The organism is Vibrio sp. B1ASS3 (assembly GCF_905175355.1).
Taxonomy (GTDB): domain Bacteria; phylum Pseudomonadota; class Gammaproteobacteria; order Enterobacterales; family Vibrionaceae; genus Vibrio; species Vibrio owensii.
Map to the genome: position 1 here is coordinate 1,153,428 of NZ_HG992742.1, position 57,671 is coordinate 1,211,098.

The window sequence follows — 57,671 nt, forward strand, 5'->3', positions numbered from 1 at the left end:
AGGCACACTTGAACACCGACAAAGCGCAAAGTGAGCTGCACAGTGCACTGAACCATGTGTTGGGTGAAGAGTGTCATTTGAGTATTGATGTTAGCGAAAGTGGTGAGACGCCGCTAGAGTTGAGAGATAGACTCTACCAAGAGAAATTACAGCAAGCGCTGAACAGTTTAGAAAACGATCCGCACGTACAATTCATCGAGCGCCGTTTCGCAGCAGAGCTTGATAAAGATAGTGTACGTCCTATCTAAAAAATGAACGGAATGGGGTTGAAAACACAAAGTTGCAGCCCCATTAACAGATGCAACACCTAATTAAACCAGAGAGATAAACATGTTTGGTAAAGGCGGTATGGGCAACCTAATGAAGCAAGCCCAGCAAATGCAAGATCGCATGCAAAAGCTTCAAGAAGAAATCGCGAATATGGAAGTAACTGGCGAGTCTGGTGCTGGTCTAGTTAAAGTTACAATCACTGGTAGTCACAGTGTGCGTCGTGTAGAAATCGATGAAAGTCTGATGGAAGACGACAAAGAAATGCTAGAAGATCTTATCGCTGCAGCATTCAACGATGCAGCACGTCGTGTTGAAGAAACTCAAAAAGAGAAAATGGCTTCAGTAACTGGCGGTATGCAACTACCACCAGGCATGAAAATGCCATTCTAATCTGCTGAATTCTAACTAAGCGGATTTTCAATGCGTACCAGTCATATGCTGGAACAATTGATGGAGGCCTTACGTTGTCTACCTGGGGTTGGCCCCAAGTCGGCGCAGCGTATGGCCTTTCATTTGTTACAGCGTGATAGAAAAGGCGGTCTGCAACTGGCAGATGCGCTGAGCCAAGCAATGACAGAAATTGGCCATTGCACCGAGTGTCGTACTTTCACTGAAGAAGAAGTTTGTCATATTTGTACTAACCCAAAACGCCAAGAAAATGGTCAGATTTGTGTGGTAGAAAGTCCGGCAGACATCGCAGCAGTTGAAGCAACGGGTCAATACTCGGGTCGATACTTTGTACTGATGGGACATTTATCACCGCTGGACGGAATTGGTCCAAGTGATATTGGTCTAGATGTATTGGATTACCGTCTGCGCCGCGGAGATATCTCTGAGGTGATTCTTGCTACCAACCCAACGGTAGAAGGTGAAGCGACGGCTCATTACATCGCAGAACTTTGTAAAGAACACCAAGTGGAAGCAAGTCGCATTGCACACGGTGTACCAGTGGGTGGCGAGCTTGAGCTCGTGGACGGGACAACCTTGTCACACTCCCTTCTGGGTCGACACAAGATTTAATAAAAAAGCCGCTGAATTCAGCGGCTTTTTTGATCTTTGGGTTCGAGAATCGATTAATCGTTTGATTCTGTACCTAGAAGGTTCTTGTAGATAAGTGCACCTAGGATACCACCAACGATTGGTGCTACCCAGAATAGCCAAAGCTGAGAAACCGCCCAGTCGCCAACAAATACCGCAACACCAGTACTACGCGCTGGGTTAACCGATGTGTTTGTCACAGGAATGCTGATTAGGTGAATCAGTGTCAAACATAGGCCGATAGCGATAGGTGCGAAGCCTTGCGGTGCACGTTTGTCTGTTGCACCCATGATCACGATTAGGAACATCATCGTCATCACAACTTCAGTCACTAAAGCTGCAACCATTGAATATTGGCCTGGAGAATGCGCGCCGTAACCGTTCGCAGCAAAGCCAGAACCAACCACGTCAAAGCCCGCTTGACCGGTTGCGATTACGTAAAGTACGCCACCCGCAATAACACCACCAATCACTTGCGCGATGATGTAAGGCACTACGTCTTTAGTCTCAAAACGACCACCGGCCCATAGACCGATAGTTACTGCTGGGTTTAGGTGACAACCTGAGATATGGCCAATAGCAAATGCCATTGTAAGTACGGTAAGACCGAACGCCAAAGAAACACCCAACAGGCCAATGCCGACATCAGGGAAGCCAGCCGCTAACACTGCACTACCACAACCACCAAGCACTAACCAAAAAGTACCAAAAACCTCTGCCATGTATTTATTCATATTGTTTCCTATTGCGGATTTAGATTACCCGCTGAACATAGTCGAGAATTGTCAGAAAAGTGTGAGTTGAAGCACGGAAATTAACCAAAATGCCAGATATGAGCGTTTCTGTCTCATACATGAAACGAAATGAGTAAGGAGAGGGTAGGTGGATGAGTTGAAAGGAAAACCTCGGCTATCGTTATAGAGTTTGATAACCGAGGCGAGAGGAAGCGTTAGCTAAAAGCAATAAATGGTGAGATACACAACAAGATGCCCGTCGCGATGATTAGGTATAGTGAAGCGCCTTTGTATTTATGTAGAGAAGGCACTTGATACACCAAGTAAGCAGGAATCAAACAGCCAATCAAACCAAAGATAGGACTACAAACCGAAGTGAAGCTCAGAACCGGTAGGTTGAGTACGATAGCGCCCCACGCCATCAAAATCGCGAATAGAATGATGCCTTTCGTCACGAGATCTTTGTTGATTTGCTCTTCAGGCATCACTTTTTTCAATGCCAACATCGCAAGGCCTTGGCAAGAGTCGCGGAAACCTAAGTACACACCGAAGAATGCCGTCATCACCGAGAAGATGTTTAGCATCAAGCTAAGAAGCTTCAAAGTAGTGCCGTCCATGCCTTGAGCAACCATCGCAAGCGCAGAGATGTTCTCGTTTGCGGCACGGACTGCTTGTTCATGAGACATCGCCAACGTGAAAGAAATCGCGTAGAAAAACACAGTCACAAACAAAATGCCAAAAGCGATATTCATGGCGCGCATCGCTTTAAAACGGGCAACTTCAATAGACTTCTCTTTTGAACGGTAAGAGATCACCATCGGACTCAAGCTTTGAATAAACAAGATAGAAGTAAGGGTGAATGGCAGCAGTTCAATCGCATCTTTTAGGCCAGCACCAGCCGTTGGTACGGTACCGACATTAGCTAAATCCCATTTTTCTACCATCATGAAACCCAACAGGGCAACGGTACAGAGCTTAATTAGCACTAAGCCCGTACTGACTTTAAATAAGATCTTTTCCCCACGAGATGCGATTGCTACTAAAGCGCAAACCAATGCTAGACCATACAACGGGTTTTCCGACAACAGCCCCTCAGTGATACCAAAGCTGTGTAGGAAAGAGGCTGAGTCATTATTGATTGCCGTCGAGTATACGAATACCCAAATCACCAACATGATGAAGTAGAGCACGCCTAACAAGGCGCCCCATTTATTGCCAAGGTAGCCGGAGATAACGCCCGCATAGTCTTGACACTTCGGAGAAGTGGAAAGCGTGTTAATAAATAGGCGTTGGAACAAGTACATCGCTGGATAACCAATCACCGCAGAGGCAAGAAATACCCATATACCAAGTACGCCCACTTTTACTGGAAGAAAAACAATACCAGCACCGATTGCCATGCCGATACTCATGATTACCCAGCCCCAGTCAGTGCTATCAAACTTAGTCGCCGCTTTCCATTCTGTGGCTGTCATACCGGCTTTAACGTGAGGTGGTTCTTTAGTTATTGGAAGAGTTTGTGTAGGTACAGTAACGCTCATTGTCGTTTTCTCTTTGTTAGTATGAATTTTTCTCAAATCTATTTGAGAAAAAGATTAACAACAATTTTTTTGTGGAAAATTCAGATAAATTTGAGATCTCGGCAAAATTACTCAATAAAATCTGAATTTAGATCGATTTGTGTGATCTGTAGTGGTTGTTTTGCTCACATATAGTTGAAAGAATAGCTTTGAAACGAAAGCGAAAGCTGAGTTTTACGACTAAAACTAAAAACTATGTGAGGATTAACATGAAAGAATTGATCGCTTCAGAGCACGCTCCTGCTGCAATTGGCCCGTATTCACACGGTACCACTTACGGGGATTTGATTTTTACTTCTGGCCAGCTCCCAGTTGATAGCGCGACAGGTAAAGTAGTAGAGGGAGGGATTACTGCTCAAAGTCATCAATCTCTAACAAACTTAAAACATGTGCTTGAAGCTGGTAATGGTAGCTTAGATACGGTTCTAAAAACGACGTGTTATTTGGCAAACATCAGCGACTTTGCTGAATTCAACAAAGTGTATGCAGAGTTTTTCCAAAAAGATTGCCCAGCACGAAGCTGCTTTGCGGTGAAAGATCTTCCGCTAGGTGTTTTGATTGAAGTTGAAGCGATTGCTAGTAAAAAGTAATACGGAGAAGAAGCATGAATCAGCAATGGAACCAATATATCCAAATCATTAAGCAAGTTGTAAAACCTGCCCTCGGATGTACAGAACCCATTGCTGCTGCATATGCGGCAGCAGTTGCAAAGCGTGAGCTTGGATGCCAAACCCCGGACATGATTGAAGTACGTGTCTCAGATAACTTATTTAAAAACTCGATGGGGGTTTACGTTCCCGGCACTGGGAAAATTGGCCTTAAGATCGCGGCGTCAGTTGGCGCATTAGCGGGAGACCCAAACGCAGAACTGGAAGTACTCGCTAAAATTAATCAAGACGATGTGACTGCTGCCCAGCAACTTATTGATGAAGAGCGAGTCAGTGTTGCTCGCATTGATACACAAGAATTTATCTTTTGCAGTGTCACCATGAGCGCTGGAGAAGACACCGTCTCGGTGACCATCAGTGGTGGACACACTAATATTATCCAGATCACTCGCAATGGAGTGGTGACGTTCGATGCCCCTTTGCAGCAGCGAGTCGCGACAGGATCAGTATGTGAAGGGGTTAATATCTCTATCAAGCAGATTTACGACTTTGCCCTTCAAGCGCCATTTGATGACATCAAATTCATTCTGCAAGCGGCGGAACTCAACTCTTCCTTAGCGCAAGAGGGTATCGACCGAGGTTACGGCTTAGAAATCGGCCGCACGTTAAAAGGCAATATCGAACAGGGTTTGCTTGGCAATGATCTGATGAGCAGAATCCAAATGATGACGTCTGCTGCATCAGATGCGCGCATGGGCGGTGCAACCTTACCAGCTATGAGTAACTTTGGCAGTGGTAACCAAGGCATTGCGGCTACCGTGCCTGTAGTTATCGCAGCGGAAGCTTTCCAAAGTGATGAAGAGCACTTAGCACGAGCTCTGATCATGAGTCACCTAGGCGCGATATACATCAAGTCTTACTATCCACCTCTGTCAGCTTTCTGCGGTAACACGGTAACCAGTGCGGCTGCATCCATGGCGTTGGTGTACCTAGCGGGTGGCACGTTTGAGCAATCATGCTATGCGATTCAAAACGTTATCAGTGATAGTTCGGGCATGGTGTGCGATGGCGCAAAATCCTCATGTGCGATGAAAGTCTGCACTTCTTCAACTACGGCGGTGCGCTCATATTTGATGGCGATGGGTAACCACAGTGTGAAGAATCAAGGTATAGTAGGCGATGAAGTCGAACAAACTATAAGAAACGTAGGCTCTATGGTTAGACTTGGTATGCCGTATACTGACAAATCTATTATCGATATCATGTCGGCCTAGCCTCAAAGTTTTTGCTAAGGGAAGTAAATTGCAGCTTAAGAAACTCACCAAAAGTGATTTAGATATTTTGAATTCGATGAAGAATGTCGTCGATGGCATTGCTCGTATGTACGGTGAACATACTGAAGTCGTTCTTCACAGTCTTGATGCAGAAGCACCAGAAATCATCAAAATTGCCAATGGCCATGTTACAGAACGTGGAGAAGGTGCTCCAATTACCAACTTAGCAAGAATGAAGCTACTTGAGGGCAAGGACGTGTCAGACTCGTATCTGACTAAAACCGCGAGCGGAAAGACCTTGCACTCGATTACCACCATCGTTCGTAACCCAAAAAACAAGCCTATCGGTCTACTTTGTATTAACGTGGATATGGATGTGCCGATGCAGGACTTCTTGCGTTCAATCTTACCGCAGCAGCAGAACCCTTGTTGCACGGGAGCGAGCTCGCCAGAAACGTTTGCACGCAACATCGACGAAACCATCATTAGTACGATCGAAACCGTTCAGTCAGAAGTATGGACGAATGAGGCAATCACACCTTCCAAACGCAACCGAGAGTTGGTGACACGCTTACAAGGTTTGGGGATTTTTAAATACAAAGATGCGGTATTGATGGTGGCAAACCACCTAGGTATCTCGCGTGATACGATCTACCTTTACCTAAGGGAATTGGGTAACGATTAAGTGAGCTGTTCTAGCTCGGTAATGTTGTTCAAAGCTTCCTGATTAGTTTTGCCACACACGATCGGACACGGTTTGAAGTCGTGGCAAACTTTTGGGCGTTCTGGTTTTCCGAACAGCTTGCACAGGTTATCGTCATTCAGTTGAATGCAACGTTCACCTGCTGGTTTGCCGTTTGGCATGCCCGGAATAGGGGAAGAGATACTCGGTGCAATACAGCACGCCCCACAACCTAATCGACAATCCATCTAAAAGCCCTCGTAAAAATGAAGGGGGCATTATGGACATTTCTCGCCAGATTGGAAGAGGCGTGCGTGAATTCACATCAACAAACTTAGCCCTTTTTACTCATCATTAAGTAAAGCTGCGACTTCAAAATTCTGATCGCGTTTAGCTTGTTGGATATAACGGTTGCACTCTTGCATGCTTAAACCCCACGTTCCAGCCTCGGTACGAGCGGTCATTTCTTTTAGAAACGTTGCTTGACCTTCTTGAACATTAGAGGCGATATCCTTGCCGTATTGCTGACAAAGTTCTGTATCGGTACTCGCCGCAGCTCCGAACGAAACAAGAGAGATAATGGTGATCATTGCGAGTTTCATAATATTGATTCCTTTATTCACACTATGAGCTAAAACCATAGGATAGGAATCACTATTAGTAAAAATATCAGTGTTGAGTGACCTTGCTGATGAAGCAGGACAAACGTTGATAATAGTTCGTATTACGGGGTGGAATTCGGCAAAACTTGAACTTTTGTTGTCAGAGGGGTATAAAACGCACCCAATTCATTCCCATTCGAGAAATAAGTAGTAAGCGTATGAGCACTCCATTTTGGCAAAGTAAATCGTTAGAGAACATGACAGAAGAAGAATGGGAATCTCTCTGTGATGGGTGTGGCAAATGTTGTCTGCACAAGCTAATGGATGAAGATACGGATGAAATCTACTACACCAACGTAGCGTGTAGTTGGCTGAACAGCAAAACTTGTTCGTGTAAAGACTACCCGAACCGTTTCACTTCAGGCGAAGAGTGCACCAAGCTAACGCGTGAAGATATTGATGATTTTACTTGGCTGCCACACACTTGTGCATACCGCTTGCTGGCAGAAAACCAACCACTGCCAGAGTGGCACCCATTAATCACTGGCTCTAAGTCTGCCATGCACGCAGCAGGGGAAAGTGTACGAAACAAAGTGGTGTATGAAATCGATGTGGTGGACTGGGAAGATCACATTCAAAACTTACCTGATAGACTAAAACCTCACAATTAACTTTAAAAGTTGAGAATGCTGCATGTACTGGTCGTATGTACAGCTTGAGGTTTGGTATGTCAGATAACGATGAAATTCAGAAAAGTGTCATACGAAAAGCGGTAGAAATTTCACCTATCCCTAACTTCGTTTACGAGAAACCATTGGTATCCATTGATGAGAATGGCGAACCCCAGGTTATCTACCGTGCCAATGGCAATAAGATCCCCATCAAGAAACTTCCCTTACTCTATGTCGGTGGGTATGACGACAAAGACAACCTAATTAGCTACCAGCCATTAGACATGGTCAATGAATTCTTATTGTCGAAAGCAATCGATGATGGTGTGCTTGAGCTTGGTACTGATGCACAGGGGCTTGCCCATTACTTCAGCTTCGTATTGGACAAACAAGCTGAGTGGGATGCTGAATACGATCAGGAGGACTTTGACCCTCTCTATGATGACCCCCGCCCAGAATGGAGTGCTTTTCCTCGCAACAAACAAGAGCGGTTAACCTATCAATATCGAGATGGAATAAAGCAGCTCGCTATTGATGGTGTATTGGCTAAAACAACAGCTAGGCAATATATGAGTAGTGTTGTTGGCTTCTATAAACACTGTCTGCGTCAAGGCATACGCTTTAATAATCCTCCTTTCCAGTTCGAGACAGTGAACATCCATTACGAGGCGTCTGCATCTAGTATGAAAGCTTACCAACGTAAGCAGGTGCACACGACGGATATGCGGATTAAGTTTGCTAAGTCGTCTCGCAGTGGCGGCACAAATCTCAGCAATCTACGCCGTGACCTGAAACCATTCACCAATAATGAATGGAAAATCCTACAAACCATATTAATGAAATCCCGCAGAGTGGTTCGTCATGGTGACAATAATAAACTGCACTCACTGCCGATTGAGTTTTGCCTGCACCCAATGATTTGCCGCAATACTGGATTGCGGCGTGAGGAGGCTGCGAGCCTTCATTTGGGGCAGATTGTTAACCCTGAAACCATGATTCAGGGTGGCAAAGTGGTGTTTAAAAAGCCTGTGATGGATTTGGGTGTCGGCGATAAGTACCAATCACTCACAAAGACTGCTGAGGGCTTTGCAGAGAAAAATAAAAGCCGCATTACTATTATCCCCGCCACATTGATGAAGATGCTTTACGATTACTCGCAGTCTGACAGGTATCAAAAGCGCTTTGAGAAGTTCAAAGCATGGTGCAAGGAGCAGGCTGAATCAGGTAATACGCATTACTTTGAGGGTGATGATGCAATCAACCCTGAGCTGGAATACCTGTTTATTACCCAGTCCGGGAAACCCATGTTTACCCGACTACAAGACTTCACTGGACGTTGGGTGGAAATACGTAACACCGCAAACCTAACCCAAGGCCTTGACCAGCCTATTGTCGGTTCCCTACACAATTTACGCTCAACATTTGCCGTAAATATTTTCCGTCACCTCCTAAATAAAAAAAATGAGTATGGCAACCCATCAATCACACCTGATGAAGCATTGGACAGGGTATCAGCGCTGCTAGGCCATGAAGATAGAGCAACGACCATGGAATACCTGAAAATAGCACAGGATATGCCCTCTGCCGATGAAATCTATGAAGACGTACTGGACTATATTGGTGCTTTTGATGATTTGGAGGTGGCATTATGAATCAAGGACGTAAGCGTACCAAAATTACAACAAAGAAGACCAACGCACCTGTCATCCCACTTCGTTTTGAAGATATGGTTTTAGATTGTGGCAATGGAATAAAAGCCTACACTCACCGCCTACGCTACCGCAATGTCCCGACAGTAAAACAAATAAAGTCAGGGAAGGGCGTGTTGGCGAATCGGGATGATATCGTCAGGGACATTCACCAAAGGCTAGCCTCCTTACCTGAAAAACTATCAAAGAAGAGTTATTTTACTGGGCTTGTAAGCTACTTCCAATATCTTGATGGCATTGGTTACAACGGTGACCTTTTCAGTAATGCAGTCATGATTGATTGCTTAGAGCACTTCAATAAATTACGCGAAAAAGGTGGGCAGGTATCAAAGGCTTCGAATATTAAAGCCAGCTTATCTTTCCTATTAAGGCTATGGAATAGAGAGTCTGACCTTAAGACGCTGCCTGAGGTTGCAAGACACCCTCCGGCTGCGAACAAAGCGTTCCATGTGGAAACAGAGCTGAAACCATTATCAAAGGTGTTGGTTAAAGGCGCACAGGCCTTTCAGGAAGCGATTGAGAAAAATGAGTTGCTAGATATTCATCCGTTCTTTGATGAAGATCTGTTTGATGAACAAGCAAAGCGCCTTGGATGGACATTAAGGCAAAGTGTAGACAAGAAAATAGGCTTCAAAACGTGCATGAAACCTCGACCTAGGACAATAAAGATCAGCCCGCTTCCATTTGAACGCCTACATCGACAGGTTTTCTATAATCAGGCATCACGCAATTGGTTTTTCGTATTCTCAATGCTGACAGGTATGAATATATCAGTGCTTGCTAATGTGCGTCACAAGGACGTTTCATTTAAAAATATTGGCAGTGGGCGTTTTGTTTTTGACGGTGAAAAGTTTAGGGCAGGCTATAAAAGTTTGGATAATAGCGCTGGCTTTAGCCAGCGAACTAAAGAGTTGATTACCCGATGGCTAAAAACCTCTAAAGCGATGTACCAGTCACTGGGTATTCCGCTGTCAAACGAGCTGCCGCTTTGCCCTTTTTTTACGGGCAGCGGTGAGGTTTGGACATTCAATACCCACGGTTCAAATATTGTCTACATCAATAATCAACTTGAGAAGATAACAGGATTAAGGGTTAATACAAGCCGATTCAGGGCGACAAAATCCGATGTACTGATGCGGGTGACTGAAGATATCTTCCTTGTGTCACAGGGGCTGAATAATACCGTGAATGTTGTCGCAAAACGCTACTCTAGCGGCGTTCAGGCAGACCATGATAATAACCTCAATGCTACGTTTGGCGCGTTAAGTGCTATCGCCAAGGGTGAGGCGGTTGGAAAAGCCATTGATGACTCCAAGGTAATGCACAGCGATATTTTGTCTGATTATGATGCTAAAAAATTACGTACCCGTGAAAGCCAAGAGCAGCCATTAATGACCACACCCAGTGGTATAAAATGCGCAGGACCAACACCAGAGAGACTTGTTGTAGAAGCAAGGCGCATGAAGCAGTTGGGGATTGATTTTTCGCAAGATACCGGACGTTGCACGGATTTTCTTGCTTGTTTTGATTGTGACAGCCATAAATTGGTGGCGTCAGAAAATGATATCTGGTTAATGCTGTCATTTTTAGAACAAATCGAAGACCTCAAAGAGATGGTGGCCAGCAATTCCGCACCGAAAGATGAGTATTTTGTGGTGGAGGGGATGTTGAAAAAAGTCCTTCTTAGGCTGAAACAAAAAGCACCCCAAAACTACGCTCAAGCAAAACAAAAGGTGGATGATGGCGACTACCACCCACTTTATCAAGACCGAGCCAGTGCAAGCCAATTCTTTAAGGGGTAATTTATGTCTAAACAGCTTATACAGCTTCGCCAAGAACTCGCTGAAAACCCGTATGTGACGTTTGACTCTGACGGAGAAGGGGTGTCACGCGTCTTTGATGTAGAGTGGGATTTTCACGGCCTGAACCAGAAAGATAAAACAATCTCTTTTGGGCGTATTGATGAGAAGTACCGCCACGATATTCAGTCTTACCTTTATGGGTTGATACAATGGCAAAAGGAAACATCAAACTCTAACTCCCATGCGGCTGTTAGCTCACTGATAAGGACTAGGGGTAGATTAAACACCATCGCAACACGCTGGGGAAAAAGTGATTTCAGTTTGCTTTCGAGCGAGCGAGAGTGGAAAAAGTGCACTAAAGCATCAGATGGGTTTGGCGGTGAAGTTGGGTGCCAAGGCATTGCGTCTACGATTAATGCACTGAATAAAGCGGGCTTTGTAACGCGCTATGTCCACAAACGAGAGTTTATCCAGTGGGTTAAACCTGATACTGGTCAAGGTCAGGCAATTGCGTTTCCTGAAGCGATTCATGTCAGTATATTAAAAACAGTTGTTGAGTTTGTTGAAACCTATCACCCTTATCGCCACCAAATTTCAGCGGCGATGGAAAAGCTTTACATCTATCAGGATGAGATGCTCAACGCTGAGCTTAAAGCGCTTGATGTGAGTACCCTTAACGAGAGGCAAATGAAAACACTCCGAATGAGGATGTCCCGCAAAATAAGCAAGTGGTCTGAACGAAAAGCCATTCCTAACTTCTCATTTTACAGACGTGGGAATTGGTTAGGCATATTGCTCAGAATGTGCTTTATCTGTGTGGGTTTGTTCTCCGCTGCCCGAAAGGAAGAGCTGCTCTCCATGAACAAAGAGAGCTATGACGATACATTAGCTGCTGTGCCCAAGGTCTCAGCGTTTTCGACAAAGGGAAATAAGGGCGAAAAGATTTATACAACGTGGAATACAGCTCCTGTCGCAAAGCTGGCACTGGAGCTCGCTTTTGACGCCACGCAAGCCGCGAGGAAATATAGTTTAGAACGACTGGATGACGGCTATCAAAATGGTCAGCTAACCTTAGACCAATACAACGCAAAGAAACAAGACCTTGAGAGTGCCTTTATTTCTCCCGATATCCCTTATGACAGTGACGTGCTCATAAATAAAACATCGTTAAAGTACAAGGTTGATGGTGCTGATGATGCATTGAACATGAAAGAGTTCAACATTACTGCGACCGCCGAAGACGTTGACGAGTTCGACCTGTTAAACCCAGAGCGAGCAGGGAGTTTAAAGGTTGGAGGCGGTTTACCAAGGCTTAGCCCTCATGATTTACGGCGGAGTTTTGTGGTCTTTATGGTGAAAAACCGGCTGGGCAACGCACTCACAGTAAAATACCAGCTTAAGCACCGCAATATTAATATGTCCAACTGGTATGCGAACTATTCTGAACTGGCGCGTACCAACCAACTGCTGATGGATACAAAGTTAATGAGTGAATTTGATGAAGCCATTGAAAGTTCTGCGGTCGACGCATGGGATGATATTTACAATGTATCTGATACGCTCAGCGGCGCAGAGGGTGAGCGTATAGCTAAGGAACGACCAGAGCTGTTAGCAAAGAATAGAGCAGAGCGGCTAGCACAGGGTGAAGAAATAGTTATGTCCCGAAGTGAATTGCTTGCATTGGTAAGGTCTGGTGACAAATCTATTGTGTTACTTCCTACAGGGGGGTATTGCACCAACCGTAATTGTGAGCGCCTTTGCTCTTTAATGGATATTGTTGAAGCCCCCTGTGAGCATAAGGTTGTCACTGATAGGGCGGCCAAAAGGCTGTCGAGGGAGCGAGACAACCTCATTGCTTCATTTCGGGCAATCAATGATATGGGTGATTATGCCAATGAATTGATTCTTGATGCCAGAAAAAAGAAGATTAAGTCTATTGAACCAACGTTGGTCAAGCACAGCATCCGATTTGATAGCTTCAATGATGATATTAAGGCGGTGTGGTCATGAAAGTGGAGTATAGAGCAACCTAACGTTGAACCGAATCAATAATGAAGCCCTGCTTGGCAATAGCTATGTCCATAAGTTCAAAGAGTTCGTGGCCTACGCCAAACCTGTTATCGACGAGTACAACCTAAATCGTGATAAGGCGATGACAACAGGTTTAGATATTGAGCTAGACGTTCCTTTGTCTGAGGTTGATGGGCTAAAACATCAGTTGAAGAAAGCTAATGAGCTCAAAGATAAATACAGGGTGCAACGAAACAATGCAATTGAGGCCCGAAAGCAGTTAGAGGCTGAGAACGCCAGGCTCCGATTTAGGGTGTTTGAGCTCCAACAAGAGCTGTTAGATGAAAATTCGGTTGTGATACCAATCAAGTAGCCTGCACTCACGCTCAAGTATAATGGGGCTAGGGACGTATGCGTAACACGTTTCTGCCCCTTTATTGTTTTCGAGCATGACGACACATGTGGCTATTGTCTATAAACGCCACATGTGTTCACAATATTAATTGCGATTATGTATTTACATATTGTGAATGCATATGTGATTTTCTGGGGGGGAGGTAAGTTAGTCCTACCGCACTAACTTACCTTAACGAGATTATTCTCAAACCTCAAATCGCATGACCTTTTACCCGATTCGTTTGGTAGTGGGAAACGAGATCATCTTGAGCTGCGAGGGCCGCTTCAACACGCTGTTCAAAGTTATCCGGCTTTTTATCCTTGCGTAAGAAGTATTTTGCTGGCTCCCTTGTAAATGACTCACCTGTAATCACCGCCTCTTTGCCATGCTCCATAAATGCTAATATTTGAGCTAATGGATAAGTCATATCGCCTTCTCGGTGAAAAGAAAGTTTACCGATATCAATACCCACGATCCCCATCGGTCGGTAGCCCGTTTGTTTTTTGTTCTCAAACTGCAATACGATATTTAAGCCAAGGTGATTTTCTAATATCCCCATTTTGTCAAATGACGCCGCTCCAACCCTTCCATGTCGCCACGAGTAGACAATTTGTCTGTTTCGATCAAAGTAAACTTCCGCGTCTTGAGGTTTCAGCAAGAAAAGCAACCAAGCTCCTAAAGATAAAGCACACATGAGTGCAAGGAAGCCTGTCGTCGAGAGAAAACTATCTAATTTCCCTAGTTGCTTAAGCGCTCTCATATGAGTAAATAGTGTCACATCACCGTCTTGCTCAAAATAGATGCTATAGCCTTGAATTTGTTTTTTTTCCTCTAGAATCCAGTGTTTATACTTAGTCGCTTTTTCTTTATTTCCTTCCTTCTCGGCTCTCTGAGCCCACTTATTGTAATCAGCTCTCCTTTCTTGATGAAAATCAATCATACGAGCAGCCCCAGCTTTGTGAGACTCAAAATCATATTCGTAGCTGGAGGCGTAGATAAAATACAGGGTTAATACGGTTAGCATCAGCATCCATGGCACGACAATGGTATTGCGGCGAGTATGATAGCCAGTCCTTAACGTCAACAGATTATCATTGACCGTCATAAAAGGTTCGAGTGAGTCTTCCATCGGAACAACGATCACTTCTGCTCGAAATAGCGCCCACCACTTTGAAAAAGGTTGCGCTTTTGTTGTGAATATTCCTCTAGAGCCGCGATTCATTTATTTCCTCACACACCATCAGGCCTCAAAAAATGTCTTTACATAGCTAACGGTTTAATAACATTTTTTTCGTAGAGCTCGACTAAGTTGTGACTTGCCTCAAGCACTTGCTCTAATCGCTGCTCAAAGTTCTTGGGCTTCTTATCATCAAATAGAAAAAAGCGTGCAGGCTTGCGCTGAAAAGATTCGCCAGTAATTACGGCTTCTTTTCCATTTTCCATGAAAGCCAACAATTGGGCCAGTAGGTAACTGAGGTCTTCTTCTTTGTGGAAAATAAGCTTATCTGCATCGATTCCCCATACAGCACTGGGCCAGAAGCCACCTTGCTTCTTGTTCTCGAACTGAAGATAGATACTCAACCCCATCATGTTTTGTTTAATTCCGATATCTTCAAAGCGAGCCGCTCCAACGCGTCCCCAACGCCATGTGTAAACAATGCCACGACGACGGTCAAAATAAATTTCCGCGTCTTTGGGTTTGATAACGACGACACCAAAAAAGACCAAAGTAAATGTTAAGTAAAAAACAAAGCCTAGCAACTTAGCCACTGAACTAGATAAATTCCCTTGTAGATACTGGCTCTCTAGATAGGTAAATATAGTTGGATCGCCATCCTTTTCTACGTAAACCATGTAACTTTTAATCAACTGGCCATAGTCTTCCACCCTACCTAAATAATATTTCACGTCCTCTGCATTATTTTCTTTTTTAGCTTCGAGAAGCCACTCTTCCCTTTGAGCTTTTTTATTTTGGAGGAATTCAACCATTGAAATGGCATGTTCCTTTTGTTGATCTAAATCAGGTATTGCATCAGACCAAACATAAGTAAGAAACACTGAAGCGATCAACCATGGCAATGCAACTGTATTCCTTCGATTATGAAATCCAGTGCGGATGGTCAATATATCATCATTGACAGACATGATAGGTTCCAATGGATCTTCCATTGGGACAACGGTCACTTCTGCACGAAACTGTGCCCACCACTTAGAGAACGGCTGCGCAAACTTGGTAAATATCCCCATTTTCTGACGTTTCATCTATTTTCTCCAAGGTGTCTCGTTTGGTTGTTCGTCTTTCATGCCAACGAATTTCGCGTTTGTTATTGTATTGCCACTTAATGAGCGTTGTGGCACAACCAGTCCAACTTTAGGTTCATATACCCAAAATAGAGTGACAGGTTGTTCAAATTCCACATGCACGAACAAATGCAAACCATCTTGTTTAAAGTCATCCTCTGTCATGCTGTTTATTGCGGCGGAAACGGCTTGTTCAAGTGTCTGTGTTGCAGCTTTATCTGGCTCTGATTTTTGCGAAAGTGGGTATGACTTTTGTTTCAAATCGGTATACACCGTACCGTAGAGTTGTGACTCCCCTTTGACAAATTCAGGTAAAACAAACTCATAGGTCAACATTGTTCTGGACGGCCCATTGTATGGTTTAATACTGCGGTCTGTAATGTTTAGTGTCGGCATATAGAAATAATTAAAAAACTCTTGTGATTCAATACGTAGAGCAGCATCAAAGTATGGTTTTAAATCTTTATTTTTAACATCAAGATAATACTTCACTTTTTCTTCTGGATTGATTGTGGAACCACTGCCAGCAAATTCCATCCAGAATGGATAGGTTTTACTTTTCCCCCAAAAACAACTGAACAGTAAGTTTTCAATGATGATTTAGAGTAATAAGTCGAAAGAAATGTTCCGCCGATTAGAGTTGTGAATGAAATAACGACTAAAAGGGGGATGGCTATTACTGGAAAAATGACCGCCGCTGCGAAATACGCACTGGCTGCAGCAACCATGGTTTGTCCGTAGCTTGCACCCAAATTTCCAGCATTGAAGTTTCGCCATGCAGAAAGCCCGCTGGCAATTCCTATTGCCACATTGGCGGCAAACGTAAGACTCTTAATAGCAGTAGTAGCTAACGCAGATCCTAAGCGTTGCTCGTACGCAATCAGGTTTGGTCCAATTTTAGCCGAGAGCTGAGCGCTTATTGCAGGAAGTGCTTTATTTGTGATTTTTAATGTCCCTTGTGCCAAGGTTGCGGTGTCTGTGCTGATCGCCGCCATATAACCAGTCAATTCAAGGAGCCTCCGAGCTGAGCCAGCATCATTAACGGGGTCTGCTTTTTCATAGTCACTTTGAGATAGAATACTTTGGATGCTATCGATGTTGGCATAAAATGACCAAGCAGCAAAGCCTTTGTCTAACGCTTCTCCTGCTAGATGCAATAACGTTTTGATGGGGGCTTTTTCTACCATTTCTATTATCTCAGCTGGTGCTTTTTTGGTTACTCTCACTTCATCCAGTTTGATAACTCTTGATTTTGCATGCTCCGCAATATCGTCGGCCCACTCATACAACTTATTACCGAAGTTTAATTTTCTTTTTCCGTACTTGTACGGAGCAACATCAAGCTTTCCTTTCTTGGCAAGGTTTTGAACAATTTTCTCTAGCTCTTCCACTGTAAATTCGAGAGTTTCACCAGTGCGAGCAACCCCATAAAGTATTTCGATCATATCTGGGAGTGTTTCGCTCGCAAAACGCTTCAAGCCTTGGTTTGCACTTAACCGAGTCTCTTTGAACCCATTCTCAAGCCCATAGGTTAAATGGGCGTGGACGCTTGCAAGCCAAGGGCCTATTGCTAATGTTAATTTTGTCGGTGCCTCGTCCCAAGGAAAGGCACTCTGACATTGGGTAAACAGTATTTTCGCCGTGTTGAATAAGATGCCCACGCCGATCTCATTTGGCTCAGAACTGAAACCTTGTCCCACCCAATTATCCATAAAATCGATGCCTTGTTCTGAAGCTGTGACACCTTCAAGTAAATCTGCAGTCAGATTGAGTATTTTATTCAGTTCAGCTTCGGGCTCCAGTGATGGTTCTGAGCCGTCTTCAAAGAAATATTTGATGTAAGCAAGCAAACTGCCAACTTCATCTATAGCAAGAGAACCAACCATGTATTCATTTATGAGTTCCAGTAACTGTTGACGCTTCCTCACCTGTTTTTTTTCATACTCATCAGCCTCTTTTTGGTAATCATTCAGAGCTTTTTTATCTAAGTTATTTTCAGCGGCTTCTTTGATTATTGGGACATCTGAACTTAAACAAGCGTCAGCAAATTTACCAATGGTTAATGGGTAGGCATTATTAGCGTAATACGCCTGCTCATCAGCAATATTGAATGACAAGACATAACTTAGATCCTTTTGACGACCAACTGGGTCAAACAAAGCCACCAAAGCTCCATCTTTATGCTCGCTATGGCTTTTTTGCATGGTTTCGACAATGCCTTCAGCCGCAAGGTGATAACTTTCTGTGATGGTCGCCAAATCGAGGCCATTGGGTGTCGGTTTCGCGCTGTCTTTGTCTGCCAACCACTTTTCATCGTTATTGCGGTAATCTTCCACCAAGGCGCTGAGGTTATCTTGTGTTGCCGCTTGACTAAACTCGGTTTGTTGCGCAGTCAAATCCACCTGCTGCATCGCCTTTTTGCGCAACTCTTCATCGTTGTTCATGTTATCAATGATGGCGGCAGACCATTCGTGCTCAGAGTAAACGATGGAAATCTTTTTCGCTTTTGGCGTCACAAACGCAAAAGGATAGAAGGTGGAACCCGATGAGGTATCGAGCGTTAATCCCTCTTGAGCGTTTTCTTCATTGGTGAAATAGTATTTCTCAAACTTTTCAATCACACCGGTCGGCGTTTGGGTTTGCGCATATTTGAAGATGTGAAAAGGCGCGGTTTCTTCTTCGCTCTCTTCTTTGATGTACAACCAACCCTCACGTAGAAGGCGAAGCAGATAGCCACCAGTGTCTTTCAGCCCGGTCGCGCTACTCATTTCTGCCATGCTCGGCGGGGCTTGCGCTGGCATCAATTCGTCAAAGAAATTCGCGTAGCCATAACGCACCGGATAAATCGGAATGACATTCTCAATCACGCCCGCAACTTCATTCATGAATGGCTCGACCGTGTCGATGGTTTTGGTGGTGTTAACAACGGCTTCAATCGATTCACTCTCAATCGAGTGCAAGTCGTCTGCCGCTTTGATGACCTTTACGTTGTCAGTGTTCGCCAGAAGCTCGCTGGCTTTGGTTTGCATTTTACTGAACACGCCAGAAATAAGTTCAGGCAGCTGCTTCATGTACGAGCTTAACGTCTCGATGTGTTTATCGAACACATCCTCAGACAGGTAAGCGTATTGCAGTTTACTCGCTTCATCACGTAAGAAGGTTAACCGACTTTTCAGCTTGTTAAGTAGCGCGTCGAGTTCACTATTGATGCTCTTTTCTGCTGCTTGCCAATCGTAGTCAGCCAAATAGGTTTGTGGGTTGCCTTTACCTCGCGCACGCATGTACGCCAGCATTCGGTCAGTGGTCTCATGCGGGGCTAGCCTCAGCAGTACCGACAGTAGTTCCCCTTCTTCTAATACTTGAGGCAGGGTATAAGCGAGCAGCGATTCGGTGGTATGTGGCAAGGGTTGATCAAGGTTGCCAATGAGTGCATCACAGGTCTTTGATACATCGAATGTTGTATCTGGGTGATAATGGGTAAAGTGCTGAATGACCTCGGCACTGACCATGTCTTGGAAATAGCGATCGCTACTCAACGTTTGACCAATACTGCCCCAAGCCGTGCCAACGGTCTCAATTCTGGTTGGCTGCCAAAAGCCGCGCTGACCTTTGGAAGCGATATTGAAAAAATCATCATCCGATTGGCTGTCTAGATGGCGAGGGTTATCGCGACGAATCGGAGCCACCACAAACGGGTCTTGACTCTCTTCGACCAGCAGTTTGACCTTGCCACCTTTGAGCGGGTCGGCATCACTGCGCCCTTTATCATCCAAAGTGGCTTCATATACCATCGAACCTTGCTCATCACTGAGTTTAAATGGCGCATTCACCAGTCTTTGACCATTTGGATGACGCACGCAAACGTCCATGATAAAGGTCTCTTCAAGATCTTCTTCGACCGAGAAAGATGGGTTCTGTACGCCAAAACACATGGTATTGCCATTGTTCATGGTCATTTGATCACTCTGGCGCGCCACTCCTTTTCCTTCGATAAGAACATTCGAAGAAGACGTCACAAACTGCGCTTCTCCTTCAATGGTTCCTGAACTCACGCCTTTTTTATCGCCAGCGGCATCACCTGTACTTTTTGAGAACTTACTGCCTTGCAAGGCAATACTGTTGCCACCATCGGCTGTGACACTGGTTGAGCCGTCCACCAAATCGGCGGATTTAGCGTTATTGCCGTACGGAATAGGAACGACAGGCTTTCCTACTTTGGTCAAACAGACGTCCGGCACAGACGCATTCGCTTCACCGCCTGAGCCTTTATGTACAATACTCAGCCCATTAGCGCCGATGGTTGATGCCATAATTTTTTCCTTTTCAATCAGTTTAAGCGCACTTTGGTCGCTTGAATTTTTTGTAGCTTATCTGCCGATGTATTGATGTTTTGGGCGTTGGTTTTAACCGTACCACTTTTCGCCGTCATTGATACTTGAGTCTCCCCTGAGCGTAGGACGACACTTTCATCGCCTTGAACAACCATGTTTTTGGCTCGGAGTATCAATAGGTCTTCCTCTAGTAGAGAGGTGAAGATGTCAACAAGGATAGGAAGGCTAAGATCGCCATCCATAAAGTTGATTTGGCAGTTCAATTGGTTATCAATAGCGAGATCTATGTCAGAAGCTTTAAACGCTCGACCTATGACTGCCCATATAGGCTGACCGATTGGATTCCCGTGAAAATTGACTTTAACGCGAGATTTATCTGAGTGAACTTCATAGACTTTACCGATTCGTGGGTAGACCTTTTTTGAAGCATCAGGTTGCGACGATTTCATTGCTGTTTCCAAAAACAAATAACTTTGGATTCTAGCAATCGAAATGAATCAAGGTGCTTATTCTTTATGTGGGGTAAAAGTAATTGGCGGTAGTGAATTACACGCAACTTCCTTTTCAAAGCACTTTTAGGGCTTTAAAGCGAAGGAAGGAGGCGTTATTTTGTGATTTTAACCTTGCACGTCAGACCTTGTAAAAGTGTGACTCAGGTAACAATAAGGCTATTAGCTATCGCGGTAAGAGAAATCATCTTAATCTATGGCACGGATGAGCACTCTGCCTACAAAGGCTGTGATCTTACTCTCATCCCAATTAACAAAAGATTTAGGGAACTTTCCTGTTAATTCGGACTCCGAGCTTATTCATTTTCTATACAGCTGCGCTTAATTCATGAGCTTTGACGGATACTTCGAAAAAATACAGCGAAAAATGAACGCTGCGAGCTCATTAGAGACACTTGTAGTCTGGCGAAAAAGGATCAACATTGGTAATTCTGGTTTGCCCTACAAAACTCAACAAGGGCGCTTAGTCGCACATTGCTATACATCGTTCAAAGAAGAAAAAGTAAGAGGAAAAAAATATGACGACCTTGATAACGCAGGATGAGGTGGTTCAATGTGTGAAACAAGAGCTTGAATTGACAGGTATTGCAGATAAAAAGCATGCAGCGCCCGATCTCAGCCAATTACTACCAGAAGTGAAGTGCACGATTGTCGAAGTGCTCTTGCTGCATACCCGAGGCAATCAGGCTCAGGCCGCACGAATGCTTGGAATGAATCGTTCTACATTGCGAAAGATATATAAACAAAGCCTTAAACGATGAATGCTATCTATTAGCAAGAAGCGGCTTTTGCAAATCCTGCCAATCGCTGCATTAGAATGGTACAAAAGCCGCCAAAGAGAACAAAACGTCCTCTATTCTTCCTCAAGGTGCCTCATCGAAAGTCTTGGACGGATTTTAAAAAGGCACCAAGAAGGGGAGCGAGACTAGAGTAGCCACAATCAACCGTCAAGCATCTTCTTAATTACCAGCACCACTTCTTCTGTATACCACCCACTAACCTTACTAAGGCCACTTCTAAACTTAGACTGGAGGTCAATTATGTGGACGAAGAAAGGTCATCTAACTGGGCAGAAAAAGCCTTTCAAGCTTGAAGACATATGGCGAATTCGTACTCGGCTCGAAATCGAAGAAAACATCATGGAACTCGCCTTGCTGAATCTCGCCATAGATTGCAAGTTACGATCATGCGATTTACTTAGAATGAAAGTGAGAGACATATCCTCTGGCGGTGTTATTCAAGACCGTGTGCTCTACAGTCAAAGTAAAACGGGGCGAGAGGTGCAGTTTGAGATCACTTCCCGTACAGCACAATCGTTAGCACAGTGGATCATGAAAAGCCAAATTACCGCGTCAGATTACGTGTTTCCTAGTTCCAGAAAGCAGGGTAAATCCATGAGCTATAGCCGTTATCTAAAAATCATTCGTCGTTGGGCAACAAAACTTGGCTACGACTCATATCAGTATGGTACTCACTCAATGCGCCGAACGAAAGCAACACTCATTTATGCACGGACAAAGAACATACGTGCGGTTCAATTATTGCTCGGACACGTAAAACTCGACAATACCATTCGCTATCTTGGTGTTGAAATAGAAGATGCATTAAAGATCTCTGAGAATACCGATTCTTGAACTAGGTCAGCATTTGCTATTGGCAATGGCTGAATTAGAATGTCGTCACTTAAAGTTATTTATTTACATTAACTTATTTATTTTTAGGTGTATGGCGATGCCGTTTTTCTTCATTCTGTCATGCCGTATCTATTCCTTGAATGTACACGGTCAGTTATACTGCTGTTATTGTACGTAAGGAGGTTCAAATGACAGCAGCAGACCGCATTTATCAAAAGATAAAGCGTTCAAGACGTTATGTATTTGAACGCAAAGACTTTGATGGATTTGCAAGTTACGACCAAATAGGTCGGGCCCTGAGGCAGCTTGTGCAGCAAGGTGAGTTAATGAAGCTTGGCTATGGCTTGTATACCAAAGCAAGAATCAATAGTCTCACAGGTAAGCCTATGCCGACTAATCCGGGAGGGACCGATGCCCTTATGCGAGAAATTCTTAAAATGAAAGGCGTTGATTTTGAGATGGATAGTCTATCGCTACAAAGTCTTTCAGGTTCAAGCACCCAAATTCCATCTTCTATTCAGTATTCATGGGACCCAAAACAGTTTAATCGCAAACTGGTGGTCGGTAGCCGTGTGCTGAACTTACCAAGTTAGTATGAACACACTAAAACAACAGTTCCTTGAGGTTTCCGATGCGCTTGAGCTCGGAAACCCAGCCATCATTGAAAAAGATTACTGGGTCGTGGCTTTACTGGCTGAGCTAGCGAAAGTTTGTCCTGAGCATCATCAAATGGTCTTTTCTGGCGGCACTGCGTTGGCGAAATCAAACGTTAAAATTCTAAGAATGTCGGAAGATGTGGATATAAAACTCATCCCCAACCCAGCATTTGATGAACTGAGTCGAGCAAAAAAGAAAGCCGCGAGAAAGGCATGTGTTAACGAGATTGAACAGGCGATCACCCAGTCAGAGCGATTTACCGTTGAAGCGCGTTCTGTGCGAGATGAGTACCGCTACGTCGAGTTTGAACTTAAATACCCGCAGCAGTTTAGTCAAGCGCCCTGCCTTCGCCCCATCATCAAGTTAGAGTTAATCGAAACCATTCCATTACTGGATGTAGAGTCGCGCAGCATTCAATCTCTGGTTGCAGAGTTGTACCGACAACCGCACGAAGTGAGTGCGTTTGATTGCGTCTCTGTCTATACCACACTAATTGAAAAAGTTATTTCGATGCTTCGCCGTACCATGTCAGTGAAACGCAATACGGAGCGAAGCGATGATGTTGCTTTAGTTCGCCACATTTACGATGTGCACTGCATAACAACGCTCTCAATGCAAGAACTCGACTCGATTGACGGTCTATTCAAAGCGGTATTGGCAGAAGATATTGCCCGCTTTGGCAATCAACATGCCGAGTTTGTTGCCAACCCCAAACAAGAGCTACAACTTGGCCTCAAAGAGCTTGAGGAAAATGCAATATTCCGCCAACGCTTTCAGGAATTTGTCACGCCAATGGTGTTTAACACCGAACCCCATGATTTTGATACCTGCTTTGCCTCATTTAAACGCATTGCAGCATCGCTAATTGAAAAAATTTAACGCTATTCGAGATAACTTAATGCCAAACTCTACTATCAACCAAGATCCTCTTTACCAAGATCAAGTCAACAAAGCCGTCTGGTCGGCGTGTGATACGTTCCGTGGCACCGTAGACCCATCCATCTACAAAGACTTTATCTTGACCATGCTGTTCTTAAAATACATCTCAGATGTACGTCAAGACAAAGTGGAAGAACTCACCACTCAGTTTGGTGACAACCAAGATATGATCGAAGCCATGCTTGCGAGCCAATCATTCAAAATTCCAGCAGGTTCAACATTCTGGGACTTGTACGAAGCTCGCTTTGAAGCAGGCAATGGCTCTCGTATTGACCAAGCATTGCATGCGATTGAAGAAGCCAACGGCACCAAACTAAAAGGTGTGTTCCAAGACATCAGCTTTAACACCGATAAACTGGGTGATGAAAAGCAAAAGAACGACATTCTACGCCACCTATTGGAAGACTTTGGTAAGCCAACCCTAAACCTACGCCCAAGCCGTGTTGGCTCGCTGGATGTGATTGGTAACGCCTACGAATACCTGATCAAACACTTTGCGGCTGGCAGCGGTAAATCGGCAGGTGAATTCTATACTCCGCCAGAGGTGTCGGATCTGCTTTCTATCATCCTAGAGCCACAACAAGGTGACAGCATTTGTGACCCTGCATGTGGTTCAGGCTCACTGTTGATGAAGTGTGGTAAACAGGTTCAGAAGAACTTTGCAGGCTCTAAGCAGTACGCTCTGTTTGGTCAAGAAGCAATTGGCTCAACTTGGTCATTGGCAAAAATGAACATGTTCCTACATGGCGAAGACAACCACCGCATTGAATGGGGCGACACCATTCGTAACCCTAAGCTACAAGATGCTAATGGTGGCTTACTGCACTTTGATGTCGTAACCGCAAACCCGCCATTCTCACTAGATAAATGGGGTCATGAATACGCAGAAAGCGATCACTTTGGTCGTTTCCGCCGTGGCGTGCCACCAAAAACCAAAGGCGACTACGCATTCATCTCGCACATGATTGAAACCCTAAAACCAGAGACGGGCAGAATGGGCGTGGTTGTGCCTCACGGCGTGCTATTCCGTGCATCAGGCGAAGGTAAAATCCGCCAACAACTGATTGAAGAAAACTTGCTAGATGCGGTGATCGGCTTACCTGAAAAACTGTTCTTCGGCACGGGCATTCCAGCGGCAATCTTGATCTTTAAGAAGAAGAAAGACACCAAGGATGTGATGTTCATTGATGCTTCGCGTGAGTTTAAGTCTGGCAAAAACCAGAACGTCTTACGGCAGAAAACATCGACAAGATCGTGAAGACTTACCGCAGCGGCGACAACGTGGATAAGTACGCGTATGTGGCAACGCTCGATGAGATTCGTGAGAACGATTACAACCTCAATATCCCTCGCTACGTGGATACCTTTGAAGAAGAAGCGGAAATCGATTTGATGGCAGTACGTAGTGAGCGTTTGGCGCTACAAACTGAACTAGCCGACCTAGAAGCGGAAATGGCGGGCTACCTAGAGGAGTTGGGTTATGGTGCCTAATGGTTGGGTTGATGGAAGAGTTGGAGATCTTTTACTTGGCCTTGAATCAGGAGTCAGCGTAAATGGAGAAGATCGACCTCTTGAACAAGATGAAAAAGGTGTATTAAAAGTAAGTGCAGTTTCTTATGGCGTATTTAGACCAAATGCAGCTAAAGCTATTACATCGGCTACCGAATTAGCTCGTGCAAAAGTTAACCCTAAGCAGGGACAAATAATAATAAGCCGCAGTAATACAGAAGAGTTAGTAGGAGCGAGTGCGTACATTGACGGACAATACGATAACTTGTTTCTACCAGATAAGTTATGGCAGACGGTTCCAAAACTTAACTCTAATATGAAGTGGCTAAGCTATTTGCTTTCATCTGAACATTGCCGATATACGCTATCCAACTTAGCAACGGGAACAAGCGGTTCAATGAAAAATATCACGAAAGGTGAGTTGCTTAGCTTGAAAATTGGTATACCACCTCTCCCAGAACAACGCAAAATCGCCCAAGTCCTTTCGACATGGGATAAGGCAATTGCAACCACAGAAAAGCTGATTGATGCCAGCAAGCAGCAGAAAAAATCCCTAATGCAGCAGTTGTTGACGGGTAAAAAGCGTTTGCTTGATCCTGAAACGGGTAAAGCGTTTGAGGAAGAGTGGGCTTATGTTCAAGCAGGCAGTATATTTGCGACAAGGTCTAATAAAAAACATAACTCAGATCTACCTATACTTGCGATCACGCAAGATCAAGGTGCTGTTCCAAGAGAACTGATTGATTACAATGTTTCAGTGACTCAGGGCAGTATTGCAGGCTACAAAGTTGTTGAGATAGGAGACTTCATTATTAGTTTAAGAAGCTTCCAAGGTGGTATTGAATATTCTAAATACAAAGGTATTTGTAGCCCCGCTTATGTGATTTTACATCCGAAAATAGAAATAAGTGATGACTTCTACAAATATCATTTAAAGTCTTTTTCTTTTATTCAAGCAATGAAGAGTCGACTTGAAGGCATTCGTGATGGAAAAATCATTAGTTATAAATATTTTTCAGAAATCAAGTTACCTCAACCATCACTAAAAGAGCAGGAAAAAATCGCCTCAGTGCTTACCGCTGCCGACAAGGAAATCGAGTTGTTAGAAGCCAAACTTGCATACTTCAAGCAAGAGAAAAAGGCGTTGATGCAGCAGTTATTAACGGGTAAACGCCGCGTAAAAGTGGCAAAAACCGAAGCCGCTTAATCTACTCTCTCAACCTATGTGATGCACAGCCTCACATAGGTTTACTAAAAGCTAGGTAATACACAATGTTAGTATTCAACTGTACAAAAGCCGCTGCGGACTTCTTCACAGTGAAACGCAATGGCAAAAAAGTCTCTCCATTGGAAGCGCCGCCAACGGATTCTATCAGTAATTCTGAACCAGTAGATGCGTTCAGAACCCAACCTCCGATGAGTGCTTGGCTGGTTCATGCGGTAAATGTACAACGCAAGAAAGTACTAATCGCCATGCACGTTGAAACTCGCTATTCCATGGTGTTTGTTGGCATTCAAAAAGGGGATTGGCTCGAGTTCACTAATCAGCTGCTTGAAAGGCTGTTTAACAATATGCAGTTCTTTGGTGAAGAGTTCGAAATGTGCGATGAAGAGAGCTTTGAAGAGATGTTCAATGAGTTCATCAAACTTCATCCTAAGCCTTACTTTTGCCAACGCGGTGACCGCAGCGTACAAAGCCATATTAATGATGTTGCTTGGCAGTTTGAAAACCGAGTTTACCAAGCGGGTTCTCTACCTGAAGGGCATGAACAGTCAGCAAGCTTTGATGAGTGGATTAACAGTTTAATTCGCTCGACCAAGCAGAAAAAAGATCACTTTCATCCCGATGAAGAGATGTTCATTGATTGGATGCAAACTTATAGTGAGTTGGGCGGCAACGAGGACAAACTGATCCGCCAGTTATTTAGTTCTCTACGCCGACAGATGATGCACGCCGAAATGGTTAAGCATGGGATTCCCGATGACAGCTATCTGGACGAGATGAATGCCGAACTTAACCAAGCGATGAATGAATACTACGAAGGAATTGGCAGCATTCCTAATAACGTTATCGATTTCAATCAGGCCAAAAGTCGTAAGCACCATTAAATACAAAAAAATTAGAACGAATCGACAAATTAAGAGATAACAATGTCAGGCAACTTACCCAACTTCCGTGAAGAGCAAAGTGCAAAAATCCCTGCACTAACTTTGCTTACAAACCTTGGCTACCAATTCATCCCGCCGAGTGAATGCATGGCAATGCGTGGCAACAAAACCACGGTGATTTTGCCGCAGGTGTTACGCAAGGTTCTGAGTTTTAAAACCTACTCATTCATGGGTAAAGAACGCCATTTATCGCAAGCTGCGATTGATAAAATCGTGCAAGAGTTGGCTAACCCTGCGATGAATGAAGGGCTAAAAGCCGCCAATGAAAAGCTCTATAACGCGTTAACCTACGGCATTAGTGTCACTGAATTTGTCGAAGGTAAAAAAGCTAACCCAACCATTCAAATCATTGATTGGGACACACCTGAAAACAACCAATTTCATTTCACCGAAGAGATGGAAGTCGAGAACGCTCGTGGTACAGGCAAACGCATTCCTGACGTGGTCTGTTTCGTTAATGGCTTACCTTGGGTAATGATAGAAGCAAAACGCCCCGATAGCAGCATCAACGGCAAACCCACCATCACCGAAGGTATTTCGCAAAACATCCGCAACCAAAAAGTGGATGAAATTCCGCATCTGTTTGCTTACAGCCAACTGTTGCTATCCATCAATGGTCATGATGGTTTATACGGTACGTGCGGTACACCAGAGAAGTTCTGGGCGAAATGGAAAGAAGAAGAAATCACCGAAAGCACCTTTGAGCGCCTTAAGAACACCTCACTGAATGACGCGCAATTGAATGCGATTTTCAGCCATCGCACGGCAGCGATTAAAGACGAATACCTATCACTGATTGCAGGCGGTGATTTGGTGGTGACAGACCAAGATCGCTTATTGGTATCCTTGCTGCGCCATGACCGCTTGCTAGAGCTAACTCGTTTATTCACATTGTTTGATAAAAAAGCAGGCAAGATTGTTGCGCGTTATCAGCAAGTATTTGGCATTAAAGCCTTGGTGGAGCGCATCACCTCTTTTGATGAGAAGGGCGCACGAAATGGCGGTGTGATTTGGCATACCACAGGTTCGGGTAAGTCTTTCACGATGGTGTTTTTGTCAAAAGCCCTGATTTGGCTAAAAGAGTTAGCGAAATGCCGCGTTGTGGTGGTGACTGACCGTGTCGATTTAGAAGATCAGCTTGCTCGCACTTTTGCCTCTGGCGGCGCACTGTCAGATAAAGACAAAAAAGAGGCAATGGCAACCACAGGTAAACGCCTTGCCGAGCAAATCGGTAAAGGCAATGAGCGCATCATCTTCTCGATCATCAACAAGTTTGGTACAGCGATTAACCTACCTGAATGCTACAACGATAGCCCAGACATTATCGTATTAGTGGATGAGGGCCACCGTAGCCAAAACGGTGAGAATAACATCCGTATGCAGCAAGCTTTGCCAAAAGCCGCTTATATCGGTTTCACAGGTACACCTCTGCTGCAAGACGATAAGACCGAGAACAAGTTCGGTAAGATCATTCACTCTTACACCATGCAGCAAGCCGTCGAAGATGGCACCGTTACGCCACTGTTGTACGAAGAGCGTATTCCGGATCTGAGCACCAACGATAAAGCCATTGATGCATGGTTTAACCGTATTACCGATACCCTATCGGAGAAGCAACGTGCAGACTTAAAACGCAAGTTCGCGCAAAAAGGTCAGATCTACCAAACCGAAGGGCGCTTAGAGCTCATTGCGCACGATATTTCTGATCACTTTCAAAACTTTAAGCAGCAAGGTTTGAAAGGACAACTGGCGTGTGATTCTAAAGCCTCTGCAATCCGCTATAAGAAGCTGCTCGATCAAATCGGTAAAGTCACTTCTGTGGTTGCGATGTCGCCACCTGATACCCGTGAGGGACACGATAGCGTCGATAGTGAAAGCACCGATTTGGTGCAAAATTGGTGGAAAGAGAACGTCGCACAGAAAGGCTGGAGCGATGAAAAAGCCTACACCAAGCACCTCATCCAAGAATTTGAAAAGGATGAAGGCCCCGACATTATGATCGTGGTCGATAAGCTATTAACAGGCTTTGATGAGCCTAAAAACACAGTGCTCTATATCGACAAGCCATTAAAGCAGCACAACCTTATTCAAGCCATTGCGCGAGTTAACCGCTTACATGCGAAAAAGCAATTTGGTTATTTGATTGATTACCGTGGCATCTTACGTGAATTGGATACCACTATTGAGAAATACCAAGATTTAGCTGAGCGTACCCAAGGCGGCTTTGATATCGATGATCTCAAAGGTTTGTATAACCGCATGGACACCGAATACAAGAAGTTGCCAGGTTTGTATGATGACCTATGGGCAATTTTTTCTGGTGTGAAGAACAAGCAAGATGGACAAGCACTGCGTCAAGCTTTGGCACCTAAAATTGATACGATTGATGGTCAACTGACAGATACCAACTTAAAGCTGCGTAATGATTTTTATGATGCGCTGACTGCGTTTGCTAACTGCTTAAAAGTAGCTCTGCAATCGGCTACTTACTTTGAAGATAAGAGCTTTGATGATAAGCGTCAGCTTTATAAAAACACGTTGAAATCCATGAGCCAACTGCGTCAACAAGTACGTGCAGATGCAGAGGAAACCGTGGACTACGACGAGTATTCGGAAAATATTCGCGCCATGTTAGACAAGCACATTGCAGGTGTGTCGATTGAAGAGCCAGAAGGCGCTTATCTGGTTGGCAACATGGGTAAAGATGCCAAACCAGAGCAAATGACCGATGATGAAGCCAATAACAAAAAGGATGTCATCACAGGTCGTGTAACCAAGATGATTGAGCAAGATTTGGCGGATGATCCGTATGCCCAAGAGTATTTCTCAAACTTGTTAAAGCAAGCTATCGAGAAAACCAAGGAGATGTTTGACAGCCCTGTAAAACAGTACCTTCTGTTTGCAGATTTCGAGCAGCAGGTTAAAGATCGAGAGGTAGCTGGAATGCCGACTGATCGCTTTGCAGAGCTTGACCCTAAAATCAAACGCCATGTTCACGCCTACTATGGTCTGTTCTTAAAACATGGGTTGCTAAAAGAAAATGGGGGAGAGCCATTACCTCTAACCGAAGAGCAGTGCTTTCAGTATGCGTTAGACATTGATGGCATTGTGCGTAAAGCGGTTGCCGAGTTTTCAATTAACCCATCGGAGATTGAAAATCAGATCCGTTTAGGACTGCTGCCACTGCTGTTCGCTGATGTGGGTATCGATAAAGCGCAAGCTATTATTACAGATGTTATTCAAATCACCCGTCTTGGCCTGTCTGGTAACAATAAGTCAGGTCACTAAGCATGACTTCTGTTAACCATCAAGAAGGCAATACCGAGGAATACAGCTTCATCTATGGTGATGAAGCTGTTACCTATGAGGTGATCCGCAAGGTATTTGCTGAAGGCAAGAAAAAGAAAATCACCATCCGAGTGCATCCAGATTGCCGAGTGGTTGTCACTGCGCCTCAGGATGCTGAGAAATCAGCAATCCATGAAGCGGTCATGCAACGCGCTCAATGGATTTGGAATGCATTGGTAGAGTTCCGAACTCATTTAGAATATGTGCAAACCAAACACTATGTGAGCGGTGAGATGCAATTCTATCTAGGCCGTCGCTATGTATTAAAGGTGGTTGAAGACAGAGATGCCATTTCCAGCGTGAAGATGGAACGAGGTAAGCTGTTAGTCACGCTTAACCGCTTTAACGAAGATAAGCCAAAGCTCGTCAAAGCACTGGTATCTGGTTGGTATGGCGTTCGTGCAGAACGGGTTTTCCACGAACGCTTAGCTGAGCTTTTACCGCAAGCAACGTGGGTAGAGGGTATCCCTTCATTTCGCATTATGCCGATGCAAAAACAATGGGGAAGCTGTTCAGCCAAAGGCACGTTGATGCTCAATCCTCACCTAATCAAAGCACCCAAAGAGTGCATTGATTACGTCATCTTACATGAACTTTGCCACATCGCAGAATACAACCATAGTGAACGCTTCTGGCGCTTATTAACCGGCGTGATGCCGAGCTGGAAAGAAGTGAAAAGTAAGCTCGATGGTATGGCGGAGTTGTATTTAAATGAATAAGGATGACTGAATGAGATGTCCTACTTGTGAAAAACAAATTGGCTGGGATTGGCTCGAAGATGAGTGTATTGAACCCAATGAAGAATTTGAGTGCCCTCATTGTGGTGAAACTTTACGTTATGAGATTGATGAAGGCACATATCTTGGTGCCCAACATATAACGATTGAAGTTGTGGATGATTAAAAGTGCGCTACTAACTATTCTGAGTATTAAGCAACCTACAAAGTGAATAGCTATTCATCTTCATAAGTGGCTTCTGTATTGGTTCGAGTAAAAAACTTCAGGGAATAGCTGCTTTACTCTAAGTAAAATTTGTCCAGAGGTGAGTTAGAAGGTATATCTGGCAAGTGTGATCACCATTGCATTGTATGATGCAAAGCATAGCTATGTGGAAGAGTGCTTTCACGTGGAGTGGAACACTGACTAGCGACAAAATGTCGAGAACTGCTTTGATCTACTTGATGGGATAGTTGAGAATTTTTGGATGATTTTCTCAGGTTTTGCTTAGGGAAAGGGCTTTTTGTTGAGAAATCCATGAACCCATTGGTATTGCTGGTCTCTCTCAGGATTCATAAAAACAAAAATTAATTCTTGTGGTTCTTGAATCACCCAAACCGCCCATAGTCGAATGTAAACAAGCCTTTCATTATGAAAGGCTTGTTTGTTATTGAATGAAGTAAAAAGTGCTCAACCTTTTAAGAAACGGTTGTAGACAAACAATATAACGAAAGCACCTAAAGTCGCGGTGACGATGCTGCCGATGTTTACGCCGTCTGCACCGCCAAGGCCCACAAAGCTTCCTAAGAAACCACCAACGAAAGCGCCTACAATACCGAGCACCATAGTGGCAATCCAGCCGCCTCCGTCGTTACCAGGCATCAACCACTTAGCCAGTGCACCTGCAATCAAACCTAGAATAATCCAAGATAGAAAGCCCATAATTTCTCCTTACTCATTATTGTGTTAGCTATCTGCTATCCGTTTGGAACTGTTACGATTCAATCATAGTTCATCCCGCTAAAACTGCTCTTTTGTTAACTTGTTAGGGGTTAACGCATGGCGGGTTAGCTAATGACCATGGCGATGTAACCTAATATCAGCACCAATACAGAGGTCAGCGCATAAGGCACAGGGTAGCCAATTGCGGGCATGTCACTGTGGCTGGCATCTTGAGCCCCTTTCATTGCCGGTGTGCTATTGCGTCCGCCAGCGCAGGCTCCGGCTAAAATCGCAGGATTCATCTTGCGGAAATACAAGCCGTATAACCAAGCTAACAGAGGCGGCACGAGTGCTGCGGTCACACCCAAGAGTGCAATTTTAATCACGATGATGCCTTGGAATGACGCTAAGATTTTCGGTCCTACGGTTGCCGCCAATACCGCGACAAATAGGTTTAGGCCGATGTCTTGCAAAAAGCTTCTCGCGCCTTCGCTCATCGGGCCGCCAAAGCTTGGGTTATGGGTTCGCAAAAAGGAAAAGACGATTCCCGTTAGCATGCAACCAGCTGACGTACCTAACGCAAAAGGAATGCCAGCAACCGTGACACTCAAATGGCCAAAGACATAGCCAATAAGAAGCGAGAGGGCAAGGTAGAAGGTTTCAGTTACCGTGCTCTCTACAATCGGGACGCTATTGAGTTTGGACGCGGTTTGCTCGACACACCATTGGGAGCCTGCAATACGTACAACGTCACCCACTTCGACCTTAGTTTGCGACAACAAAGGCTGCTGGTGGCCTTGTCGAAATATTGCTTTGAAATAAACGCCAAAGCCCACTTCAGCATGCAATTGTGCGACCGTTTTCCCTGCGTGTTCGGATTTGCCAACGTGGATATCAGCCACTTCGATATCGACGTTTCTTGCTCTTGGTTCGTCGACTTCGTTACCGATGTCTGCTTCGCCTTCGGCAATCAGCACGTGATATTCCCCTCGAATGCCAATCACATCATTTAACTCAAGTATTGGATTGTCAGAAGCATCAATGACTTGGTCACCTCGAACCACTTTTAGTACCGCGGCATCAGGGAACTTCTGATACAACTCTTGAACTGAACGCCCGACGAGTTCTTGGTGCGAAACTTTGTAGGCTCTCACATCAATCGGAAGTACGCCGACGTCAGAGAAGCCAAATGTACTTGGCAATTTTTCATTGTCGTCTCCAGTGGAGTATTCCGCTTCAGCGTCTTTGCCCGCTTTAACGGGATCGATACCAAATAGGGAAGGAAGGTACTTAATAAATAGGATGATTAAGACAGTTGAGAGAACATAACTGATTGCGTATCCGGCTGCGATGTTGGCACTGACATGATCAATACTCATGCCTTCAGGAGGGGTAAAGGCTCCCGAGCTTATTGCCGATTGCGCAACGCCCATTACGGCGGTCACAGTATAGCTTCCAGAAATGATGCCAGCCGCATAGCCCGGCTCTAGCCCCATCAATTTTGCGCCGATCACCACAATCGCGAAGTTGCTAAAGACCACAATGAGCCCGATAACCACAAAGTCGATGCCGCCCCGTGCTAACCCAGAGAAAAATTGCGGTCCGACTTTCATCCCGATGGCGTACATGAACATCATCAAGAAGATGTCTGACACCAAGCCCGGTTCTTCAATTTTTAGCCCGTAAACAGAAAAGGAAGTCAGCGCTAGAGCAACACCAACGACTAAGGTTCCGGCGGTTGTACCTAAGCTAACGCCTTTAAAGGTTAATCGGCCAAGTGGATAACCAATGGCGAGAGATAAAAAGAGAAAAACGAATGGGTTTTCTGACAAGTAACTAAAGAGAAAAGACATAGTGTCACCTGTTACCTAGTGAGTGGCAGAGCGAGGTACAACCCATATTCCTCGCTCTTGCGTGTAAGGTGAGAGCGTTAACCGTGATTGAAGTTGCTCGATTCGTCTGCATCACTGCCGTTAACAATCGGATGTTTGGCAAAGAAGTCGACGCAGTGTTGCAAATCGGCAATCAAAAGATCGGCCATATCGCGGCTAAATCCGTGGCGAACCAAAATGCGCATGATCACCAGATCTTCGCGTTCTGCTGGCATGGCGTAAGCGGCGATCTGCCAACCTCTTGATCGGATGCGATCTGAGAGATCATAGAGGTTGAAGCCCGGATTCGCGTCTTCTTTGAGTGACCAACTCAGTGCAGGTATCCCGCCGTGTCCGTCGTAGATAATCTTGAACATGCCCATCTTCTCGACCTCCTCTGCTAGATATCGAGCGGTGTCGTAACAGGCTTGGTGGATCTTTCGGTATCCCTCTTTACCGAGACGAAGGAAGTTGTAGTACTGAGCAACGATTTGACCACCAGGACGGGAGAAGTTGAGGGCAAAAGTTGGCATGTTCCCGCCGAGATAGTTAACGTTGAAGATCAGATCTTAATGCAACGCATCCGCATCTCGCCAAACCACCCACCCAACGCCTAGCGGCGATAGACCAAATTTATGCCCAGAAGCATTGATTGATTTGACTCGTGGTAGACGGAAATCCCATTCTAAATCTGGATCGCAGAAAGGAGCGAGGAACGCACCACTTGCACCATCGACATGGATTGGGATGTCTAACCCTGTTTCCGCTTGGAGTCGATCTAAAGCCTCATGCACGGCTTTTACAGGTTCATACTGACATGTAAAAGTCACCCCAAGAGTTGGAACGACACCAATGGTGTTTTCATCACAACGTTTAATCACTTCTTCTGGCGTCATGATTAGGCGATCGCCTTGCATAGGAATTTCGCGTAGTTCGATATCCCAATAACGAGCGAACTTGTGCCAGCACACCTGAACGGGGCCACAAATCAGGTTAGGGCGGTCAGTCGGCTTGCCTTGCTTCTTCATTTTTTCACGCCATGCCCATTTCAGAGCCATACCGCCGAGCATGGCTGCCTCACTGGAACCCGTCGTTGAGCATCCCATCGGGTTTTCGGCATCTGGCGCATGCCAAAGGTCTGCCAGCATGTGAACACAACGAGATTCGATTTCAGCGGTTTGTGGGTACTCATCTTTGTCGATCATGTTTTTGTCGATGCACTCATCCATCAACTTGTGTACTTCTTCTTCTACCCAAGTTTGGCAAAATGTGGCGAGGTTCTGGCGAGAGTTGCCGTCGAGCATCAGTTCATCGTGCACCACTTGGTAAGCATGTTCCGGCGAGTGTTCTTCATCTGGAATACGATACTTGGGCATAACAACGGAAAGATCTTTCGATGAGTACACATCATCGAGAATAGAGCCACGGACGGTCGATTTTTTATGAAGAGGCATGTGAAATCCCTTATCTTATTGAAACAATTGCGCTTGTTATCAGTAGTGATTGGTGTTCATAAGACAGTTTTGACTGCCAATTAAACGTAGCAGAGATTTTTATAGCCGTTGATTTTGTGACTCGTTGTTTGGGCTGTCGCACAGACTTTGTGCTGAGTTAAGCGAAGAATACAGAAGAAGTGGCAACTGCTATTCCATATTTAGATTAAGAAAATTTGGATCCGCTGTAGGAACTTTGACGCATAATTTACTAAATGCTGCTCGGTTTGCGGATTCGTGTTGTAAACTTAGAGCATCTAATTTCAAGGATTTACATTCCGGCGCTTGGTCACCCCGATCAAGATTGTCTCTTACGAGGTAAAAATGACGTTACTATCCCCCCTAAAAGTGCGTTTTACACCATTTGTGGTGTTATTTATGGCGTTTGCTTTGACCATGAGTTCCTTTGTGGTTCGAGCAACAGAAAGCACAGAAACGGTCGTAGAAGTACCAAAGGTTTCTGCCGCTGAAAAAGCGATTGATAACATCAACCAAGACATCATCGATTTGTCTGAAAGCTTGAAACAAGCCAGTGGCGATGAGCGTGATGCCTTGCAACTGCAACTGTTCCAAAAAAATGAAGAGCTGCGCAGCCGCCTCGCGACAGCAATCAGCAATAAATCGATTCCTCATGAGAAGCTGATTGAGCTTGTTCAAACTCAAGAGAAGTATTCTGAAGGCGCGGTCGTTTACCTAGATGACAAAGTCAAAACGCTTAATGAAGAAATCAATACTGCAAAAGACGAAGACAAACTGTCTTTAGTCAACAGCTATCGTGAATTGCAGCAGTATTTGGACGTAAGCTACGAATCAAGCTGGCAGAACCTTAACTGGCTGAAAACACTAGGTGTGCAAGATGAAGATGCGGAAGCGACATTCAAAGACAACGTTGATAAGCGCATGCGCTTGCTGTCTGCGTCGATTGAGTACTTGAATCAGCAAAGCGAAATCATCGGCTCACAAATTTCCTCTAGCCCAGAGTCAGAAAAAGCGTCTCTGCAGCTAAGCCAACTGATCCTAAAGCAACGACTAAATATCGCGACAGAGAGCTTACGCAATCTGATCACCATTGGCGATAAAGTTGGCCTAGAAACATCGGAATACAAGCGTCAGATCTTTGAGGTGACAGGTAGCATCACGCATGATTTGCTGAACACCAAAGTAATTCTGTCTATCTTGAGTCATTGGTCGAACTCAATGGTGGATTGGTTTGCTGAAAACGCACCACAGCACATCTTCCAGTTGTTTGTGTTTGCTCTGATCCTGCTGATTGCCCGCGCACTGGCGAAGCTAACGCGTAAAGTGGTTAGCAAGACGGTGGCATCGAAGAACTTGAAGCTGTCACACTTGATGCAAGACTTCTTTATCTCGATGTCAGGCAAAGCCGTTTGGATCATCGGTATCATGGTTGGTCTATCTCAAATCGGCCTTAACCTTGCTCCAATCCTGACCGGTTTCGGTATTGCTGGTGTGATCATCGGTTTCGCATTACAAGATACGCTATCAAACTTCGCTGCGGGTATGATGCTACTGATCTACCGTCCGTTCGATGTCGGTGACTTTGTTTACGCAGGTGGTGTAGACGGTAAGGTAAGCCACATGAGCTTGGTGAACACCACAATCCGTACTTTCGATAACCAAATCATCATCGTGCCAAACAGCAAGATTTGGGGTGACGTGATTAAGAACGTGACACATGAGCGCATTCGCCGTGTCGATATGGTTTTTGGTATTGGTTACTCAGATGACGTACTAAAAGCAGAAGAAGTATTGGCAGATATCGTGACGTCTCACCCTTCAGTACTTCGTTCTCCAGAGCCAATGATCAAGCTTCATACGCTGAACACTTCTTCAGTTGACTTCATTGTTCGTCCTTGGGTTAAAACGGATGACTACTGGGATGTATACTGGGATGTGACCCGAGAAGTGAAACTGCGCTTCGACCGTGAAGGCATTTCGATTCCATTCCCACAACAAGATGTGCATTTGCACATGGTGGAAAAGAAAGAAGCATAAATTTCTTTTACTTGAATCCAAAATCAACAAAAAGGCGCTCAATTAGAGCGCCTTTTTTATCGGTTTAGCAGTAAAGATTACAGCTCATCCAAGAACGTGATTTTTGGTTCACTGGCAAGTAAACCATCAATCTCACTCAGTAGAGTCTGGAAATGTGCTGTTTTGCAATGTTCGTCAAACGCGGCTTGGTCTGCAAATTGCTCTTGGAACAAGAATTGGCTTGGGTCATTTTTGTCTTGGAACAAGTGATAACGCACGCAGCCAGTCTCATTTCGAGTCGGCTCTAGCATCGCTTCTAATGCTTGTTTTAGTTGAGATAAGCAGTCAGGTTTTGCGTGAAATGCAGCAGTTAAATGAATCATAGTTGTGTTTGCTTCTTTGTTGTTATTAAAGGGGATAGTGGCCGTTCCTGTTAGAACAGAACTTACTATCAGAGATAGCGACCTTGACGCTGCAAGAACTCAATTTTGTAGCCGTCTGGGTCGGTAATGAAGAAGAATGTTGCTAAGTGCTTTTCCTGATGGTCAAAGACTTTGATGTCACTGGTTTCAATATCCAATGAGTTAAGGCGTCGATGTGTCGCCGCAATATCCTCCACACTTACAGCAAGGTGGCCGTAACCTGTGCCATGTGTGTAAGGTTCACTTTGGTCGTGATTGTGCGTCAGTTCTAGCTCAAATCCTGTTTCTGGGTTTGCTAGGTAGGTAAGAGAAAAGCCGTCGAATACGTATTGGTCTTTGATTTCTAGCTCAAGTGCGTCTTGATAAAACTTAAGAGAACGCTCCAGATCGCTTACGCGGATCATGGTATGAATCATTTTTGTCATGAGTACTCCTTAATTGTGCGCTTAGACTAGTCAGTTTTCGCGCGCAATAGGTAGTACTCAGGTACGACAATGAACGTTGGGGGAGGTGTGGGTGTTTTGTTTAATGCAGTTCGTTCAACGCTTGTGCCATGGTCTCTTGAGGCTGGCGTGCATACGTTAGACAAGCGCAACGCAGCAAGGAGGCAAAGTTGTTTACTTCACCATTATGCTCCAACGCTTCTTGGTAAACCGCACTGATGAACTTCGGCACCGTCATCTCTTGTGCAGAAGCGATCTCTTCTAAGATCAGCCAAAAGCTGGACTCAAGTTTCACGCTCGTAGCATGGCCATCGATACGGATAGAGCGGGTGATAAATTGGTAGTTTTCCTGAGGTTGCTTAGCAAATATTTCGCACATGGTATTGATCGTATTTATAAATAACCCGCAGATATTGGAACGTTGAGTGCGGGGCGTCAACCGTTTCTATGTAAAAAAACGCCCTCTAATGAGGGCGTGAAGGTTTCACCAAAAGATGAAAGTAAGTGCAAATTACGGATTATTTGATTTGTTGAATCAGGTATTCACCCAGCTGTGAGTGATGCATGATTTTCGAAACCGGAAGAATAGTACCCGCTGGCCCCCATGCAAAAACGTTTACCGGAGTATGCGTGTGTGTGCCTGTTCCCCAGACTGTATTTTGTTTGGTCGCTTGCTCACGTGCTAATAAGTTGCCACGGTCGTTGTATGGGAAGAAGGCGTCAAAGTCGTTGACCGCTGGGACATTCTCTTCACTCAAATACTTGTGGCTCGCGAGGCGGTAAGGGTTAGGCTTGCTTGCTAATACGCGCGCAGCTTGCTCTGGTGTGATGGAGAAGTCGCTGCTCGCGTTGACAATTTCAGCCAACTTTTCTGGCGTCTGTGCTGCTTCATCGAGTTTTTGGAACTCACTGATCATGCCGTAGTAGCTTTGCTTTTGATTGTAGAGGCCATCGAGAATATCAAACTGGCCAAAGTTGAAGTTGGGTACGTAATCGCGGTTCGCAAATGCTTCGCCACTGCGCTTTTCTGGCTTTGGCAAATTTGCTGATGAGTAACTGAATCCAAAAGAGCCAGTTTCATGATCGGCAGTGACGATAACAAGAGTGTCTTCGCGACCTTTTGCCCATTCATAAACTGTATTTACCGCTTCATCAAACTTGATCAATTCATGCAGCATGGTGCCTGCATCGTTACTGTGACCTGCCCAGTCAATTTGACCGCCTTCCACCATCAAGAAGAAGCCATCTTTATCCTTGAAAGGACATCGAGCGCTTTCTCTGTCATTTCTTTTAACGATGGTTGGGTACGTTTCGGATCGTCTTTGCTGTGGCTGTAAGCTATGCCATCATTCATGCCGGAATAAGCGAAGAGCCCCAGTACTTTTTCACCCTTTGCTTGTTCAAGCATGTTGCGGTTAAACGCTAGGCTGTAACCTTGCTGCTGCGCTTCCGCCAGAAGGTTTCGCTCATCTTTACGTTTTGATTTTAGGTAGACGTCGCCTTGAGTCAGTTGCTCAAGTTGCTTGTAAGTGTCGCCTTTGTCGTTGGTCGATTTAGGAATCCAATGACGAAGGCCGCCAGAAAGCATCACATCCACGCCAGTCTCTAGCATGTCTACGGCGATACTGTTTTCTAACGAGCGGTGAGGTTGGTGAGAGGCAAAAGCGGCAGGTGTCGCGTGCGTCATGCGGGTATCTGAAACCAAGCCTGTTGCTTTCCCTTTTGCCTTCGCTTTCTCCAAAATTGTTTCAACGTGGTTGCCTTGGCTATCGATTCCAATCACTTCAGAAGCGGTCGGAATGCCGGTCGCAAGCATGGTTGCTGAACAAGCAGAATCCACAACGATGGCGTCTTCTGGGTTTGTCAAAGAGGAGCCGATTACTCCTTCTTGTGCCAGTTTGTATAGTGCGGTGGTTTCGCCTTTGTAGATAGAGTTTGGTGCATGATTGGCGTAGGTCTCTAACAAGCCAACTTGTTGAGGGCCCATGCCATCGCCAATCATCAAGATGACGTTTTTGATTTCTGCAGAGAGCGCATTGAAAGAAAGTGTGGATGCCGCTACTGCGGTTAGAATTGGGGTCACTAAGTGCTTCATTGTATATTCCTTATTTATAAAAGCGCTCGAATTAAAACAAGGATTTATTGCAGAAATGCTACCGTCATAAAAGGTTCATGTGGAAGTCACTTTTATTCACTAAGTCTAGGGGCTGTTGCTCCTTCGTGGTTGAGTTTTGTTCGATGGGACGCCCAACTATTCTTAGCGTCCGCCTTGTATAAACAACCTACAAACTGCTGCAAAAATCAGCTCGAAAGGTTAACAGACCTTAAAATAAGAAAAGCCCACAGAAGTGGGCTTTGAGTTAAGTTTAGGAGTCGAAAGTCATGAGCTAAAGCTACACCGCTTAGGCAGGGCTTGGGTCACGATGAGCAAACTCGATTGAGGAAGGCATGGAAGCCTTTTTAGAACCAAGTTTGGTCAGTTTTGCTCTCACCATGTTGTCTGAATAGAGTGGCAACTCCTCCTGCCCTTCTAAAGACAAATGATGAACAGCAAACAGAACTCGCCTTACGCAGCAGCATAATCGAGATAATTCTGTGAAATTTGGGATTCGTCGGGCGCGAACTTATCGGCTGTACTTAATAGGAAAATGGAGAAATTGAGTTGAAGAAGGGCAAGATTGAAAAGCCTTTTTCATAGTCCATCGTCCAATAATGAATCGTCGACCATTATGGACTGGAGCAAAAAACGCGTTCAAATGAGGATGGTTATCGTAACGAAAGAAACTCTTGCTTAACGCGGGTGAGGTTAAACAAGAGCCAGAATAATGCCGCCAACGGTCAGTGCAGCTGAAAGATATTGGCCTGCCGAGTAGGAGCTGTCTTCCTCTTCTTCGATAGTATCTGGATGGTCCATACCGAGAGCGCCATGTGCAAAAGATTCAACCTTATCGCCAACGGTTTTGTTTTCCGCTTCGACCTTTTTACTCTCATGGTCGATTTGCTGTAGAGCGGCAAGCAGCGCTTTTCCTTCAGAAGAAAGCGTCACTTTGTTTTGTTCAACCTTTAGTGGCGCTGCGTCGGTAGTTTGATCTGCCTTTTTTGCTTGTTCAACTTTGTTTTGTTGAGCAGCGTATGTATTAACTGAATTGCTTCCTACTGGATTCATCTGTTACCCCTTCGAACAACGACACTCCTTCATGAGTGCAGGTATACCCAAGTGACTTCAAGATGCAGGATTCAGAGCGTTGTCATTGATTCGAGGTCAAGGAAAACAACGCAGCGTAATAGCTGGCTCTTTCCAAGTTGTTTGACGCAGAAATTGGGTCAATGACACGCTCCCGAAGGGCGAGTTGACTTGGCTTGTATACTTTGTTGTCGATTCTTGATTTGGGCCCACCAAACCTTTAAATCGCCGCCGCGTCTACAAACCAAGTCATTCTCGCTGAACCTAGCATCTCGAGGTTACTTGGGTATAAAAAGCAGTTATATCTATATCGACGGCAAACGTTATTTCTTGAATCAATCAGAACGAAAATAGGTCTGTTTTTGCCGCTTCCTGTCACTATTCGGAAACTAAAGCAAAAAGCAGACCTATTTATCTAAAGTCGTAGTCGGATTTTTCTGATTACTTACATTGAAGATCGCTATTACGCTTAGCAAGGTGCTTGTACGCAGCCATGCGGTTTGCGTCTTGTACGTAACGCACCGGTGGCGCAAGGACTTCTAGTTGGTAATCCGAACCGTCTGAGGTGATGTCCGCAGTAGGGGTAATGACGACAACGTTTAAATCTGGGTTACGATTCAAGATAGAAGCCGCTGTCCCTAAACCGCCTTCAGTATGGAATTTGCCCGCGACGTGAACTACTTGAGTACCCGGATGTTTCTCTAGGTATTTAACGATGGATTCTGCCATGGTCTCATCCCATGTAACCTGAGCTGCGTATTGCTTCTCGGTCTGCTCTGGCTTGCCGTGGTGCATGGATGCCATGAACTTCTCTTTGTATGGGCTGTTTGCTGTGTTGACTTCGTCTGCGACAAAACCGCGCTCATCACTGTCGAGCTTATCTAAGTAATCGATGCCTTGGCGGCCAATGCAACGCACAATATTTTTCGGCGCATTTGCGGCAATCACGGGAATATCAGCTTTCTTGGCAAACTCAACTAGCGGGCGGTAATCACTTTCGTAGTTTGGCCAAGCATTACTCTGCTTCATAAAGTATTGCTCACCAATTTCGCCGTTTAGGTATGAATCTAAGATTGCTTGCTTGTCGCGTGTGACCTGCTCCATTGAAAGCGCAAGAGGGCGACTAGCAGAAGACAACTGCTTTAGCATGTCGGTTTGAAAACGGTGGATACCAGCGTGTGTGTGCCATTCACCAATCAAAATTACGTCGGCTTGTTGTAGGGCTGGAGTTAGCTGGTTGACTGAGATGGCTTCACCGGAAGGGGCGTGAAGCTGGTAGTCGTAGAAACTGGTTACGTCGTCAGTTGCGGCGTTGGGAGCGGTCGGTGCATTTGAAGCACAACCAGTAAGCAAGCCTGCAAAAATCAGACTTAGTGTAGAAAAGCGCATTAAAAAGCCTCCAAAAATGTCCGAATGATATTAATGGAGGCTGATAAATGAATCAATGGTAATGAGAATAATTAGCGTTACATTTTATGCTTCATTCTCAGATTGAGTCGATTTCTTACGGTAAACACGCAACATAAAGTCAGCCTCACATTGGAAAAGTGTAGATGACTTTAGCTCTTCGCGAAGTTCGTCGCTGGCTTTCCATGCGAATGGTGTCATTTGCAGTAGGTCGAATGCGACGCCGTCTTTTAAGTCCATGGTGTAGTTGAGCTTTTGTTGATGCTCAAGTTCGAACCCTTCAATGTTCTCTGGTTCTTCGTTGTGCAAGCGTATCTCTTGATAGATACGTTCACGGAACTGGTACAAGTGACGGCCTGCTGGCGTGACTGTGATAACAACACCGTTATCTTTAATCACACGTTGTAGCTCTTCTGCTTTACACGGAGCGTAGATACGCAAAATCGCGTCTAAAGATTGCTCTGCAAACGGCAAGCGATGGCTTGATGCCACGCTGAAATCGCAATTTGGGTAGCGCTTAGACGCGAAACGAATGGCGACTTTAGAAATATCCAGACCATACACCGTCGCTTCTTCATTTTGTGAATGCAGAGACTGCTGAACTTGGTCTGTGTAGTAGCCTTCGCCGCAACCAATATCCAACAATTGATGGCTTGTGCCTTCGGTGTATTTGGCACATAGGCTTGCCACTTCTTGGCGCATCGGATCGTAATGGTTGCCTTCTAAAAAGCGACGACGTGCTTGCATCATCTCTTTGTTATCACCTGGATCTTTTGAGCGTTTGTGGTGCGCTGGCATCAAGTTGACGTAGCCTTCTTTTGCTAAATCAAACTGATGGTTGTTTTCACACTTAAACGTCTTTGCTGTTAGCTCAAGAGGTTGGTGACATAGAGGACATTGATAGTTCATGACGATCTCTGGACAGGAAGTAGGGCGGCAAATTCTACCAAAAAGGGATGCGGCAAGCGAAACAAAAAAGAGCCGAATTATCGGCTCTTTTATCGGTTTTATTGGAGGGTTAGTGGAAGAAATCCACTTGCTGTTTCAAGTTTTGCGCTTGCTGCTGTAGCTCGGTTGCACTTTGCGATGTTTTAGCGCTGGTATCACGGCTTTCACGGTTCAATTCACTAATCGAATGTGCGTTTGCTGCAATCTCTTGAGAAACTTGTGCTTGTTCCTCTGAGGTTGCAGCAATAGCATCGGCTTGAGACGCAATAGACTGAACTTGCCCAGCAATGGCTTCTAGCGCGGTGCCTGCTTCTTGTGCTTTATCCAATACCTTATTCGCGTTTTGCTGGCTCTCGGTCATCATGCTTACGGCATTGCTGGTGGAGCCTTTAAGTTTCTCGATGATCTCCACGACATCTTTCACTGAAGTCTGAGTGCGATGAGCAAGGGTTCGAACTTCGTCTGCCACTACAGCAAAGCCACGGCCTTGTTCACCTGCACGTGCTGCCTCAATAGCCGCGTTAAGCGCCAGTAGGTTGGTTTGCTCTGCGATCTCATCAATCATTTTCGTCACGGTTTGGATGCTTTCGCTGTCACGGTTCACTTGCTCGATAGCTGCCGCAGATTGGTCTAGCTGATCATTCAACTGTGCAACATCAATACAAACGCCTTCAACGACTTCTAGACCAGATTGGCTGTCAGTGTTTGCAGAGCGAACATTTTCGGCAATTTGTTCAACTTGCTGAGCGACAGATTGAGCAGACGAAGCCATCTCTTCAATGGCAGTCACCACTTGTTCTACCTGCTCTTGCTGAAGATCCGATTGCATCAGGTTGCGGTTTGCATCATCCACAACGCTGGTCGAGTTACTTTCAACTTGGTCGCTAGTCGAGCGAATTTGACCAACCAACTCGTTCAGCTGTCCCGCCATATTGGCAACGCCGTTGTTCAAGTTAATGATTTCGTTTTTCGATGCTTTACCTGAAGCCGGAATATCGATACTCACTTCACCTTTTGCCAAACGGTTCATGTAACCATTCAAAATGGTGAGTGGATTTAGCGTTCGGTTAAGGACAAGCGTAAGCACCACAAAAGTGGCCGCTGCCACAATGAGAGAAATCGTCGCAATCAGTTGAAGTAAAGCTTGGCTGCCTTTGGTGACTTCATTGATGAAAGTGCCACCTAAGAGTTTCCAGTTCCAACCTGGTACTTGAGTGTAAACCAGGTACTTTTCACCCACGGTGCCTTGGTATTCAAATGGGTAGCGAATTAAGCCACTTTCTTGTTCGAAAAGTTGGTAGAAAGGCTTGTTGCCGTTGTAGTCAGACACTTCTTGAATCGGTGGATCGCTCTCTTCGTGTTTTGGGTGAAGAAGGTAATGACCTTGGTTGTCTTTTTCGTTATCCAGAATGATGGTGTAACCAGTGTCACCCCATTTTACGCTTTGTAGCGAGCTGAATAGATCTTGGGTCGCGCGCTCAACAGGTAAACCAATGAATGAGATACCGTTGACCTTACCATTCGCGTCTTTTAAAGGTGCGTAGTAGGTGATGTAGCGCTCACCATAAAGTTTGATTTGCGCATAGTAAGGTTGGCCGTTTTTAAGTTTTTGGTAACCCGGGTGGTTAAGCCCCAATGTAGTGCCAAGTGCTCTTTTACCTTGAGGATCTTTTAGTGAAGTAGCGACGCGAATGAAGTCGTTGCCCATTGGAGCAAACAGGGTCGCAACAGCGCCAGTGTCACGAGTGAAGCTATCAACTAACTTAGTGTCACCAATCAAGCTTTCGCTGTATTGGGTGATGTTTGGTACTTGGTGACCTTGAAAGTCAACGTTGTAACTCTCGACATAGACGCCCGCCAAATAACCATTACGGAAGGTTGATTCCAAAACTTCTGCCGTGTGCAGGTAAGCATTGAACTGGCCTGCAATGGTTTTTGCCATCGACTCCACTTTAGATTGATGTTCTTTCAGCGTGTTTTCTAAAAGTACGTTTGAAGCGTTTTGATAAACAAGCGCAGCAATGCTTGAAAATGCAATAAGCAGACACAGTGTGATGACCAGTTTGAGCTGGAAACCGACACTTTGATTCTGATATTTGTCTAGCATGTAGTGTCTTTCCTGATTATTGATAGATGTTATAAATGTTGTATCGGCATGCTAGCGATTTATATGACGAGTTTTTTTGATATTTATTAAGTTAATTGTCAAAAAATAAGAGCAACCAATAGCTTAGATAACAAATGACCGCTGACTGGGTGATTTTATTGCAGAAATGAAATGACCACATAAGGTTGAGTAAGTTGAGCCACCAAAGAGTTGGATGCTAGTGGGCGAAAATTTCATTTGTTTGGTAAAGCAGTGGTGAGGAGCTGTGATTAAAAGAAAGCTCATACCTTCGGCTTTGGTCACGTTTATCCTTGTTTTTTATAGGTATTGTTGGGGCTTTCCAAGCGTTTAATAGAAGCTGATATGACAAAGAAAATCATCCTAGACACAGATCCTGGCATCGATGATGCGATGGCCATTCTTTTTGCTGAAGCCCATCCTGATATCGACCTTATGGCCATCACAACCGTTTATGGTAATGCGACGATAGACAACGCGACGCAAAACGCCCTATACCTAAAACAGAAGTTTGGTATGAAAGCCTTGGTTGCGAAAGGTGCGGATAAGCCTTTGGTAAAAGCACCGGTTGGAGCAACGGTTGTCGTGCATGGTGAAGCTGGCTTTGGCGATGTGAAAGCGCCGAGCGCACTGGATGTAAGTGCCATTGATACGCCTGCCTATCAGTTTATCATCGACAGCGTTAGAGCAGAACCGGGAGAAATCACCTTGGTGGCCGTGGGCCCTTTAACTAACCTTGCGCTCGCTTTGGAAGCAGACCCAGAAATCGTTAACTTGGTTAAGGAAGTGGTTGTAATGGGCGGCGCTTTTGGTGAGAACGATCATCGAGGCAATGTTACGCCATTTGCGGAAGCAAACATTCATGACGACCCTCATGCCGCCGATAAGGTATTCACGGCTTCGTGGCCAGTCGTCATCATCGGTTTGGATGTTACGGAAGAGAGCTTCTTTACGGGGCAATACCTAGACCAACTGCGAGTGGATGCAGGAGAAGTAGGGCAGTTCATTTGGGATGTGAGCCGCTACTATTTGAAGTTTTACTCCGAGAAGGTTGGAATGGATGGTTGCCATGTCCATGATCCTTCTGCGATTGCATATGTCATTGATCCTGAGCTGTTTACTTTGCGCAGTGGTGCCGTCCGAGTAGTGACTGATGGACCTGCCGAAGGGATGACGATTCAGAAAACGGATCAACGCAAATACATGCACGATGAGTGGAGCGCTTTCTCCGCGCAAAACGTTGGGAGCGGTGTGAAAAGCGATACACTGCTTTCACTTTATCGAGAATCGATTATTCGTTATTCAAAGCGATAACGGAGTGGGGTTATCTGTAATAGTCGATGACTTGCACAGATATCCTTTCGTTGCCTGACGTAACGGGAAGAGTAAAAACATTCGACGTCGGATATTGATTTTGATTGTCGTAGGTCAGCCCCTCAATCTTCTTGAACGGTTTATTTTCGGCATAGAACATCTCAATGCTTATTGCCGTTTTCTGGTTCGCAGAAACTTGGAAGCGGCAAATTCCGGTGGGGCAATAGACTTGATATCGTGTCGGAGACAATTGCTTGTATTCGGCGACGTTCTTTTCGGCTTGTAACGAGACCTCAGTGTTGGCACAGCCAAACAATAAGCCCGTAAGAAGTGATATTGAATAAATGCGGTATTTCATCGTCACACCATTATCTCGACTCGTTTTGGTTGGCCTTAGTATGGCATGAGTGATTCTTGTGTTGTGCTTTGGAAATGTAAAAAAGGCCGGATGAACCGGCCTATAAACTGGATTACTGCGCTGAAATTACAGTGATAAGTTCATGTGTCTCACCTGGCTGTAACGTCTTGCCTTGCTCAATACTTGGCGCATGCACTGTCGATTCAACACACATCATGGTTTCATAGCCGTTGTCTGCCATGTCACCCATGCCTTGTGCGCCTTGTGCCCAAGGGTTCCACAACACTGCTGAGTTATGGCCTTGGTTTTCAACGCTCAACGTGCGATCTAACACTGGGTCTTTCACCAAGATTTTCGCTTCTGGCTGAGTGTAAACACGGTCAATCGTATCAGTTAGTTGAAGGACATCACCGCCTTGGCAGATTTCACCTGCTTTTAGACTATCGATGTATTCTGGGCCCATTCCTGTTGTTTGTGCTTGTTTGATATCACCAACGTTTAGATACGTGTGTAGTGCACCTGAGAATGTCCACTCTGCATCATCAATGTTGGTGACTTTCAATGTCACCTTTAGCTCGTCGCTGATTTCAACAACAAGACGAGCATCAAACATATGTGGCCAGATGTCGTGAGTTTCTTCGGTTGGGAAGAGAGCAAGTTCAACGATCACGCCGTTGTCGTTCTCACGGTGTTCAACCAATTCCCATTCTGCTGTGCGCGCAAAACCATGAGCTGGTGCTGCGATGCGGCCAAACCAAGGCCAACAAACAGGAATACCACCACGAAGTGCCGCTTTGCCATCAAAGATTGCTTTTTCGCTCATCCAGATTAGGTCTTCTTGGCCTTCTGGTGTGAACGACACGACATGACCACCGTGTAGTGCGATACCTGCCGTTGCTTTCTCATGAATAACGCGAACGACTTTAACCTGATCAACTTCGACGATAGTGACGTTATCAGATAGCACGGTTAGAGCTGGGAGAGTTTTTAAATCCATGTGTTGCTTCCTATCGCTGGGAGGGAGAGCTTTTTAGACGCACTTCGCACATTGAGTGCAACGTCGAGTCTTCATTCTCTCAAATTCCAGATACAAAAAAGGCGACTCTAGAGCCGCCTTTTATTCAAATCTTATGTTTCAAACACAAGCTTCGCTAATTGCTTTTCAGCTAAGTAATAATTACTTAGAGATGTGAGCGATTAGGTCTAGAACTTTGTTTGAGTAACCGATTTCGTTGTCGTACCAAGATACAACTTTAACGAAGTTATCAGTTAGAGCGATACCAGCTTTAGCATCGAATACTGAAGTTTGAACTTCACCGATGAAGTCTTGAGAAACAACTTGGTCTTCAGTGTAGCCTAGTACGCCAGCTAGTTCGCCTTCAGAAGCTTCTTTCATTGCTGCACAGATAGCTTCGTAAGATGCGCCTTCTTTTAGGTTAACTGTTAGGTCAACTACAGAAACGTTAGCTGTTGGTACGCGGAAAGCCATACCAGTTAGTTTGCCGTTTAGTTCAGGAAGAACAACGCCTACAGCTTTAGCAGCACCAGTTGATGATGGGATGATGTTTTGAGAAGCACCACGACCACCGCGCCAGTCTTTAGCAGAAGGACCGTCTACAGTTTTTTGAGTTGCTGTAGTAGCGTGAACTGTAGTCATAAGACCAGATTCGATACCGAACTTGTCGTTAAGAACTTTAGCGATAGGCGCTAGACAGTTAGTAGTACAAGAAGCGTTAGAAACGATGTCTTGACCAGCGTAAGTAGCGTGGTTAACGCCCATTACGAACATTGGAGTAGCGTCTTTAGAAGGACCAGTTAGAACAACTTTCTTCGCACCAGCAGTGATGTGCTTACGTGCAGTCTCGTCAGTTAGGAAAAGACCAGTTGCTTCAGCTACTACGTCAACGTCGATAGCATCCCATTTTAGGTCTTCTGGGTTGCGCTCTGCAGTTACACGTACAGTTTTACCGTTAACGATTAGGTTACCGCCTTCAACTTCAACAGTACCGTTGAAACGGCCGTGAGTTGAGTCGTACTTAAGCATGTATGCCATGTAATCTACGTCGATAAGGTCGTTAATACCTACAACTTCGATGTCGTTGCGCTCTTGCGCTGCACGGAATACGAAACGACCGATACGGCCAAAACCGTTAATACCTACTTTGATAGTCATTATAGTTGCTCCACAACTTAATTTCTGATTAAAGATAACTGGTAGTAAAATTACAAAATCCAGTAAACATCTGCAACAGATAATCGGACTTAACTTGTTTAAAGTCAAAAAAAAGCGACGCTTTTTTTAACAATTCTTCGCAAATGCTCGTTTTTTAAACTTTTAACTGGTTATTCTACATTCCAGTTGGCGTAATATAACTTTCGAGATAAGAACTCGTATCAAATTAATTACACATGGTGTCCTGGTGAGAAAGTATGTGCTACAACTGTTACGAGAAGCAAGTTTTTTGCTAAAAAAGTCATTGCCAAAAATAAGAAATAAGGAACAGAAATTGGTAGAACAAAGCGGAAGAAAAGTAACGAAGTCCGATGAACAGTGGCGCGAGCAGCTCTCTGAGGAAGAGTTTCGCGTCTGTCGCGAGCAAGGCACAGAGCCTCCGTTCTCCGGTAAACTGCTTCATAATAAAGAGACAGGTGTGTATGCCTGTACCTGTTGCAACACCCCTCTATTTATCTCCGATAACAAGTATGACTCTGGCTGTGGTTGGCCGAGTTTCGATGCCCCGATTAACGACTCTGCGGTGCGTTATCTTAAGGATTTGAGTCACGGAATGGTCCGAACTGAGATTCGATGTGCCACTTGTGACAGCCATTTAGGTCACGTTTTTGAAGATGGACCGCAAACAACGGGTGAGCGTTTTTGTGTCAACTCGGTGTCGTTAATTTTCAACAAATCCGATCAATAACGCCAGTTTTGGTAGAAAGAATGTTTCATCCTTTCAATTAATAAAATACTGAACCGTTACTGTAGAAATAAAAAACTCCCGACATGAACGGGAGTTTTTTATTTTATAAATCGCTAGGGATCATCCTTGGTGAATAATTCCCTTTATCTATTGCCTTAGATATAGATTTAGCCAAATCATCTAATTGCTCATATTTCTCTGGGTCGGCAAAGTTAAACATGCGCTGCAATTGTTGCTCGTCAGCAAGCGGGACATCGTAGCGCTTTGCAACCATGGCCCATAAGTAAGCCTGCTCTTTCTTACCTAGACCTTGGTTAATGCTGGCCAATGACTTCAAAATTTCTGGTTTTAAGTTGTCTTCGTTCGACATTGATAGCGAATTATGAAGTAATGTTAATGTCTTTTGTGGATCGCGGTTGGTATAGAAGGTGGCGAGTGCGTACTGCATTTCTGCGGTATTGAGCTCTGGTTTGCCTTCCATTTGTAAAAACTGACGACGTGCTTGGTCGTCACCCGTTTGAGACCACAAGAAATAAAGTGTTGCTGGGTCATTAGAGCCTTTTAAGTTATTGACGATACGATCCAGCTCATCAATGCTGTGCACCAAGGCATCAAATCTTTTACGTTTTAGCGCGCTTTGATCAATCGGAGTGATCTGTGACGCGAGTTCTAAACATTTGCGATACTCAGCAACTAACCCGTATTCGATGACTTGATTGGCTTCTGATGGATCTTTGAGTAGCTCAAAGCGATGCCAAACCAAATTGGTACGAGGTATGCGACATTGACCATCGTCCATATTTAAGTTTTCACAACGAAGCTGTGGGTTCTTTTGGCACAATTCTTCAGTGGTGACGTTGCCTTCGAAGCAACCTGTTAGTGTCAGGCTGGCAAGGCCTAGGAGTAACCAGTATGTTCGTTTCATGGTTTTGCTTGTGATCCGTTACACCAATTCAATTTCGAGCTCTTGACTCTGCTTTCTATACCGTTATGTTCTGTAAATAGAATGTAATAAGAAGGTACATTATGGACGCAGAACAATTATTAAATGCGATAACTCCAGAAGTCTATGAGCGATTGGTTTACGCAGTAGAGACAGGAAGATGGCCTGAGGGTACACCACTTTCCCAAGAGCAGCGAGACTCATGTATGCAAGCTGTGATGTTGTATCAATCAAAACATAACACCGAGGCGCAGCACATGACGGTCGCCGCTGGTGGTGAAATCAGCTTTAAATCTAAGCAAGAATTGAAGAAACAATTCAGTGGAGAAGAGCAAGACATCGTTCGAGTGAACCCAAACTTGAACTAAACAACACGCCTCTTTCAAAGTAAAAAGCCCAATTTACAAAATTGGGCTTTTTCGTATTTCGGATGTTGAAGATAACCGTTTACAGGCTCATTTCGCCACGCAACACTTCTTGCATCTTTTGCTTGATTTCTTCGTACGACAAATCTTGACTCAAAAGGTAGTGAAGTTTTGCCAATGCCGCTTCTGGTGTCATATCAAAACCGCTGATTACGCCGGAATCAGCCAGAGCACAGCCTGTTGCGTAACCACCCATGTTAACTTTACCCGCCAAACACTGAGTTAGGTTTACGACGATAACGCCACGCTCAGATGCTTCTTTTAGGTGACCAAGTAGCTCTGGATTTTGAGGGGCATTACCCACGCCAAACGTCAGCAGAATCATTGCGTTAACTGGTTGACGAAGTGTATTGCGAATGACTTCGTGCGAAATGCCCGGATACATGGTGATCACACCGATAGGTTGAGGTGTGATGTTATGTACTTTGAACTCACCTTCTGGTTGCTCACCGACAGCAATGTTGTTGCTGATTTGGATGTTGATACCCGCTTCCAATAGTGGTGGAAGGTTTGGTGAAGTAAAGGCATTAAAACCATCTGCATGAGATTTAGTGCTGCGGTTACCGCGCATCAACTGATTGTTGAAGAACAACGTCACTTCGTTGATAGGGTAGTTTGCTGCAATATGCAGTGCATTCAGTAGGTTTGCTTGGCCGTCTGAGCGCAGTTCTGCTAGAGGAATTTGTGAGCCTGTTACGATTACTGGCTTACCTAGGTTTTCCAACATGAAAGACAAAGCAGAAGCTGTGTATGCCATGGTGTCAGTACCATGCAGAATCACAAAGCCATCGTATTTCTCGTAGTTATCACGGATGTCGTCTGCGATTTGCTGCCAGTCTGCCGGTGTCATATCAGATGAGTCGATCAGAGGCTCGTACTCATGAATGGTGTATTCCGGCATTTCTGGGCGGTGGAACTCGGGCATACTGGCTAGTTGTTTTTCCATAAAGCCAGCCACAGGCACGTAGCCGTGATCCGATTTTTGCATACCGATGGTGCCACCGGTGTAAGCGATGTAGATGTGTTTTCTAGTCATCGTTCTACTTTATTTCATGTAGGGGGAACAGTGGCGGGGATTATAGCGAAATGACACCTAATAAAAAGGGGCATCTCGCACAGAGATGCCCCTTTTTGGCTAAGCTGGAAAAGCTATTGCACTTCGCAGTTCAAACAGAAGGCGTATTGACCTTTTGGATCGTTGAAGCTTTGCATCATGCTCGCGTCTTGTTCAAACTGTTGCGCGACTGGCTGAAGGCTCTTTGGAAGAAAGCTTGTTGCATCGATGCCCAAAGAGACTTTCACCTGATTCATGAATTCCTGAATGAATTGCTCAGTCGGTGAAAGAGGCTCTTCAACCCAATAGATTTCGTAGTTTTCAACTTCAGCAAGTTTCGCTGCCAGTTTCACCGCATCATCGAAGTCACCCATTTGGTCTACTAGACCGAACGACAGAGCGTCTTGGCCTGTCCAAACGCGACCTTGTGCCACTTTATCGACTTCGTCTAATGACATATCTCGGTTTGAACCAACCAGAGAAATAAAGCGTTTGTAGCCGTGCTCAATACCCAATTGGAACGCCTCGGAAGCGCCAGTAGAGAGACCTGTCGTGATGCCATCACCAGAGAATGGAGACGTGCCAACACCGTCTGTGCTGATGCCAAGTTTGTTGAAACCTTTCTCGAACGTCGTGATAACGCTGAAGATACCAATTGAACCTGTCAGAGTCGTTGGTTGAGCAACGATCTTATCTGCACTCATAGAGATCCAGTAACCACCAGACGCTGCAAGGCTCGACATTGAAACCACGACAGGTTTACCTGCTTCTTTCAGCGCTTCTACTTCATTGCGAATGACTTCAGAGGCAAACGCGCTACCACCAGGGCTATCAACACGAAGTACAACCGCTTTCACTTTGTCGTCATTGCGTGCTTGACGAAGTAGGCTTGCAACCGTATCGCCACCCACAGTGCCACGTGGTTGTTGACCACCCATGATAGTGCCGCTTGCGACGACCACTGCAATGTCGTTCTCTGACGGTGCGAGATTAGGGCGCATGGTCGCTAGGTAGTCGTAGTAACCAATCGCGTTGTAGCTGTCTTTACCATCGCTACCAAACTCTTTGGCAAATAGCTTACGTACGTCTTGGCGAGTAGCCAGTTCGTCGACTAAGCCCATTTTTACTGCCAGTTGTGCTAGGTCACCATCTACAGACTTCATCTCTGTAAGCAATTCATCCATAGTTGGATTTAGTGCTTTGGCATCAATGTTACGGTTAGTTGAAATGTCATCAACGAATGCACTCCAAAGCTGAGTGATCCAGCGCGTTGCTGACTCTTTTGCTGCATCCGACATATCGTCACGAATGAATGGCTCGATTGCTGATTTGTAAGTACCTACTCGGAATACGTGAGTCGATACGTCTAACTTCTCTAACAAGGTTTTGTAGTACATAGAGTAAGAGCTGTAGCCCTTAATCAATACACCGCCGTCTGGTGCTAGGAAGACTTTATCTGCGTAGCTTGCAAGGTAGTACTGACTTTGGTTGTAGAAATCACCGACCGCGTATACTGGCTTGCCTGAGGTTTTGAACTCATTCAGTGCTTTTGCAATGTAACGAAGCTTCGTCAGGTTAGTTTCTGGCATATCGCGAAGCGCTAGTACCAAACCCGACACTTTCGGGTCATCTTTCGCGTAACGGATAGTATCTACGATGTCGAACAGCACGTTCTCTTTCGGGATTTCGTTACCCAGAATAGAGCCCGCTACCGAATCCATAGGATTCACATAACGTCGCTGTTCAACGATAGGGCCAGATAGGTTCATCACAAGCGCCGATTCTTTTTCAACGGTAGGCTGACCTTCACCAGTGTATGTAAAGGCAAAGTAGAAGACGGCAATCATCACTAAGAAGATCAGATTCATCAGCGCGAGTCTGACAAAGGTGATGGCTTTCCATATCCCCTTGAATATCAGACCAATAAATTTGAAGAGTTTTTTCATCTTGTCTCCATAACGAGATAGTCATTCCCTAATCTTACAAAGTATGGGTTCTTATCTCTAAGATCTCAAAAGATAACAATTTTTTTAGCTTATCACGGCAATTCAACAATTGGCATACTTTAACGTGAGATTGACTTGTGTTGCAAAAATGTAAACGCTTGTTTGATTTTTTGGTTTTTGCGGCGTACTGTGGTCAGACCACAACAATAAAAATGGATGTTTAGTGATGTCTGCCATGTACCCAAATTTGTTAAAGCCATTGGACTTAGGTTTTACACAGCTACGAAACCGCGTCCTGATGGGATCAATGCACACTGGTCTAGAAGAGCACAAAGAAGGACTACAAAAGCTTGCGGCGTTTTATGAAGAACGTGCCAAAGGCGGTGTAGGTCTAATCGTGACGGGCGGTTTCTCTCCAAACCTACGTGGCCGATTACATCCTTTGAGTGCAGAATTCAGTAAGCCAAAACATGCCAAAGCACATAAGGTTGTGACTGAAGCGGTGCACAAACACGGCGGCAAAATAGCCCTACAAATTCTCCATGCCGGACGCTACGCGATGCACCCATTCGCGCAGAGTGCGTCTGGTATGAAAGCGCCTATCGCCAAATTTGCGCCAAGCGAAATGAGTGAGCGTCAAATCAAAAAGACCATCGAAGCTTTCGCTAATAGTGCAGAGTTGGCTCAGCTAGCGGGCTATGATGGTGTCGAGCTGATGGGCTCTGAAGGTTATTTGATTAACCAATTCTTATGTAAACGTACCAACATGCGTTATGACGACTGGGGTGGCAGTTATAAAAAACGTATGCGCTTCCCGGTTGAAATCGTTAAAGCGGTGCGTAAAGCGGTCGGTGAAAAATTCATTATTATTTTCCGTCTTTCCATGCTCGATCTGGTCGAGCAGGGCAGTACGTTTGAAGATGTGATTGAACTGGCAAAAGCGCTGGAAGAGTCCGGTGTCACCATCATCAACACTGGTATCGGCTGGCACGAAGCGCGCATTCCGACCATTGCGACTCAGGTTCCTCGCGGCGCATTTACTTGGGTGACAGAAAAAGTTAAACCTCACGTCTCAGTGCCAATTATCACGTGTAACCGTATCAATACCCCAGACGAAGCCGAGCGAATTCTTTCTTCAGGCCATGCCGATATGGTTTCGATGGCGCGTCCATTCCTAGCTGACCCTTACTTTGTTGCCAAAGCAGAGCAGGAAAAATCTCAACTGATCAACACGTGTATTGGCTGTAACCAAGCTTGTTTGGACAATGTGTTCAAAGGCAAAAGAGCGAGTTGTTTAGTTAACCCGCTAGCGTGTTACGAGACGGAAATTGTTGTTGAAGAAGCATTCAAGAAGAAGAACATTGCGGTAGTAGGTGCCGGTCCTGCTGGTTTGGCTTGTGCGACGACGTTGGCAGAACGTGGGCACAAAGTGGATCTGTTTGAGAAAAACGATCGCATTGGCGGCCAGTTCCGTTTAGCGATGCAGATCCCGGGCAAAGAAGAGTTCCGCGAAACCATCCGTTACTTTGCGAACCGCATTGAAGAGACTGGTGTGAATCTTCACCTAGAGACAGAAGCCAATTACGACTTGCTGACCGAATACGATGAAGTCGTCATGGCATCGGGTGTTGAACCTCGCAAGGTAAAAATTGATGGTATCGATAACCCAGAAAAAGTGATCGACTACCAAACATTGATTCGAGATAAAACGCCTGTTGGTGAGAAAGTTGCGATTGTTGGGGCTGGTGGTATTGGTGTTGACGTGGCGACCATGATAACCGAACCAGTAGGTCAAACATTAGATGATTGGCTGCATGAGTGGGGCATTGATAAAGAGATGTCTCAACCGGGCGGTTTGTATCCTTACCCTGATGCAGTGAGCGATAAAGAAGTATGGGTGCTTCAGCGTCGTAAAGGGCGTGTTGGTAAAGGGCCGGGCAAAACCACGGGTTGGATTCATAAACGTACGCTAGAGAAACGTGGTGTTCACCTTTACGGTGGGGTGTCGTACGACAAGATTGATGATGCTGGCTTACACATTCATGTAAATGGCAAAGAGGAACTGCTAGAAGCGGATAAAGTGGTGATTTGTGCAGGGCAAGAGTCCGTTCGTCCATTTGAAGACAAATGGCATGAGCTGGGAGAGAAGCTACACATTATTGGTGGCGCAGATCATGCGGGTGAACTTGATGCGGTGAGAGCAATCCGCCAAGGTGTCAAACTTGCTGTGAAACTCTAAACCGTAACCTCAAAAATAGTTTTTTTCATTCGTTCTTAACCTTTTATCGCTGCGCCAAGTGCGCAGCTTTTTTTGTTCTAAATCCCTAGAAAACAGGTTGTTATTCGAAAGTTTGGATTATGCTAAAGTGAGCTGCGTAAAAAATAATAA

The 57,671-nt window shown here is 45.0% G+C and carries 50 protein-coding genes and 3 pseudogenes (1 of these 53 only partly in view); 26 read left to right on the plus strand and 27 right to left on the minus strand.

The features are described 5' to 3' along the window. From dnaX to recR, 3 genes are all read left to right on the plus strand, one after another. On the plus strand, positions 1–248 hold the 3' portion of the coding sequence (gene dnaX, locus KJB05_RS05340; RefSeq protein WP_208444957.1) for a DNA polymerase III subunit gamma/tau. Its footprint begins 1,942 nt before the window's first position; the window shows 248 of its 2,190 coding nt (coding positions 1,943–2,190); its start codon lies beyond the left edge, outside the window; it ends in the stop codon at positions 246–248. 82 nt (positions 249–330) lie between these two features. Then, positions 331–660 carry a YbaB/EbfC family nucleoid-associated protein gene (locus KJB05_RS05345; protein ID WP_005432961.1) on the plus strand — a complete coding sequence of 110 codons (330 nt, stop codon included), beginning with the start codon at positions 331–333 and terminating at the stop codon, positions 658–660. A gap of 30 nt (positions 661–690) precedes the next feature. After that, positions 691–1,290 carry a recombination mediator RecR gene (gene recR / locus KJB05_RS05350; RefSeq protein WP_005432989.1) on the plus strand — a complete coding sequence of 200 codons (600 nt, stop codon included), beginning with the start codon at positions 691–693 and terminating at the stop codon, positions 1,288–1,290. Between the two features lie 53 nt (positions 1,291–1,343). Here recR and aqpZ read toward each other — a convergent pair whose 3' ends face one another. Together aqpZ and KJB05_RS05360 are read right to left on the minus strand one after the other, a co-directional pair. After that, positions 1,344–2,042: an aquaporin Z gene (aqpZ, locus tag KJB05_RS05355; RefSeq protein ID WP_009707332.1), complete on the minus strand. Its 699-nt coding sequence runs from the start codon at positions 2,040–2,042 to the stop codon at positions 1,344–1,346. A gap of 215 nt (positions 2,043–2,257) precedes the next feature. Then, entirely contained in the window at positions 2,258–3,517 is a 1,260-nt protein-coding gene (locus KJB05_RS05360) for an amino acid permease (protein ID WP_033006068.1), read from the minus strand. 314 nt (positions 3,518–3,831) lie between these two features. On the opposite strand from KJB05_RS05360, the gene KJB05_RS05365 reads away from it, so the two are divergent. From KJB05_RS05365 to KJB05_RS05375, 3 genes are read left to right on the plus strand one after another with little or no spacing between them, the layout of a single operon-like run. After that, the gene (locus KJB05_RS05365; RefSeq protein WP_005432926.1) at positions 3,832–4,212 is read left to right on the plus strand and encodes a RidA family protein; all 381 of its coding nucleotides are present in this window, start codon (positions 3,832–3,834) and stop codon (positions 4,210–4,212) included. A gap of 14 nt (positions 4,213–4,226) precedes the next feature. Further along, positions 4,227–5,504 carry an L-serine ammonia-lyase, iron-sulfur-dependent, subunit alpha gene (locus KJB05_RS05370; protein ID WP_208444956.1) on the plus strand — a complete coding sequence of 426 codons (1,278 nt, stop codon included), beginning with the start codon at positions 4,227–4,229 and terminating at the stop codon, positions 5,502–5,504. Between the two features lie 28 nt (positions 5,505–5,532). Next, the gene (locus KJB05_RS05375) at positions 5,533–6,189 is read left to right on the plus strand and encodes a PAS domain-containing protein (RefSeq protein ID WP_009707329.1); all 657 of its coding nucleotides are present in this window, start codon (positions 5,533–5,535) and stop codon (positions 6,187–6,189) included. Here KJB05_RS05375 and KJB05_RS05380 read toward each other — a convergent pair. After that, positions 6,186–6,434 (minus strand): YkgJ family cysteine cluster protein, encoded by a 249-nt coding sequence (locus tag KJB05_RS05380; RefSeq protein ID WP_027726651.1) that lies wholly within the window; start codon positions 6,432–6,434, stop codon positions 6,186–6,188. The two genes, KJB05_RS05375 and KJB05_RS05380, sit on opposite strands and share 4 nt — an antisense overlap. 96 nt (positions 6,435–6,530) lie before the next feature. Further along, entirely contained in the window at positions 6,531–6,788 is a 258-nt protein-coding gene (locus KJB05_RS05385) for a hypothetical protein (protein WP_208444955.1), read from the minus strand. Positions 6,789–7,006: 218 nt separating this feature from the next. Between KJB05_RS05385 and KJB05_RS05390 the strand changes: the two genes are divergently transcribed. The 5 genes and pseudogenes from KJB05_RS05390 to KJB05_RS05410 form a co-directional block, all read left to right on the plus strand. Beyond that, the gene (locus tag KJB05_RS05390; RefSeq protein WP_020195710.1) at positions 7,007–7,459 is read left to right on the plus strand and encodes a YcgN family cysteine cluster protein; all 453 of its coding nucleotides are present in this window, start codon (positions 7,007–7,009) and stop codon (positions 7,457–7,459) included. 56 nt (positions 7,460–7,515) lie between these two features. Further along, on the plus strand, positions 7,516–9,111 hold the full coding sequence (locus tag KJB05_RS05395; protein WP_208444954.1) for a site-specific integrase: 1,596 nt from the start codon (positions 7,516–7,518) through the stop codon (positions 9,109–9,111). Then, a complete protein-coding gene (locus KJB05_RS05400; RefSeq protein WP_208444953.1) occupies positions 9,108–10,970 on the plus strand; it encodes a hypothetical protein in 1,863 nt (620 codons plus the stop codon). The genes KJB05_RS05395 and KJB05_RS05400 overlap by 4 nt, the downstream gene beginning before the upstream one ends. A 3-nt stretch (positions 10,971–10,973) precedes the next feature. Continuing rightward, positions 10,974–12,980, plus strand: a complete 2,007-nt coding sequence (locus tag KJB05_RS05405) for a hypothetical protein (protein WP_208444952.1) — start codon at positions 10,974–10,976, stop codon at positions 12,978–12,980. 19 nt (positions 12,981–12,999) lie between these two features. Beyond that, a pseudogene (locus tag KJB05_RS05410) lies at positions 13,000–13,353 on the plus strand (hypothetical protein); the annotation flags it as partial. 235 nt (positions 13,354–13,588) lie between these two features. Here KJB05_RS05410 and KJB05_RS05415 read toward each other — a convergent pair. The 5 genes from KJB05_RS05415 to KJB05_RS05430 are packed head-to-tail and all read right to left on the minus strand — an operon-like array spanning position 13,589 to position 20,458. Beyond that, positions 13,589–14,599 carry a hypothetical protein gene (locus tag KJB05_RS05415; RefSeq protein WP_208444951.1) on the minus strand — a complete coding sequence of 337 codons (1,011 nt, stop codon included), beginning with the start codon at positions 14,597–14,599 and terminating at the stop codon, positions 13,589–13,591. Between the two features lie 38 nt (positions 14,600–14,637). Then, positions 14,638–15,639, minus strand: a complete 1,002-nt coding sequence (locus tag KJB05_RS05420) for a hypothetical protein (protein ID WP_208444950.1) — start codon at positions 15,637–15,639, stop codon at positions 14,638–14,640. Next, entirely contained in the window at positions 15,640–16,170 is a 531-nt protein-coding gene (locus KJB05_RS28510; RefSeq protein ID WP_244868314.1) for a hypothetical protein, read from the minus strand. Next, entirely contained in the window at positions 16,167–19,988 is a 3,822-nt protein-coding gene (locus KJB05_RS05425) for a PAAR-like domain-containing protein (protein WP_244868315.1), read from the minus strand. Before KJB05_RS05425 ends, KJB05_RS28510 begins: the two co-directional genes overlap by 4 nt. A gap of 17 nt (positions 19,989–20,005) precedes the next feature. Continuing rightward, on the minus strand, positions 20,006–20,458 hold the full coding sequence (locus KJB05_RS05430; protein ID WP_208444948.1) for a hypothetical protein: 453 nt from the start codon (positions 20,456–20,458) through the stop codon (positions 20,006–20,008). Positions 20,459–21,036: 578 nt separating this feature from the next. Here KJB05_RS05430 and KJB05_RS05435 point away from each other — a divergent pair. The 10 genes and pseudogenes from KJB05_RS05435 to KJB05_RS05480 all read left to right on the plus strand — a co-directional run bounded on the left by KJB05_RS05435 (position 21,037) and on the right by KJB05_RS05480 (position 31,677). Next, positions 21,037–21,279 (plus strand): helix-turn-helix domain-containing protein, encoded by a 243-nt coding sequence (locus tag KJB05_RS05435; protein WP_104036867.1) that lies wholly within the window; start codon positions 21,037–21,039, stop codon positions 21,277–21,279. A 279-nt stretch (positions 21,280–21,558) separates the two neighbouring features. Next, the gene (locus tag KJB05_RS05440; protein WP_085343577.1) at positions 21,559–22,152 is read left to right on the plus strand and encodes a tyrosine-type recombinase/integrase; all 594 of its coding nucleotides are present in this window, start codon (positions 21,559–21,561) and stop codon (positions 22,150–22,152) included. 188 nt (positions 22,153–22,340) lie between these two features. Further along, positions 22,341–22,745 carry a DUF6088 family protein gene (locus KJB05_RS05445; RefSeq protein WP_085343578.1) on the plus strand — a complete coding sequence of 135 codons (405 nt, stop codon included), beginning with the start codon at positions 22,341–22,343 and terminating at the stop codon, positions 22,743–22,745. A 1-nt stretch (position 22,746) separates the two neighbouring features. Then, positions 22,747–23,688: a nucleotidyl transferase AbiEii/AbiGii toxin family protein gene (locus KJB05_RS05450; protein ID WP_208444947.1), complete on the plus strand. Its 942-nt coding sequence runs from the start codon at positions 22,747–22,749 to the stop codon at positions 23,686–23,688. Between the two features lie 19 nt (positions 23,689–23,707). Further along, positions 23,708–25,239 (plus strand): annotated as a pseudogene (locus tag KJB05_RS05455) (type I restriction-modification system subunit M). After that, positions 25,229–26,464 carry a restriction endonuclease subunit S gene (locus KJB05_RS05460; protein WP_208444945.1) on the plus strand — a complete coding sequence of 412 codons (1,236 nt, stop codon included), beginning with the start codon at positions 25,229–25,231 and terminating at the stop codon, positions 26,462–26,464. Before KJB05_RS05455 ends, KJB05_RS05460 begins: the two are co-directional and overlap by 11 nt. Before the next feature lie 65 nt (positions 26,465–26,529). Continuing rightward, positions 26,530–27,366 (plus strand): hypothetical protein, encoded by an 837-nt coding sequence (locus tag KJB05_RS05465; protein ID WP_208444944.1) that lies wholly within the window; start codon positions 26,530–26,532, stop codon positions 27,364–27,366. Between the two features lie 42 nt (positions 27,367–27,408). Further along, a complete protein-coding gene (locus KJB05_RS05470; RefSeq protein WP_208444943.1) occupies positions 27,409–30,714 on the plus strand; it encodes an HsdR family type I site-specific deoxyribonuclease in 3,306 nt (1,101 codons plus the stop codon). A gap of 2 nt (positions 30,715–30,716) precedes the next feature. Next, positions 30,717–31,493, plus strand: coding sequence for a SprT family zinc-dependent metalloprotease (locus KJB05_RS05475; protein ID WP_208444942.1), 777 nt, complete (start codon positions 30,717–30,719; stop codon positions 31,491–31,493). 10 nt (positions 31,494–31,503) lie between these two features. Next, the gene (locus KJB05_RS05480; protein WP_170960937.1) at positions 31,504–31,677 is read left to right on the plus strand and encodes a hypothetical protein; all 174 of its coding nucleotides are present in this window, start codon (positions 31,504–31,506) and stop codon (positions 31,675–31,677) included. Positions 31,678–32,181: 504 nt separating this feature from the next. Here KJB05_RS05480 and KJB05_RS05485 read toward each other — a convergent pair. From KJB05_RS05485 to KJB05_RS05495, 3 genes and pseudogenes are all read right to left on the minus strand, one after another. Beyond that, positions 32,182–32,433: a GlsB/YeaQ/YmgE family stress response membrane protein gene (locus KJB05_RS05485; protein ID WP_005439775.1), complete on the minus strand. Its 252-nt coding sequence runs from the start codon at positions 32,431–32,433 to the stop codon at positions 32,182–32,184. Between the two features lie 125 nt (positions 32,434–32,558). Continuing rightward, entirely contained in the window at positions 32,559–34,286 is a 1,728-nt protein-coding gene (locus KJB05_RS05490) for a transporter (protein ID WP_208444941.1), read from the minus strand. Between the two features lie 77 nt (positions 34,287–34,363). Further along, positions 34,364–35,758 (minus strand): annotated as a pseudogene (locus tag KJB05_RS05495) (glutamate decarboxylase). A gap of 363 nt (positions 35,759–36,121) precedes the next feature. Here KJB05_RS05495 and KJB05_RS05500 point away from each other — a divergent pair. After that, entirely contained in the window at positions 36,122–37,813 is a 1,692-nt protein-coding gene (locus tag KJB05_RS05500; protein ID WP_005439768.1) for a mechanosensitive ion channel domain-containing protein, read from the plus strand. Between the two features lie 77 nt (positions 37,814–37,890). Here the strand turns inward: KJB05_RS05500 and KJB05_RS05505 are convergent, their stop codons facing one another. From KJB05_RS05505 to KJB05_RS05540, 9 genes are all read right to left on the minus strand, one after another. Continuing rightward, a complete protein-coding gene (locus tag KJB05_RS05505) occupies positions 37,891–38,175 on the minus strand; it encodes a putative quinol monooxygenase (protein ID WP_208444940.1) in 285 nt (94 codons plus the stop codon). 68 nt (positions 38,176–38,243) lie between these two features. Then, a complete protein-coding gene (locus tag KJB05_RS05510) occupies positions 38,244–38,639 on the minus strand; it encodes a VOC family protein (RefSeq protein WP_045480672.1) in 396 nt (131 codons plus the stop codon). A 100-nt stretch (positions 38,640–38,739) separates the two neighbouring features. Next, positions 38,740–39,036 carry a ribbon-helix-helix domain-containing protein gene (locus KJB05_RS05515; RefSeq protein ID WP_208444939.1) on the minus strand — a complete coding sequence of 99 codons (297 nt, stop codon included), beginning with the start codon at positions 39,034–39,036 and terminating at the stop codon, positions 38,740–38,742. 139 nt (positions 39,037–39,175) lie between these two features. Then, a complete protein-coding gene (locus tag KJB05_RS28515) occupies positions 39,176–39,955 on the minus strand; it encodes an alkaline phosphatase (RefSeq protein ID WP_244868323.1) in 780 nt (259 codons plus the stop codon). Then, positions 39,889–40,752, minus strand: coding sequence for an alkaline phosphatase (locus KJB05_RS28520; RefSeq protein ID WP_244868316.1), 864 nt, complete (start codon positions 40,750–40,752; stop codon positions 39,889–39,891). Before KJB05_RS28520 ends, KJB05_RS28515 begins: the two co-directional genes overlap by 67 nt. Positions 40,753–41,463: 711 nt before the next feature. After that, a complete protein-coding gene (locus KJB05_RS05525; protein ID WP_208444937.1) occupies positions 41,464–41,823 on the minus strand; it encodes a hypothetical protein in 360 nt (119 codons plus the stop codon). A gap of 459 nt (positions 41,824–42,282) precedes the next feature. Beyond that, positions 42,283–43,230, minus strand: a complete 948-nt coding sequence (locus tag KJB05_RS05530; RefSeq protein ID WP_038896092.1) for a ChaN family lipoprotein — start codon at positions 43,228–43,230, stop codon at positions 42,283–42,285. Positions 43,231–43,314: 84 nt separating this feature from the next. Next, positions 43,315–44,157: a 23S rRNA (guanine(745)-N(1))-methyltransferase gene (rlmA, locus tag KJB05_RS05535; protein ID WP_208444936.1), complete on the minus strand. Its 843-nt coding sequence runs from the start codon at positions 44,155–44,157 to the stop codon at positions 43,315–43,317. Positions 44,158–44,266: 109 nt separating this feature from the next. After that, on the minus strand, positions 44,267–46,303 hold the full coding sequence (locus tag KJB05_RS05540) for a Cache 3/Cache 2 fusion domain-containing protein (RefSeq protein ID WP_208444935.1): 2,037 nt from the start codon (positions 46,301–46,303) through the stop codon (positions 44,267–44,269). Positions 46,304–46,666: 363 nt separating this feature from the next. On the opposite strand from KJB05_RS05540, the gene KJB05_RS05545 reads away from it, so the two are divergent. Further along, a complete protein-coding gene (locus KJB05_RS05545; protein ID WP_208444934.1) occupies positions 46,667–47,635 on the plus strand; it encodes a nucleoside hydrolase in 969 nt (322 codons plus the stop codon). Positions 47,636–47,645: 10 nt separating this feature from the next. Here the strand turns inward: KJB05_RS05545 and KJB05_RS05550 are convergent, their stop codons facing one another. The 3 genes from KJB05_RS05550 to gap all read right to left on the minus strand — a co-directional run bounded on the left by KJB05_RS05550 (position 47,646) and on the right by gap (position 50,166). Further along, positions 47,646–47,993 (minus strand): spore gernimation protein, encoded by a 348-nt coding sequence (locus KJB05_RS05550; RefSeq protein WP_208444933.1) that lies wholly within the window; start codon positions 47,991–47,993, stop codon positions 47,646–47,648. A gap of 112 nt (positions 47,994–48,105) precedes the next feature. Next, positions 48,106–48,990, minus strand: coding sequence for a D-hexose-6-phosphate mutarotase (locus KJB05_RS05555; RefSeq protein ID WP_208444932.1), 885 nt, complete (start codon positions 48,988–48,990; stop codon positions 48,106–48,108). 180 nt (positions 48,991–49,170) lie between these two features. Further along, on the minus strand, positions 49,171–50,166 hold the full coding sequence (gap, locus tag KJB05_RS05560) for a type I glyceraldehyde-3-phosphate dehydrogenase (RefSeq protein ID WP_005432905.1): 996 nt from the start codon (positions 50,164–50,166) through the stop codon (positions 49,171–49,173). A gap of 334 nt (positions 50,167–50,500) precedes the next feature. Between gap and msrB the strand changes: the two genes are divergently transcribed. Then, positions 50,501–50,914 (plus strand): peptide-methionine (R)-S-oxide reductase MsrB, encoded by a 414-nt coding sequence (msrB, locus tag KJB05_RS05565; RefSeq protein WP_005439736.1) that lies wholly within the window; start codon positions 50,501–50,503, stop codon positions 50,912–50,914. 103 nt (positions 50,915–51,017) lie between these two features. Here msrB and KJB05_RS05570 read toward each other — a convergent pair whose 3' ends face one another. Continuing rightward, positions 51,018–51,839, minus strand: a complete 822-nt coding sequence (locus KJB05_RS05570; RefSeq protein WP_208444931.1) for a DUF2989 domain-containing protein — start codon at positions 51,837–51,839, stop codon at positions 51,018–51,020. A gap of 101 nt (positions 51,840–51,940) precedes the next feature. Here KJB05_RS05570 and KJB05_RS05575 point away from each other — a divergent pair, with 101 nt between their 5' ends. Continuing rightward, a complete protein-coding gene (locus KJB05_RS05575; protein WP_009707311.1) occupies positions 51,941–52,225 on the plus strand; it encodes a DUF1315 family protein in 285 nt (94 codons plus the stop codon). A gap of 79 nt (positions 52,226–52,304) precedes the next feature. Here the strand turns inward: KJB05_RS05575 and ansA are convergent, their stop codons facing one another. Together ansA and sppA are read right to left on the minus strand one after the other, a co-directional pair. Beyond that, positions 52,305–53,318: an asparaginase gene (gene ansA / locus KJB05_RS05580; RefSeq protein WP_005439732.1), complete on the minus strand. Its 1,014-nt coding sequence runs from the start codon at positions 53,316–53,318 to the stop codon at positions 52,305–52,307. Between the two features lie 113 nt (positions 53,319–53,431). Further along, positions 53,432–55,282: a signal peptide peptidase SppA gene (gene sppA, locus KJB05_RS05585; protein WP_208444930.1), complete on the minus strand. Its 1,851-nt coding sequence runs from the start codon at positions 55,280–55,282 to the stop codon at positions 53,432–53,434. Positions 55,283–55,508: 226 nt separating this feature from the next. On the opposite strand from sppA, the gene KJB05_RS05590 reads away from it, so the two are divergent. Continuing rightward, positions 55,509–57,521: an NADPH-dependent 2,4-dienoyl-CoA reductase gene (locus KJB05_RS05590; RefSeq protein ID WP_045480694.1), complete on the plus strand. Its 2,013-nt coding sequence runs from the start codon at positions 55,509–55,511 to the stop codon at positions 57,519–57,521. Positions 57,522–57,671: the final 150 nt, after the last annotated feature.

What these genes read in the sequence shown, in the direction of transcription:
- KJB05_RS05415 (WP_208444951.1), bottom strand. Translation starts at nt 14,599, where the DNA reads ATGAATCGCGGCTCTAGAGGAATATTCACAACAAAAGCGCAACCTTTT.
- KJB05_RS05475 (WP_208444942.1), top strand. Translation starts at nt 30,717, where the DNA reads ATGACTTCTGTTAACCATCAAGAAGGCAATACCGAGGAATACAGCTTC.
- KJB05_RS05460 (WP_208444945.1), top strand. Translation starts at nt 25,229, where the DNA reads ATGGTGCCTAATGGTTGGGTTGATGGAAGAGTTGGAGATCTTTTACTT.
- KJB05_RS05480 (WP_170960937.1), top strand. Translation starts at nt 31,504, where the DNA reads ATGAGATGTCCTACTTGTGAAAAACAAATTGGCTGGGATTGGCTCGAA.
- KJB05_RS05505 (WP_208444940.1), bottom strand. Translation starts at nt 38,175, where the DNA reads ATGATTCATTTAACTGCTGCATTTCACGCAAAACCTGACTGCTTATCT.
- KJB05_RS05510 (WP_045480672.1), bottom strand. Translation starts at nt 38,639, where the DNA reads ATGACAAAAATGATTCATACCATGATCCGCGTAAGCGATCTGGAGCGT.
- KJB05_RS05465 (WP_208444944.1), top strand. Translation starts at nt 26,530, where the DNA reads ATGTTAGTATTCAACTGTACAAAAGCCGCTGCGGACTTCTTCACAGTG.
- KJB05_RS05540 (WP_208444935.1), bottom strand. Translation starts at nt 46,303, where the DNA reads ATGCTAGACAAATATCAGAATCAAAGTGTCGGTTTCCAGCTCAAACTG.
- KJB05_RS05550 (WP_208444933.1), bottom strand. Translation starts at nt 47,993, where the DNA reads ATGAAATACCGCATTTATTCAATATCACTTCTTACGGGCTTATTGTTT.
- KJB05_RS05370 (WP_208444956.1), top strand. Translation starts at nt 4,227, where the DNA reads ATGAATCAGCAATGGAACCAATATATCCAAATCATTAAGCAAGTTGTA.
- KJB05_RS05395 (WP_208444954.1), top strand. Translation starts at nt 7,516, where the DNA reads ATGTCAGATAACGATGAAATTCAGAAAAGTGTCATACGAAAAGCGGTA.
- sppA (WP_208444930.1), bottom strand. Translation starts at nt 55,282, where the DNA reads ATGAAAAAACTCTTCAAATTTATTGGTCTGATATTCAAGGGGATATGG.
- KJB05_RS05500 (WP_005439768.1), top strand. Translation starts at nt 36,122, where the DNA reads ATGACGTTACTATCCCCCCTAAAAGTGCGTTTTACACCATTTGTGGTG.
- KJB05_RS05405 (WP_208444952.1), top strand. Translation starts at nt 10,974, where the DNA reads ATGTCTAAACAGCTTATACAGCTTCGCCAAGAACTCGCTGAAAACCCG.
- KJB05_RS05430 (WP_208444948.1), bottom strand. Translation starts at nt 20,458, where the DNA reads ATGAAATCGTCGCAACCTGATGCTTCAAAAAAGGTCTACCCACGAATC.
- KJB05_RS05525 (WP_208444937.1), bottom strand. Translation starts at nt 41,823, where the DNA reads ATGAATCCAGTAGGAAGCAATTCAGTTAATACATACGCTGCTCAACAA.
- KJB05_RS28520 (WP_244868316.1), bottom strand. Translation starts at nt 40,752, where the DNA reads ATGAAGCACTTAGTGACCCCAATTCTAACCGCAGTAGCGGCATCCACA.
- KJB05_RS05385 (WP_208444955.1), bottom strand. Translation starts at nt 6,788, where the DNA reads ATGAAACTCGCAATGATCACCATTATCTCTCTTGTTTCGTTCGGAGCT.
- KJB05_RS05440 (WP_085343577.1), top strand. Translation starts at nt 21,559, where the DNA reads ATGTGGACGAAGAAAGGTCATCTAACTGGGCAGAAAAAGCCTTTCAAG.
- KJB05_RS05555 (WP_208444932.1), bottom strand. Translation starts at nt 48,990, where the DNA reads ATGGATTTAAAAACTCTCCCAGCTCTAACCGTGCTATCTGATAACGTC.
- KJB05_RS05365 (WP_005432926.1), top strand. Translation starts at nt 3,832, where the DNA reads ATGAAAGAATTGATCGCTTCAGAGCACGCTCCTGCTGCAATTGGCCCG.
- KJB05_RS05545 (WP_208444934.1), top strand. Translation starts at nt 46,667, where the DNA reads ATGACAAAGAAAATCATCCTAGACACAGATCCTGGCATCGATGATGCG.
- aqpZ (WP_009707332.1), bottom strand. Translation starts at nt 2,042, where the DNA reads ATGAATAAATACATGGCAGAGGTTTTTGGTACTTTTTGGTTAGTGCTT.
- KJB05_RS05345 (WP_005432961.1), top strand. Translation starts at nt 331, where the DNA reads ATGTTTGGTAAAGGCGGTATGGGCAACCTAATGAAGCAAGCCCAGCAA.
- KJB05_RS05515 (WP_208444939.1), bottom strand. Translation starts at nt 39,036, where the DNA reads ATGTGCGAAATATTTGCTAAGCAACCTCAGGAAAACTACCAATTTATC.
- KJB05_RS05380 (WP_027726651.1), bottom strand. Translation starts at nt 6,434, where the DNA reads ATGGATTGTCGATTAGGTTGTGGGGCGTGCTGTATTGCACCGAGTATC.
- KJB05_RS05435 (WP_104036867.1), top strand. Translation starts at nt 21,037, where the DNA reads ATGACGACCTTGATAACGCAGGATGAGGTGGTTCAATGTGTGAAACAA.
- KJB05_RS05450 (WP_208444947.1), top strand. Translation starts at nt 22,747, where the DNA reads ATGAACACACTAAAACAACAGTTCCTTGAGGTTTCCGATGCGCTTGAG.
- KJB05_RS05425 (WP_244868315.1), bottom strand. Translation starts at nt 19,988, where the DNA reads ATGGCATCAACCATCGGCGCTAATGGGCTGAGTATTGTACATAAAGGC.
- KJB05_RS05570 (WP_208444931.1), bottom strand. Translation starts at nt 51,839, where the DNA reads ATGAAACGAACATACTGGTTACTCCTAGGCCTTGCCAGCCTGACACTA.
- KJB05_RS05470 (WP_208444943.1), top strand. Translation starts at nt 27,409, where the DNA reads ATGTCAGGCAACTTACCCAACTTCCGTGAAGAGCAAAGTGCAAAAATC.
- KJB05_RS05445 (WP_085343578.1), top strand. Translation starts at nt 22,341, where the DNA reads ATGACAGCAGCAGACCGCATTTATCAAAAGATAAAGCGTTCAAGACGT.
- ansA (WP_005439732.1), bottom strand. Translation starts at nt 53,318, where the DNA reads ATGACTAGAAAACACATCTACATCGCTTACACCGGTGGCACCATCGGT.
- KJB05_RS05390 (WP_020195710.1), top strand. Translation starts at nt 7,007, where the DNA reads ATGAGCACTCCATTTTGGCAAAGTAAATCGTTAGAGAACATGACAGAA.
- KJB05_RS05530 (WP_038896092.1), bottom strand. Translation starts at nt 43,230, where the DNA reads ATGCGCTTTTCTACACTAAGTCTGATTTTTGCAGGCTTGCTTACTGGT.
- recR (WP_005432989.1), top strand. Translation starts at nt 691, where the DNA reads ATGCGTACCAGTCATATGCTGGAACAATTGATGGAGGCCTTACGTTGT.
- KJB05_RS05420 (WP_208444950.1), bottom strand. Translation starts at nt 15,639, where the DNA reads ATGAAACGTCAGAAAATGGGGATATTTACCAAGTTTGCGCAGCCGTTC.
- gap (WP_005432905.1), bottom strand. Translation starts at nt 50,166, where the DNA reads ATGACTATCAAAGTAGGTATTAACGGTTTTGGCCGTATCGGTCGTTTC.
- KJB05_RS05490 (WP_208444941.1), bottom strand. Translation starts at nt 34,286, where the DNA reads ATGTCTTTTCTCTTTAGTTACTTGTCAGAAAACCCATTCGTTTTTCTC.
- KJB05_RS05485 (WP_005439775.1), bottom strand. Translation starts at nt 32,433, where the DNA reads ATGGGCTTTCTATCTTGGATTATTCTAGGTTTGATTGCAGGTGCACTG.
- KJB05_RS05400 (WP_208444953.1), top strand. Translation starts at nt 9,108, where the DNA reads ATGAATCAAGGACGTAAGCGTACCAAAATTACAACAAAGAAGACCAAC.
- KJB05_RS05360 (WP_033006068.1), bottom strand. Translation starts at nt 3,517, where the DNA reads ATGACAGCCACAGAATGGAAAGCGGCGACTAAGTTTGATAGCACTGAC.
- KJB05_RS05575 (WP_009707311.1), top strand. Translation starts at nt 51,941, where the DNA reads ATGGACGCAGAACAATTATTAAATGCGATAACTCCAGAAGTCTATGAG.
- rlmA (WP_208444936.1), bottom strand. Translation starts at nt 44,157, where the DNA reads ATGAACTATCAATGTCCTCTATGTCACCAACCTCTTGAGCTAACAGCA.
- KJB05_RS05590 (WP_045480694.1), top strand. Translation starts at nt 55,509, where the DNA reads ATGTCTGCCATGTACCCAAATTTGTTAAAGCCATTGGACTTAGGTTTT.